Genomic DNA, 56507 nt, shown 5'->3' with positions numbered 1-56507 from the left:
CTGGTTTCCGCCATGCTCAGGCCTCCTGAAGTTGCAGGCCGAAGCTGCGTCGAAAAAATGCCATGGTGGCGCGCTCGTCGGTATCTTTTTGCTCGCGCCGCATCTGGGCCAGTGCCACATCACGGCGGCGGGCCTGCACCACCTTCTGCAGGCTGGTCACGCGCAACTCTGCCGCCAGCAGGGCCTGACGTGCGGTCTCCAGCCGAATGTCCTGGTCCGCCACCACACGGGTCTGCAAGCCGATGGCGTGCTGCAGACGCTCCATGAACTGATACTGGTGATGCATGACCTCGGGCTGCACGGCCAGCCCTTCCTGGGCCCCCCAGCGCGCCTGCATCTCCAGGACGTAGCCCTGCAGTTGATCCATCTGGGCCTGCGCTGCCTGCTGGGCACGCTGGCGCTCCTGCATGGCGGTGCGGGCCGCGTCACGCTTGCGCTCTGCGGCTTCAATGGCGACGTTCAAGGCATTCAAGGACGACATCTGCGACTCTCCCTCTGGCTAACCCGTTGATGCTCAGCCCCGCTGCATGGCTTGCGCCATGCCGGCCAGGCTTTGCTCCATGCTGGAGCTTTCAAACATGCTTTGCTGCAGAAACCCGGTCATGGCGGGCTGCAGCGCAATCGCCTCGTCCAGCTGCGGATCGGAGCCTGGGACATAGGCGCCGACCTGCACCAGATCGCGTCCCTTCTGGTAGCGCGAATAGACGGCGCGAAAGCGACGCGCCAGCTCGAAATGCTCGCGCGAGACCACGTTGTGCATGACGCGAGACGCCGACTGCTCGATATCGATGGCCGGGTAATGCCCGGTCTCGGCCAAAGCCCGCGAGAGCACGACGTGACCGTCGAGAATGGCGCGGGCCGCATCGGCAATCGGATCCTGCTGATCGTCGCCCTCGGACAGCACGGTGTAGAAGGCCGTGATCGAGCCCACGCCGTGCAGGCCGTTGCCACTGCGCTCCACCAGCGCTGGCAGCTTGGCAAAGCACGATGGCGGATAGCCCTTGGTGGCCGGCGGCTCGCCGATGGCCAGGGCGATTTCGCGCTGGGCCATGGCATAGCGGGTCAAGGAATCCATGAGCAGCAGCACATGCTTGCCCTTGTCGCGGAAATGCTCGGCGATTGCCGTGGCGTAGCTGGCGCCCTGCATGCGCAGCAGCGGCGGCGCATCGGCGGGAGCGGCCACGACCACGGCACGGCTGCGGTCCTGGGCGCCCAGAATGTCCTCGACGAACTCCTTGACCTCACGGCCACGCTCGCCGATCAGACCCACCACGATCACATCGGCCTGGGTGTAGCGCGCCATCATGCCCAGCAGAACGGACTTGCCCACACCCGAGCCGGCAAACAGGCCCAGACGCTGGCCGCGACCCACGGTCAGCAGCGCGTTCAGCGCCTTGACACCGGTATCCAGCGACTCGCGCACGGGGTCCCGGTCCATGGCGTTGATGGGGTTGCGATCCAGCACCTCGGGCACCACGCTGCCCAGCTCGCCCGCATGGTCCAGTGGAATGCCTTGCGAATCCACCACCCGCCCCAGCAAGCCATCCCCCATGGGCAGGCGCAGCACGCCCACGGTCTGGCTGACCTTCTCGGTCTCCATCACGCCCAGCTGGGGCACGGGAACAAAGGGGGCTGCCGGCGTCACCATGGCACCGCTGGACAAACCCTGAATATCGCCCGCAGGCATCAGAAAAGCGCGCTCGCCGGCAAAGCCGACCACCTCGGCCAGCACAGGCTCCTGCCCATGCTGATGAATATGGCATTGCGCCCCCACGGGCACGCGCAGCCCCGAAGCCTCCAACACCATACCGGTCAACCGGGTCAGACGGCCCTGGCATTCCAGCGGCACAGGCTCGGCATAGCGTGCGCGCGCCTGGCTCATGAACTGCTGCCAGGGGTTCATGCCTTGTCTCCGTCATACCAGGTGGAGACCAGGCCCAGAGCAGCCACCGCACGGCGCCAGCGCTTGTCCAGACCTCCGTCGATCTCGGCACCGCCCGACTCCACCTTGACATCGCCGGGGGCAATCGAGGCATCGCCCAGCCACTGAATACGGCTGTGCGCGCCATGCTCGGTACGCAGGGCTTCATCGAGCAGTTCAAAGTCTGCAGGGTTCAGACGAACGGTCACCGGGCGGCTCTCGTCAACCAGCATGTCCAGCGCCTCGCGAATCACGGGCAGCAAGGCCTGAGGCTGGCTGCGCAACTCCTGGCGCACCACCTGGCGTGCGATGTCACAAGCCAGGTTCAGCAGCTCCTGGGCCATGCCCGACTGCAGCTGCTTGAAGTTGTCTTCCAGGCCCTGCAACACGCCATCGACACGCTGCGCACTCTCGCGGCCCGCACCGTTGATATGGTCGTCCAGATGCTGCTGCCATTGCTGCTGGGTCTGGGTGCGGCCTTCGGCCAGGCCCTGTGCATGACCCTCGGCTCGTGCCTGCTCCAGCATCTGCTGCAGTTGCTCCTCGTCGAAAGCCGGGGCAGCTGGCTCCACGGGCTCCACAGCCTGCACCTCGGGCTGCGCCTGCGGTTGATGGGCAATCGAGGGGGAAAAACCGTTGAAATGCTCTACTCCCGCCGGTATGAAGGCCGCTTGCTGTGCGGGCGCGAAAACGCCGCGATCCTGTGCATCCACCGCGCCGAAGCGCCATTGCACCACGGTGCTGTCGTCGATCTCTTCCTGCGGGATAAAGCGCGAGTGCGAGCGCGGAGGCTGGCCCTTAGACATAGCTGTCCTCCGGACCGCTGCCGATGGTTACCTGGCCTTCCTCGACCAGACGACGCACGACCTTGAGGATTTCCTTCTGCTGGGCTTCCACTTCGGACAGACGCATGGGGCCACGGCCTTCCAGGTCCTCGCGCAGCGACTCGGCCGCACGCATGGACATATTGGCCAGGATCTTGTCGCGCACTTCCATGGAGCCGCCCTTGAGCGCCACGATCAGCGTCTCGGACACCACCTCGCGCAGCACCAGTTGTACCGAGCGGTCGTCGAGCTTGACCAGGTCGTCGAAGACGAACATCTTGTCCATGATCTTCTGCGCCAGCTCGGGGTCGTAGTTGCGGATGGTATCGAGCACCGCCACATCGGCATTGCCGCCCATCTGGTTAAGCATTTCGGCTGCAGTCTTGACGCCGCCCAGCGAGGTCTTGCGCACCTTGTCGCCACCCGCCAGCACCTTGAACAGCACCTCGTTCAGGTCCTTGAGCGCCGTGGGCTGAATGCCTTCCAGCGTGGCCACGCGCAGCATGACCTCGCTGCGTGCCCGGTCGGGGAACTGCATCAGCACGGCCGCAGCCTGCTCATACTCCAGGTGCACCAGAATCGCTGCCACGATCTGCGGATGCTCGCCGCGCAGCAGCTCGGCCACCGACAGCGGATCCATCCACTTCAGGCTTTCGATGCCCGAGATGTCGCCGCCCTGCATGATGCGGTCGATCAGCAACGCCGCCTTGTCATCGCCCAGGGCACGCTTGAGCACCGAGCGCACATAGTCGCTGGCATCGTCCACCAGCAGACTCTGCGACGCGGCATCGCTGGTGAAGCGGTCGATCACGAAATCCACTTTTTCCCGCGTCACGCCACGCATGCGGGCAATCGTCTCGCCCAGCTTCTGCACTTCCTTGGGCGTGAGGTGCTTGAACACCTCGGCCGCCTCTTCCTCACCGAGGGAGACCAGCAAGATGGCAGCGTCGTTCAGACCTCTATCGTCCATATTCAAAACTCTCTACTAGTTATTCAACCGTCCCATGCCGGGGATGCCGAGCAAGGGCCTAGGCGGCCCCGCCGCCCCGCAGCGAGGGCATCGCCCCCCTCCCAAAGAGAGAGGGGGAAGGCGCAACGCGCCTCAGGGGGTGACTTCGTCACCCCTCGCCGTTAATCCATGTCTTCACGATGTTCGCCACCGCGATCGGGTTCTGCTTGGCCAGATGACGAGCCTGATCCAGTCGTTCCTGCTCCTTGGTCGGCGACAGCTCCTTCGCAGGTGCGGGCAGAGCAGGTCTATCCAGCGCTTCGGCTTCAATGGCATTGAGCTGTCCGCCGGGGCCGGTATTACGTCCCTTGAGCAAGGGGCGCACCAGGCCCAGCAGGACCAGGGCACCAAACAGAGCCAGCGCAATCGGCACGCCCAGGCTTTTGGCCATGGCCTGAATTTCGGGGTCCTTCCACATCGGCAACTCGGCCGGTGCGGCACCGCTGTCCATGAAGGGAGCGCTGACCAGGTTCACCGAGTCGCCGCGGTCGGCGCTATAGCCCACGGTTTCGCGCACCAGCGTGAGCAGTTGCTCCTGCTGCTGGGCTGTCAGTGGGCGCAGGCCAGAGCTGACTGCGGCTGCCGTTGCCGCTGTCGCCGCATCGGTGCCGGCCGCAGCAGCCAGCGGTGCATTGACCACCACCGCAGCCGTCAGGCGCTTGACGGTACCGGTGCTGCCGCGTGTGACCCTGACGGTCTTGTCCACTTCGTAATTGGTGATGGACTCGCGCTTGTTGCCCTGGCCATTGCCCTGGCCTGCACCAGCAGCCTGCGGCGCAGGATTGGCACCGTTGATGGGCGCGGTGGAGTTCTGGGGTGGCTGGTTGCTGGTCGCGCCAGGCACGCCGGTAGGTGGAGTGGCCGTCTTCTCGCCATTGGTCTCCATCACCTGCTGGCTGCGCACGGCCCCGCCGTCTGCAGACTGGTTGGGACGATGCTGCTCGGAAGTCGATTCGGTCTGGCTGAAGTCCAGCTCGGCCGAAACCTGGGCCTTCACATTGTTCTTGCCGACCACGGGCTCCAGAATGTCCAGAATGCGGCGCACATATTGCTGCTCCACCTGCTGGGTGTAGAGGAACTGCTGCATGTCCACGCCGCCGGCATTGCCGTCAGGCGACTGCGACAGCAGCTTGCCGGTGTCGTCCACCACGCTGACGGCAGCAGGCTCCATCTCGGGCACGCTGGAGGCCACCAGATGCACGATGCCCGCGATCTGCGCACGGTCCAGCATGCGGCCCGGATGCAGGCTCAGCAGCACGGAGGCCGAAGGCTTTTGCTGCTCGCGAAAAAATCCGTTCTGATTGGGCAGGGCCAGATGCACGCGGGCACTCTGCACGGCATTGAGCGCCAGGATGGAGCGGGTCAGCTCGCCTTCCAGACCGCGCTGGAAATTGAGACGTTCCTGAAACTGGGTGATGCCGAACTTGCTGTTCTCCATCAGCTCGAAGCCCGTCACCGAGCCCTTGGGCAGGCCTTGCGTGGCCAGCTTCAGGCGCACATCGTGCACACGGTCTGCGGGGATGAGAATGGCGCCGCCGCCCTCGCTGTACTTGTAGGGCACGTTCATCTGCGTCAGCTGCGCCACGATGGCACCGCCATCCTTGTCGCTGACATTGGAGAACAGCAGTTTGTAATCGGGCTGACGATAGAACACCGCCGCCGCCACCAAGCCTACAGCGACCAAGGCCGCCAGCGCGCCCCAGCGAAGACGTTGGCCACGGTCGAGCGCATTCCAGCGCTGCGCAAGCGCAGGGCGGGGCGCATACGTGGCACCGGGCACGGCATTGGGGACAGGTACTTCAGCTACAGCAGACATCTTGATTCCATGGTGTCAGACCCCACACGAGGTCTAGCGTCCTGTGGATTATTCGGACTCGGGCCGGCGGCGTTCCCCCGATAAGCAAGCCGATTCACCCACTTATTGCCCGTCTGCGATCAAGCGAAAAACCTACGATCACCTCCAACTCACCAAGCCAGTTGGATAAAGATATGGACCTGAAGATCCCAGCAATCAACCCCGCCCAACTGGGCAACCAGCTCACCAAGGTCGGCAGCGCCGGCACTGCGCCCGTAGCCGGCGGCTTTGGTCAGGCCCTGCAAAATGCACTGCAATCGGTGAGCGCCGCTCAAAACCATTCCGGCCAGCTGCAGCGCGAAGTGCAGCTGGAAAACCCTGCCGTCAGCCTGGAGCAGACCATGGTGGCCATGCAAAAATCGCAGATCGGCTTTCAGGCTACGCTGCATGTGCGCAACCGCCTGGTGCAGGCCTACTCCGATGTAATGAATATGCAGGTGTGACCGGCGCTACGCCGCACATCGCTCAAAAGGCAGATTGCCCTCCAAGGCTTGCCCGCATGTTGTGATGACATGCGGGCTTTTTGCGCCCTGCCCACCCTGCCCGCCTGGCAGCGCCAACAAAAAAGCCCGATCCTTTCAAAAGATCAGGCTTGTCGGGCCCAAACGCTTATCTGCAAAGCGCAAGCAGCTATTGTTTTTAAAAACCAAGACTGGCCAGCAGATCATCCACCTGGGACTGCGAGGTCACCACATCTGCCGTGTTTTCGGGATCCACCACCGGGCCGGCCAGCTTGGGCTGCGCGGCTTCCACAGGCGCCAGGGCCGGTGCCTGCGCAGCATCCGGCGAGGTCTGGATCAGCAGCTCCAGCAACTGCGACTCCAGATCGGCCGCCAGGGCCACCACACGAGCAATTACCTGGCCCGTGAGATCGTGGAAGTCCTGCGCCATCATGATCTCGGTCAGATGGCTATTGGTCTGCTCCGTGCCCTCTTCCACCTCCTGCAGATAGTTCATCACGCGCCCCTTGGCCACTGCAGCTACAGGATCCTTGATGAGTTCTGCACGCATGCCGCGAGTGCGCTCGGCCAGCGCATCCTGGCGGTTTTGCGTCACCTCGACCTGACCCAGCACCTTGTTGGCAGCTTCCCCCGTCAGACGGGCGATATAGGACAGACGGCTTTGCGCATCGGGAAGCTCCCCCGCACTGCCGCGCAAACGATCCGCATAACCCAGCTCATTGAGCGAGTTATGCAACTGGCGTGTGAGCACGCCAATCTTGTAGTGGACGTTGGCGGAAGCCTGGTCGCTGCTCATGGCTCAGAGATCGAGTTTCTTGATGATGAGATTGACCTTCTCTTCCAGCGTGGCCTTGGTGAAGGGCTTGACGATATAGCCGGCCGCGCCGCCCTGGGCGGCAGCCACGATATCTTCCTTGCGGGCTTCGGCGGTCACCATCAGCACCGGCAGATGCTTGAGCTTTTCATCCTGCTTGATTTCGCTCAGCAGCTGAAAGCCGTTCATGTTCGGCATGTTGATGTCGGTCACCACAAAGTCAAACTTGCTAGCACGCAGCTTGGTGATGGCAACCACACCATCTTCGGCTTCATCGGCATCGGCAAAGCCACTCTCCTTGAGCAGATTGCGCACGATGCGGCGCATGGTGGAGAAGTCGTCAACAATCAAAAATCGCAGGGCATTAGCCACGAGAGGCCCTTTCGGTCGGAATAGGTGCGTGGGAACAAGTTTTCAGCCGTGATGGTAACAATTTGTCAACCTCCCGGCATTGGACGTGCATTGTCAGGCTTTTCGACAGTCTCCGTGGCAACTTCAGGGTTTGTTACAACAAACTCTTCCTTGGCATCCAGAGACTGCCTGTCGACAGCGCTGGGTACTGCGCGCCGGGCCTTGGGTTGGTTGATCGTGCTGGCAGCTTCCTCGGCACTGGTCACCTGCTCCGTACTGCGCTCCTTGTCGTTGCCCAGCACACGGCGCTCGGCCTCCTTGGTCAGCACGGTAATGGTGATGCGGCGGTTCTGCGCGGCACGCGGCTCCTCGGGCAGCAGCAGGTCGCTGCTGGCCATGCCAACTACACGCGCCAGCTTGTCCAGCGGCATGCCGGCAGCCACCAGCTCGCGGCGCGAGGCGTTGGCGCGGTCGGCCGACAGCTCCCAGTTGCTATAGCCGCGATCGGCATTGCCGTAGGGCGCAGCATCGGTGTGGCCTGAGAGACTGATGCGATTTTCCGCATTGCCCATGGCCGCACCGATCTCGCGCAGGATGTCCCGCATATAGGGCTTGACCACGGCACTGCCGCTATCGAACATGGGGCGGTTCTGGTCATCGACGATCTGAATCATCAGGCCGTCATGCGTGATCTCCGTGCGAATCTGCGAGCGGAACTCGTTCAGGCGCGCATTGTTGGCAATCATGCTGTCCACCTTGGCCTTGAGCGCATGCAGGCGCTGTGCGTCGCGTGCGGACTCATCGGCCCGGCCCATGGCCTGGCTGGAGCGGCGGTTGGCATTGTCTTCGGACTCGGAGCGGCGCACCTGGCCGTGCACCTTGGAGAGGTCGTTGCCGCCACCCGGCACGATGCTGGAGCTGTTGCCCGCGCCACTGCCGCCCGACATGGCCACCTTCAGCGGCGAATTGAAATACGCGGCAATCCCCTGCAGCTCGCCCTGAGCGGTCGAGCCCAGCAGCCACATCAGCAGGAAGAAGGCCATCATCGCCGTCACAAAGTCGGCATAGGCAATCTTCCAGGCACCACCATGGTGTGCATGGGCAGTCTTCTTGACGCGCTTGATGATGATGGGCTGCAGCTTCTTGTCAGCCATGGCAGCGCTCCATCACTAGATCCTGGCGAGAGCGGGCACTCATCACTTCTTACCCTTGACGTGCGACTCCAGCTCCAGAAAGCCTGGACGCTCGGTGGAGAACAGCACCTTGCGGCCGAACTCGATGGCCGTGCCCGGGTTGTAGCCCTGCATGCTGGCCAAAAGCGTCGCCTTGATGCACTCGAACTCCTTGGCCGCATCCTGGGCACGCTGCTCCAGCAGCGCAGCCATGGGTTCCACCAGCGCATAGGCAAGCAAGATCCCGAGGAAGGTACCCACCAGCGCCGAGGCAATCATGCCGCCCAGCACCGCAGGGGGCTGTCCCACGAAAGCCATGGTGTTCACCACACCCAGCACGGCCGCAATAATGCCGAAGGCAGGCAAAGCGCCCGCCAGACGATTCAGTGCCATCACCGGCGCGTGGGCCTCGGCATGATGGGCTTCGATTTCGCTATCCATCAGCGCCTCGATCTCGTGCGAGTTGAGATTGCCCGAGACCATCATGCGCAGATAGTCGGTCAGGAACTCGACGACATGGTGGTCGGCCATCAGCTGCGGATAGTTCTGAAACACCGTCGAGGACTGCGGATCTTCCACATCGGACTCGATCGACATCAGGCCTTCCTTGCGCGCCTTCTGCAGCAGCTCGTACAGAAGCGCCATCACTTCCATATAGCGCGCCTTGTTATAGCGCGAGGGCTTGAGCGCCGAGGGAATCGCCTTGGCGGTGGCCTTGAGCACCTTGGGCTGGTTGCTGACGATGAAAGCGCCCAGGGCGCCACCGCCAATGGTCACCATCTCGAACGGCAGCGCCTTGACAAGAACGCCCACGCTGCCGCCGTGCAGCACATACATGCCGAAGATGCAGCCGAAGGCGACGATATAACCGATGAGAACAAGCATGGTGCCGATTGTGAAGTTGCAGAAGCCCCGCCATAGGTGCAAAAAGCTGGGCGTTTGGAAGCTAGATCGGCAGCTAGCCGCCGTTATGTAGGGTAATTCCGGGTCAAGCAGCGACGTGAAGGCTCCCGCGGCATGCGAGCAAGGCAAAGCCCCAGGATTTGTTACATCCCGAAAAATATTTGCAGAACTCTCTAAAGTTTTTGTGGGATGGCTCCGATAACAGCTTCAACAGGGAAACAAAGCCCTGTCACCAGCGAGCCACAGCAGCAAAACATAAGGAACTGCAGGCTGGGGTGCTGGATTGGGCTGCCGCCGCCGCCCACCCTGAGGGGTCTCAGGTCACTGTGGCGGCGACGTTTTGATCGCATCAAGGAGTTCGCATCATGGCAATGACCATCAACACCAATATCCAGTCGCTCAACGCACAGCGCAATCTGGGCGCTTCGCAATCTTCGCTGTCCACTTCCATGCAGCGCCTCTCTTCCGGCATGCGCATCAACAGCGCCAAGGACGATGCGGCCGGTCTGTCGATTGCTGAGCGCATGACCTCTCAGATTCGCGGCCTAAACCAAGCCCAGCGCAATGCCAATGACGGCGTGTCGCTGGCCCAGACGGCCGAAGGCGCGTTGGGCACTATCGGCAATAACCTGCAACGTATCCGCGAACTGTCCGTGCAGTCGGCAAACGCCACAAACAGTGCAAGCGACCGCACCGCCCTGCAAAAGGAAGTGACCCAACTGACGGAAGAAATTGATCGTGTGGCCAAAACTACAGAATTCAACGGGACCAAGCTGCTGAATGGTGATTTCTCCGCCAAAGCATTTCAGGTGGGTGCGAATGCCGGTCAAACAATTACTGTGGACAAGATTGCTACTGCCACTGCATCTGCATTGGGAAAATTTGAAGGCATCAACCTGACGAAGCAAAGCATCGGTACTGCCAGCGATACAGCTAATGCTGCGAAGGTGACGATCGGCTCTCTTCCTGCTGTAGATCTGGGTAGCATCGCCAACGATGCAAAAGCGATTGCTAGCGCAATCAATGCAGCAGGTATCGCAGGAATGTCTGCAACAGCGGACGAAACAAAAGTCGCAGCAGCTGCCACTGCAGCCGTAGCAGGAACAGCAGGCCAGTCGATTAATTACAAAATCAATGGGACTACTATCACCTTGAACGAAACAGGCAACGCAACTGCTAATCGTTCGAACGCAGCGGAGGCTATTAATGCCAAATCGTCAGTGACTGGCGTCCGCGCTGTAGATAATGGAAGCGGTTTGGAACTGATTGCTGCCGATGGTCGCAATATCACGACGGCCACCGATACCACTGGCGGCGGAGCTTTGGCTAGTTTCGGATTGGGCGCTGATGGTACTACTGGAGCCACTATTAATGTCACTTACGCAGCTCCTGAAGGCGTGACTGGTAACGTGGTTTTTGCAGGCGTTATGGGTAACTCATCGACCGCAATTGCAGGTAGTGGTCAATCGCTGAACGCCATTGATATCTCCACCGTAGATGGAGCCAACCAAGCGTTGGCATCCGTTGATGCAGCATTGACCACAATTAACTCGGCTCGAGCAGCATTGGGTGCCTTCCAGAACCGCTTTGAATCGGTGGTCTCCAATCTGAGCGTAAACAGCGAAAACCTGTCGGCTTCCAAGAGCCGCATCATGGATGCTGACTTTGCTTCGGAAACCGCCAACCTGAGCCGCTCGCAAATTCTGCAGCAGGCCGGCACCGCCATGGTGGCTCAGGCCAACCAGTTGCCCCAGGGCGTGCTGTCTCTGCTGCGTTAAGCACTTCAAGCTACTCACCGGTCATGCACCGGTGCAGTCCCACTCAAAAGGCCTCCTTCGGGAGGCTTTTTGTATTTTCACGGTGCATTAAAGCCGCTCGAAAATTAAGCCTCAATTGCAAAAATAGCGGTGATTTAGGGCTCTTATCGGTCTTATGTTTGCCGCCGCTTGCTCCAACAATCCTCGTACCCGGAATACCAGACTTCGTCCGTTTTCCGGTCACGTGGGCCAGCAAGTTCGCTGGTCGTGAAAGCGGCCCGAACAGCGCCGGTTTACTGGCTTGAAACAGAGGAGCACATGCCATGGCAGCCATCATCAATACGAATATTCAGTCCCTCAACGCGCAAAGAAATCTTGCGGCTTCGCAAAATTCGTTGGCAACGTCGATGCAGCGCTTATCCTCGGGTCTGCGCATCAACAGCTCCAAGGATGATGCTGCCGGTTTGGCAATTTCCGAGCGCATGAGCACGCAAGTCCGCGGACTGACAGTGGCAGCGCGTAATGCCAATGACGGCATTTCTCTGGCGCAAACGGCAGAAGGTGCCATGGCCAGCCTTGCCAACAACCTGCAGCGCATGCGCGAGCTGGCTGTGCAGTCGGCCAACGCCACCAATAGCGCCGGTGACCGGGCTGCGCTACAAGAGGAAGTGGCGCAACTCCGTTCGGAAATTGACCGCGTTGCTACGCAAACTGAGTTCAACGGAACCAAGCTACTAGATGGCTCATTCAATAATCTGGCCTTCCAGGTTGGTGCAAATGCAGGTCAAACCATTGTGGTGGACACAATGGTCAATGCGCGTGCTTCCGCCATGGGGCAGTTTTCAGGCTTTGATGAAAAGAACGTAAGCATTGGAACGGCTAGCAACACTCCTAGCGCCAAGAGCATTACAGTCGGCACTGCAGCGCCCATAGCACTCGGCACAATCGCCAACGACGCCAAGGCCATCGCAGCTGCACTGAACAACAGCGGTGTACCCGGGCTGTCGGCTACCGCAGGCGTCACCAAGGTTCCTTCCGTCGCCGTCACAGACCCAAGTACAGTTGCCCCAGGGTCGGTCAGCGTGAAAATCAATGGAGTCACTGTCAACATCGCTGCCACGCAAAATGGCACTACCAATGTCGCCAATGCGATGGTGGCAATCAATGCCATGTCGGCTGCGACCGGCGTGGTTGCCTCCCAGGATGGACAAGGTTTGACATTCACCGCAGCTGATGGGCGCAATATCGACATCAGTGGCTTCAATGACACAGATACCACAGGTGCAACGCTAGCCAGCTTTGGCATAGCGCCAGAAGCTGTCACGGGAGCTAGTCTGGACTACCGCTATGACCGGCCTGTCGGAGTGACGGCTGCTACCATCGCCATATCCGGCAGTGGTCCAGCTTTGAGTTCTCGAGCAGTGGCTGCCACGGGCACGGCAATCAGCGCAGTGGATGTGTCTACCGTGGACGGAGCCAACACCGCGATACGTGCCATCGATGTCGCGTTGAGTACTATAAACTCCAGCCGCGCAGCTTTGGGCGCCGTGCAAAACCGCTTTGCATCCACCATTGAGAACCTGCAAACTACCAGCGAGAATCTGTCAGCCTCACGCAGCCGCATCATGGATGCCGACTTCGCTGTGGAAACCGCCAATCTCAGCCGCTCGCAAATCCTGCAACAGGCGGGCACTGCCATGGTGGCCCAGGCCAACCAGCTCCCTCAGTCCGTGTTGAAGCTGCTGCAAGGCTAAAAACGGCCTATAGCCCAAAAAGCGCTCAAGTACTGCACCCAGCTGCCGAAATGCAAGCAGCAGTACTGTCTACAAAGCGGCACTCTGAGTGCCGCTCATTCAATGGGACAAGTCGTGCGTACTGCGCGCACCCGCGCTCGTCCACAGGGAGTTTTGTATGGGTATCAGCTCAGTCGGCATCGGCAGCGGCCTGGATGTAGAAACAATCGTAAAGCAGTTGGTGGCTCTGGAATCCAAGCCGATTGCGGCACTGCAGACCAAGGCCAGCGGCATCAGTACCCAGATCTCGGCCTTTAGCCAGCTTAAGTCGCAAATCTCCAATCTGCAGGATCAAGTTGACAAGCTGGCTAAGCCGGCCACTTGGCTAGGCAATACGCTGACTTCATCCAACTCTGCGCAGGTGGCAGGTACAGCAACATCCAACGCCGTACAGGCCACCTATGACGTAAAGGTGTCTCAGATGGCTTCCGGGCAGACCATTGGCTCGAGCCTGGTAACCAGTAACACTACTTTAGGCGCGGGCACCCTGACCATCAGCATGGGGCAATGGGATAGCAAAGCAATCGGGGGCTTTAAAGCCAATGCCAACAAAGATGGCAGTGATGTGAAATTCACGGTCACGATCACCGATACTGATAACTCACTGGCCAAGATTGCAGCCAAGATCAACGCCGAAAAGGGCGATGTCAGCGCAACCGTGCTCACGGATCACACGGGTGAACGCCTAGTGCTGCAGTCCAAGACTACAGGTACCAACTCGGCTTTCAAGGTGGAAACCACAGGCGCTGGCCTGCAGCAGTTTGCCTACAACGGCACAGACGCAGCCGCTAACGAAACAGGCATGAAGCGCTCAGCGATTGCCCAAGATACGTTGGCAACCATCAACGGCATTCAGATGGCCTCGCACACCAATGTGTTTGAAGAAGTGGCCGCCGGTGTGACATTGACGGTTTCGCAAAAGATGGCTGATGGCGACGCCCCTGTGCGCATCACCATTGCCAATGACACGGCAACCGCCAAGACAGCGCTGAAAAATCTGGTGGAGTCCTATAACGCACTCAGCAACGCCCTGAAAACCATGACTGCCTATGATAAGGACAGCAAGACGGCTGGAACCTTGCAAGGTGACTCCACAGCGGTAAACTTGCAGTCAGCTATGCGCCGCTTGCTCTCAGGTCCAGGCGGAGAGGGCGGCGCGTTCGGCAGTCTTTCTCAGATGGGCATTGCCTTCCAGAAGGAAGGTACCTTGAATATTGACGATACAAAGCTGGACAAGGCGCTCAAGGACCCGGAGAGCATGTCCAAGTTCTTTACCGTGGATGTGGAAGATGCCAATCAGGATGGCTTTGCCGTGCGTCTCAAGGACTTCACACGCGGGCTACTGGCCACAGGTGGCACGTTCGCCATCAAAGACAACACCCTCAAAGATGCGCTCAAGCGAAACACAGCAGACCAGGAGCGTCAGTCCACGCGTGTGACTGCCTATGAAACACGTTTGCGTGCTCAGTACTCACGTCTTGACGCGCAAATGGCCAGTTTGACGGCACTGGACAAGTACGTCTCCCAGCAAGTAGCAGCCTGGAACAAGTCCACCAGCTAAGCTTTTGAAGCCAGCAGAAAGGACTTAATTGCCCCCTGAGTCGGCCGATAACCAGAACAGTAATTTGAGAAACTGCAGCAAAGGAGTTTTGTGATGTTTGCCCCAGCCAATGCGCGCGCAATGTCGGCTTACCGTCAGGTGGGTGTGCAATCCATGGTGGACAGCGCATCGCCTCAGCAGTTGATCAAGATGCTGTTTGATGGCCTGCTTGCCTCCATCAATGCGGCACGCGGCGCGATCGAGCGCGGTGATATCAATGAGAAAGTGCGCCATATCGGCAAGGCGGTGCGCATTCTGCAGGAAGGCCTGCTGGGCGCACTGGATCGCGAAAAAGGGGGCGAGCTGGCCGGCAACCTGGCCTCGCTCTATGAGTACTGCACTACCCGGTTGACCTTGGCCAATGCCCGCAACGATGCAAGCATGGTCGATGAAGTCGCAGGCCTTGTGAGCACAGTGGCACAGGGCTGGAATGAAATAACCAATGCACCAGCACCCGCTGCTGCCTAAAAAATGGAGCACACATTGATCGACTTCTACCGCGCCATAGAGGAAAGCAGTGCCAAGATGCTGCAGGCCGCCCAGGCCAAGGACTGGGATGGTGTTGCGCGCTATGAGGGCACTTGCGCCGTGCTGATCGAGCAGCTGCGCTTTCGTTCGCGTGACGAAAAGCTGGCGCCCGAGCTGCGCAAGGAAAAGGCGCGCATCATGCAGCGCATCTTGCGCAACGATGCCCAGATTCGCGTCCTGGCCGAGCCCTGGCTTGCAAGTTTCGAGCATATGTTCGACGGTCAGCCGCATGTGATGCACTGATTGCAAAGCCACCCAACCCAAAGCCCTGCTGCAGCGATGCGACAGGGCTTTTTGCTTGCAGCGACGACGGATGATCGATCAAGACATCCGTGAACCCAATGCCGTAGAACGCCACAAGCTATCGATAGCGAAGCACCAGAACGCAGCCAGGCTGCGTCACAAAAGCAAAGCCGCCGCGTGGGCAGATGGAATCTGCCAGCGCGGCGGCTTCTGTTGTGGTGAACGGCCCGCGCCTGGCGAACCGTTTCAGTGATCAATGCGAGCGCATCTTGGTGCGCAGGCGGGCGATGGCCTGGCTGTGCAGCTGGCAGACCCGCGATTCGGTCACGCCGAGCACGGCAGCGATTTCCTTGAGGTTCATGTCGTGCTCGTAGTACATGCCCATCACATATTGTTCACGCTCCGGCAGGGCCTTGATAGCCTCTACCAGTGCCGAGCGCATGCGCTGGTCGCGCAGCAAGGCAAAGGGGTCGGCGCCCGAGTCGGCCACATGCCGCTCCAGATAGTCGTCGCCATCGTCGCCGTCACCACCGCCTATGTCCTCGAGATAGACCAGCTGCGTGCCGCGCACCTTGCCCAGCAGGGACTGATAGTCGTCCAGGGCCATGCCCAGCTCGGCCGCGATTTCCGACTCCAGCGGGGGCCGGCCCAGACGCTGCTCCAGGCGGTTGAGCGCCTGCTCGATTTCCTTCTGGCTTTTGCGCGAGCTACGGCTCATCCAGTCGCCTTCGCGCAGTTCGTCCAGCATGGCACCACGGATGCGCTGGCTGGCGAAAGTGTCGAATTGCACGCCTTGCTCGCTCTCGAAGCGCGACAGCGCTTCGGCCAGACCGATCATGCCGACCTGGATCAAATCATCCAGCTCGACGTTCGGTGGCAGTTTGGCGATCATGTGCAAGGCAATCCGACGCACAAGCGGCACATGCTGACGAATCAGCGCGTCGCGGTCGAGTTGGCCTTTGGCGGTGTACATGGCAGTCAATGGCTCCAGACAAGGGATTCAGGCGCAGCAGCCGCCGTGGGCTGGGCATGCATGGGCAGGATGCAGGCCGTCTTGAGCATGTGCAGCGTGAGCTGATGCAGATCGCTGGCCTGGCGCCAGCGCAGGCGCATGAGCACCGGGGCATCGCCCAGGTGGCGCTGCGAACACTGTAGCAGCGCATTCAGACGCTGCAATCGTGTCTGAGCGTTTTGCTTGGCTGTCTGCGAGCTGCTCTGCTTGCGGCTCCAGTCGTATTTCTGCGGGCCGTCCGCGCTCAGCGGCGCTTCCAACGCGGCAATCGTGCATTCCACGCCGGCAAACACGGCCAGATGCTTGAGCTGGCGATAGCTTTCGATCAGGTGCTCGGAGTCGGGCGGCACTACCAGCAGCGGCTGCAGGCCCTGGCCTTGCAGCAGCGGCGTCAAGGTTTCGCTGCTCGCATAGATGATCACGGTGGTGTAGCCGCGCACATAGGCTTGCAGGGCCGTCAGCATGTCCAGCCCCATCTCGTCGGCCGAGGCCTTGAGCTGCTTGAGACCCTGCCGCGCCGGCAGACTGGCCACCGACTGGGCGTCGCCGACGCTGGTGCGCAGTCCCGCCTGAGCCTGCCAGGCATGCTGCGCCAGCAGCTGGGCAAGACCTGGCGTGTGAAAGGATTCGGCCTGGCTGCCGTCGAGCACCAGCACCTTCTGGCCCAGACGCTGCAGTTGGGCGCACAGCGGCCAGAGCACAGCCTGCTCGGCAGCGGCACCTGACGCACTGTGCAGCACGGCCAGCACGCGCAAGCCGGCGGTGCTGGCATCGCTCATATGCAGAGCCATGCCCTGATGCAGGGGCGAGCGGCGCTCAAGCATGAGCAGCCTCTGCGCCGCTGGCGGACGAAGGGGTAAAGAAGAAGTCCAGATCCAGCGACTGCGGATCAAACGCCGACTTGGCCGCCGAGCGCATGGAGGCCGAGACCAGCAACTGCGCATTGGCGCGCTCGAAGTCTTCGGGCACGCGCTGACCATTGGTCACGCCGCATAGCTGGATCTGATGACGAATCAGCGTATCCACCGAGGGACCGACCTTCACGGCTTCATCGACCTTGGTGAGGATGGCATGCTGCGAGCCGCGCGCCTTGAAGGCCTGCATGACATCGTCCTGCGCATCGCCCTGTGCGGCCGCATTGACGGCCAGCAACTGCTGCACGCCCTCAATGGCCAACACATCCATGATCTCGTCCTTGCGCGGATCACGCGGGGCCACGCCGGTCGTGTCGATCAGCACCATCTTCTTGCTTTGCAGCAGACCCAGCAGGTCCTGCAACGCGGCCTTGTCATGGGCCTGATGGGCCACCATGCCCAACATGCGGGCATAGGTGCGCAGCTGGTCATGACCACCGATGCGGTAGGTATCCAGCGTGATCAGGCCCACGGATGCGGGACCGTGCTTGGCCGCACACAGCGCCGCCAGCTTGGCCGTGGTCGTGGTCTTGCCCACGCCGGTCGCGCCGACCAGGGCAAACACTCCGCCTTGCTCGTAGATGGCTGGCTGGGCGGCATCGGTGCGCAGATTGCGCTCCAGCACCTGCATCAGCCAGCGCACGGCGTCACCCGCAGACAGCGTCTCCGGCAGCTTCTCGATCAGCGCACGTGCAAGTGCGGGCGAGTATCCGGCGCGGATGAGCTTGTGCATCAGACTGGACTGGATCGGGTTCTGACGCGTCTGGCCCAGCCAGGTCAGCGTGTTGAAGCGCTCCTCGATCAGATCCTTCATGGACTGCATCTCCTGCATGAAGTTCTGTGGGGCAGCGACGGCTGCGGGCCTGGCGCTTTCCTTGAGCTGAATCTTCTCAGGACGCAGAGGATTGTGGCGAGACACCGAGGCGCTGGCCGCCTGAGACTTGGCTGCCATGGCGGGGCGCTCGTTATTGCGCTCCTGCACGCGCTGGGCAAAAGTGGGCAGGGCTTCGCTGCTGTCCAGCGAAGACTCATGGCGACGGCGCAGCATGCGTTCGCGCACATAGTCCTGGAAGGTCAGCGTGCTCATGGACAGCTGTTCCACATCGTCCTGCACGGAATGCCGGGCCAATTCATTGATGGCCTTGACCGGCTTGGCCTGAACCTGCTGCTCGCGGGCCTGCTCTTCCTTGGCCGTCTGGCGCGCCTGCACATGCTCCAGCGTACTCATGGCTTCACCGCTCTGGCCGCGCCTGGCAGCGGGAGCCAGGGGCGAATGCTCCTTGCGCAGGCTGCTCATGCCTTCGTCGCTGGCGCGGCGCTCCAGCGCCTTTTGCAGGGGCGAACCGGTCTGCATGCCGGCATCCATGTCCTGCAGTGTCTCTTCGGCCGTAGCCATGACTTCCACTCCGTCCGGCGTCTGGCGGTTGGAGAGAATCAGGGTGCCGTCGCCAAAAACCATGCGCGCCTTGGCCAGGGCCTCGCGGGCGGTCGGGGCGTAAAAGCGTTTGATATTCATGCGGATGCACCTTTAAGAATCGGGCCGATGCGGATGGTGTGCGTCTCGGGAATCTCGCTGTGCGCGAGCACCTGCAGACGCGGCGCCACACGGCGCAGCAGCTTGGCAAGAGAGTTGCGGATCGCGTCCGGCACCAGCAGGCAGGCGGGCAGACCCAGCTCTTCCTGTTGGTTGGCCACATCGACCGCTTTTTGTGTGAGGATTTCAGCCACGCCGGGGTCCAGCGATGGCGCATTGGGATTCGACAGTGCCTGCACCAGCAGACGCTCCAGGCCGGGCTCGATGGCAATCACATTGAGCTCGCGGGTCGGACCGTAGATCTGCTGCACGATGGCAGGCGACAGTGCAATGCGCACGCGACGCGCCAGCTCCACCGGATCGGCCGTCTGCGTGGCGTTTTCGGCCAGCGTCTCGATGATGGTGCGGATATCACGAATGTGCACAGAGTCCTCCAGCAGCAGCTGGAGCACTTTCTGGAACGTTGTGATGGGCACCATTTTCGGGATGACTTCTTCGATGAGTTTGGGGGCCAGCTTGGCCACATGGTCAACGAGCTGCTGCGTCTCGGTACGAGACAACAGCTTGGCCGCGTGCACTTGCATCAAGTGTGACAAATGCGTCGCCATCACGGTTTCCGAATCAACGACGGTAAAACCGGCCATTTGTGCCGCTTCCTTTTGCCGTTCGTCGATCCAGTGCGCGGGCAGACCAAAGGCCGGATCGGTCGTGGCCGTGCCGATCAGCGGCGTGGTGATGCCGCCGGGGTTGATGGCCAGGAACATGCCGGGGAAGGCTTCACCCTCACCCACCATGACGCCGCGCAGCGTCATGCGATAGGCGCTGGGCTTGAGTTCCAGGTTGTCGCGCACATGCACGGCCGGCGGCAGAAAGCCGACCTCCTGCGCGAACTTGCGGCGCACGCCCTTGATACGCGTCAGCAGGTCGCCCTGGCGGCTCTTGTCCACCAGCGCGATCAGGCGATAGCCCAGCTCCAAACCCAGCAAGTCCACAGGCTGCAGATCGTCCCAGGTCGCTTCGCCATCATTTTGCGCAGCCTGCTGCTGGGGCGCCGGGGCACTGCTTTGGGCGGCCAGACGGGCTTTTTCCCTCTTGTCCAGCACCCAGGCACCCCAGCCCAGCAAGGCGCCCATGCTGATGAACACCAGATGCGGCATGCCGGGAATCAGACCCAGCAGGATCATCACGCCGGCAGTGATGCCCAGCACCTTGGGCGACATGAACAGCTGCTGCACGATCTGGCGGCCCATATCGGATTCCTTGCCCACGCGCGATATCACCATGGCCGATGCCACGGAGATCAGCAGGCCTGGAATCTGCGCCACCAGCGCGTCACCCACGGCCAGCAGGATGTAGCTGTCGGCCGCCTGCCCAGCGGACAGGCCGTGCTGGGCCATGCCGATGATCAGGCCGCCGATGACGTTGATCACCAGGATCAAAATGCCGGCAATCGCGTCGCCACGCACAAACTTGCTGGCACCGTCCATGGAGCCGAAGAAATTGGCTTCCTCGCCCACTTCGGCACGGCGGCGCTTGGCTTCCTTCTCGTCGATCAGGCCGGCATTGAGATCGGCGTCCACGGCCATCTGCTTGCCGGGCATTGCGTCCAGCGTGAAGCGGGCCGAGACTTCGGCAATGCGCTCGGCACCCTTGGTAATCACCACGAAGTTGATGACCACCAGAATGCTGAACACGATCAGACCCACGGCAAAGTTGCCACCGATCAGGAAGTGACCGAAGGCCTCGATCACCGCGCCCGCGGCGCCGGGGCCGGTGTGGCCCTCCATCAGCACCACGCGCGTCGACGCCACGTTGAGCGACAGACGCATCAACGTGGTCAGCAGCAGCACCGAAGGGAAGGCCGCGAAGTCCAGCGGCTTGATCATGTAGGCCGCCACCATCATCACCATCAGCGCCACGGCAATATTGAGGGTGAAGAAGGTGTCCAACAGCCAGGGCGGCACGGGCAGCACCATCAGACCCAGAATGGCCACCACCAGAATGGGAGCAGTCATCCCTTGCAGGGCGCCGGCGTTGGAGCCAGACCACTTCTGGAACAGTTGCAGAGGATTCGACGACATCACAGATTACCTTCTTGCTGCGCAGCAGCATCGACCGCCGCGGGCTGGGTGCGGCCACGGTGCGGATCCAGCTCCACGGGCACGGGGGGCTCGCCCAATGCATCAGGCATGGGCCCCTGGCCGCTCAGTGCAGCCTTGAGACGATAGACATAGGCCAGTACCTGGGCCACGGCCGTGTAGAGCGCGGCAGGGATGGCCTGATCCAGATCGGCATGCGCATAGAGTGCACGCGCCAGCATGGGCGACTCCAGCACCGGTATCTGGTGCGCACCCGCGATTTCGCGAATCTTGAGCGCCACCAGATCCGTGCCCTTGGCAATGACCTGGGGAGCGGCCATGGAGGCGTCGTCATAGCGCAGCGCCACGGCATAGTGGGTGGGATTGGTGACTACAAAGTCGGCTTTCGGCACGGCCGAGACGCTGGCCCGGTCGGCAATCTCGCGCTGCTTCTGGCGGATCTTGCCCTTGAGCTGCGGATTGCCTTCGGACTCCTTGTGCTCCTGCTTGACCTCCTCATGACTCATCTTGAGGCGCGACTTGAAGAGAAAGTCCTGCAGCGGCACGTCGATCAGGGCCACCAGCAGCACCACGATCAGCAGCAAGGTGATGCCCGTGGTCAGCCAGGAGCCGACCATGGCAAGCGCCATGGGCGATGGCTGGGCCGAAACCGACGCAATCTCGGCAATATTGGCACTCATGTACTTCCAGGCTACAAAGCCCAGCACGATGGTCATGAACACCATCTTGACCACCGTGGTCAGTTGCTGCTTGGAAAACAGATTCTTGAGACCCGACAAGGGGTTGAGCTTGCCAAAGCGCGGCTGAATGGGCTTGAAGCTGAAGATCCAGCCACCGGCAGCCACACCGGACAGCACCGATGCCGTGGTGGTCACCAGGGCAAAGATCACGGCAATGCCCAGACCCAGTACCAGCATGGACTGAAAACGCTCCAGCATCAGCGCCGGAGTCTTGGCCGCCGCAGCGTTGAACACCAGTTGCCTGGCCATGGCCTCGCGCAGATGATTGATCATGGGCTGCGTGCCCATCAGCATCAGCAGAGCGCCCGTGCCCAGAATGGCCAGATGCGACAGATCGCGCGAGCGCGCACCTTGCCCGTCTTCACGCGTTTTCTGTAGCTTGCGTTCGGTGGCGGGCAGGTTTTTGTCTTGGGATTCGGACATGGCGCACGGACGGATTGGATATCCCAATTGTCCGAATCCGACGCCCCTGCAATGCGCGGATAAGCGGCAGCCAAGCCCTGCTTATGCACGACTCTGCCGCACAGCGCATCCATCAATTTGATAGCTGTCTGCGCGCCCCCATCAGGAGATAGAGCCTGTTTTTAGCGAATTTTCACCCAGACACTCAGGTCTGGGCTTGCGGCATGCCCAGCTTGAGTTCGCTGAGCATGCGCAGCAGCATCCGATTGAGGTCTTCAGCCTCCCACTCCTCCTGCTCGCGCAGCTGCCGGATGGGCGCCGGGTCACGGCTCTCCAGAGCCTGGCTCATCTGCAGCACGGCCGCGTAAGGACCGGTGCGCGTGACGATGGCATCGAAAATGCGTTCGTTCAGCGGCGTGCGGCGCAAGATGTTGGCCACCGGCTCATGCAGCAGCAAATCCAGTTGCGAGAACAGGCTGCACAAATACATCTCGCGCTGCAGGTCCAGACTCACCCCGGCCTCGATCAGTTGCTCGGCCAGCCTGGCGCGCAGCACGACCTGCGTGCGCAGAGGCACCAGGTCCTGTTCGGTACAGGCATGGGGCAGCTGGTCGGCCAGCCAGCGCTCCAGCGTGCCCAGCCCCAGCATCACCAGCCCGCGGCGCAGCGAGTCCACGCCGCGGCGCAGTCCCAGTGCGGCCGAGTTGGTATAGAGCAAAAAGCGGTAGGCCAGCACCGGGTCCGAACCCAGGATCTCTTCCATCACATCCAGGGACTGTTCCTTGTCGATGGCTTTCATGAGCCTGAAGAGCGAATCACGCGAGGGCTGGGGCTGTTGCAGCCGAAAGGCCTGCATGGTGTCTGCCACGGGCCAGCCGGCCACGGCGGCCGCTTCATGCTCGTCGAGACAGGAGCGCGCCAGCTCCAGGCTCTGCAGGCTCTGGTACATCTGGCCGTCCAGCAGATTCAGGGGCTGAGTGGCAAAAAAGCCCGAGGCTGCCTCCTTGTCCGCATCCTTCGCCGGCTGGCTGGAACGCACGGCATTGGGCAATCCAGCGGCACCTTCCGGCGGCAGGCTCAGCAGGCTGCTGGCAAAGCAGCGAGCAGCATCTGCATCTGGCACATCGGCCAGCGATCCGCCCCAGACCAGCATCAGCCCGCGTGCCTTGGCCTTCTGCACCAGCTCGTAGATACCTTCATCCTGCTGCAGCCAGTCGCCGCGCACCTCGATCCAGGGACTGCCCTGAGGTGCATGTTCAAGAAGATTGCACAGAACCTGGCGGGACTGCGGCGATATCAAGAGCGGCGGGGCCTGACGGCTCCAGATCTCATCCACCGTGCGCAGGAAATGCGCCATGTCAGCACAGGAGCCCGAGTCCTCGTGCACATAAAGCTGAATCCCTGCCAGGCGTCGCGTACGTCCCCAGAGCGGCCGATAACCAAGAGTCAAAGAGCTAAGGGCAGACTGGGTCATGGAGGATTTGGACAGGTAGACGACGGGACATCAAGGCGGAAAGAGCCCGCCGGAATCAGCCGATGTAGTTGAACAGCGAAAGCTTCTGCATCTGTGCATAGGACTGCAGGGCGGCCTGCAAGCCCACCTTCTGCGTCTCCACTTGCGACAGCGCAGTGATCATATCGATATCTTCGGCACGCGAACGGGCTCCTTCCTGTGTCAGTGCCTGATCCTTCATGTCGGACTCCAGGCCGTCTGCACGTTTGAGCTGGTCGCCGGCATAGCTGCGCATGGCCTGTACCCGGTTCATGCCCGAATCCAGTTCGCTCAAGGCGCGCCCCAGACCCTGCTGCAATGCGGTCGCCCCCCCCGTGCCGCCCTTGACCGTGGCAATGGCCTGATCCAGCACACTGAAAATATCGGTGCGTGTGCTTGGAGACATGGTGAAGCTGTCGCCGTCGGCCGGAGTCCCCTTGATGCTGATCTGCTGACCGCCGACGGTAATCGCCTGCCCTTCCTTGTAGGGTGTGGACGGAACCACGGGATTGGTCGCCGTGGCCGAGCTGGAGTTGATCTCGTAGCTGACCTCACCGGTAGTCGGATCCTTGGTGAATACCAGGGTGTAGCTATCGCCTGTGACCTTGCTCGGGTCGGTGACCGATCCCACATCCGCCCAGGCCTTGCCGGAATTGGAGGCCGCGCCGTTCACCACAAACACCCCGTTGCCGGTAGGCACGTTCAGCCAGGCCGCATGGCCATCCAGAGAGATGGGCAGGCCGTTGTCGCTGCCAGTGCTCTGGCCGGGGTTGAGCTGGCTGCTCGAGCCCGGAGGCGTGCTTTGCAGCGGCGTATCGGGACTGCCCAGTCCACGAAAAATCGGCAGCCCGTTGGAATCCTTGGCATTCGCGTAGCCGAGAATCTGATCACGCAAGCTCTCCATCTGCTTGACCAGCGCATCGCGCGCCACCTGGTCATACGATCCGTTGCCCGCCTGCATCAACAGATCACGAAAATCCTGCAATGCGCCGTGAGCCTTGCCCAGCTCGGACTCGCCCTGGGCAATCACATCGCGCTGGGCACCGAGCACACGCTGGTCATTTTCAGAGCGGGTGATGCGCGTGCGTGCACGCTCGGCCTGGGCCGCCGCCACGGGATCGTCGCTGGCGCGCAGCACGCGCTTGCCCGCCGTGGTTTTCTCCATCAGGTCCACCAGGCTGCTCTGACGCGAGCCCAGGTTGTTGATGGTGCTGTCATACATATTGGCCGTGCCAATGCGGTTGATGCTCATGCTTGTTCTCCGGCTGTAGGGGGTTAACGGCCAACGGCCTGGATCACGCTGTCAAAAATGCCCTGAGCCACCTGCAGCATCTTGGCCGAGGCCTGGTAGGACTGCTGATACTGCAGCAGCTTGGCGGCTTCCTCGTCCAGATTGACGCTGGACACTGCGGTGCGATCGCCCTCCAGATTCTTGGCAATCGAGTCGGACAACTTGGCTGCGTAGGCCGCGCTTTGCGTGCGTGTGCCGATCTGCGCCATGGCGGTCGAAAAACCGTCGCTGAGCGTGGTCGCGCCATCGAAGATCACGGCGTCGCGAAGCGACAGAAAGGAGCTGGCATTGCCCGTATCCGAGCTGTAGAAGCTGTTGGGGCCGAAGCTCACGGTATCGCTCTTGGCACCATCCACCGCAGGCGTGCCGGTGAGCGTCACCTTGAGCCCCGGAGCCAGCTCGATGGCTTGCCCGGAGATATAGGCGCCTGTCGCAGCCACGCCGCTGGGGGCCGGCGTGATCGTATAGGTCATGCCGCCCGCCCCATCAGGAGCAAAAGACAGGGTAGTGCCCGCAGGAAAGGTAGAGGCATCGAAGCCTTTTCCCACCTTCAGGCTGGACATGCGGACGGCCGCATCGCCCAGCGAGTTGATCTTGGCCGACACCGGATTGGCCACCGCCAGATCGTTGCCGGAGTGCACCATGGTCTGAATATCGTGCGCCGCCGATGCCACAGGGCTGAACAGCACGGACTGGCCTGCCTGGCCATCGTTCTTGAGATCGAACTGCAGACCGTCAATCGTCATGCCGCGCAGGTCCGTCAGATCGTTGAAGGCCGTGGTCTGGCCATCCGACAGGCGCACCACCTTGCCCTTGGGCGCATCGTTGCCGAAAACGATCTTGTAATCCGAAGCCTTGAGCGCGCTTGAGTCCTTGACCGTGACCGTGGGCGTATCGGGCTGTACCCATTGAGCCCCCGTGGTGGAGCCCGTGGTCGTCATCGGAATATTGAACAGCGCCCCGCCTTTCTGACCCGACAAGGTCAGGCCCAGCTGGTTCTGTGTATTGAGCGTATCGCCGATCGAGATCACCATGCGCCCCAGCAGGTTGCGCCCCTCGCTCAGGTCGTTGTTCTGGAACTGCAGCAGACCGGCAATCTCGCCGCCACCAGCCATGGCTGGAGTCAGCTCCACGGGCTGCCCGCCCTGCTGCTGGAAATACAGGCTCATCTTGCCGCTGCCGGGGTACTGCGTGGACTCCTGCAGGCTTAGCTTGGCCGCGCTCTGCCCCAGCACCAGCGGCTGGCTGCCGCCCACGAACAAGCTGATGGAGCCATCGCCGGCGTCGACCTGCGAGGTCTGCACGTATTTGTTGATGTCACGCACCAGTTGGTCGCGCTGATCGAGCAGGTCATTGGGCGTGTGGCCCGTGGCAATGGCGCTGCTGATCTGGCCGTTGAGCGCCGCCACCTGTTGGGACAGACTGTTGACCACATTCACGTCATTGCTCATCTGCTGGCGCGTGCTGTAGTCCATCTCGTCGAGCTGGGCCGAAGCCGAGCGAAAGCGCGCAGCCAGTTCGCTCATGCGCGTCAGCACCACCTGGCGTGCCGAAGAGTCGGTAGGCGCGCTGCTCACATCGGCAAACGCATTCATCATGTCGTTGATGGCCGCGCCCAGGCCGTTGGTTCCGCCGGAGAACACTTCCTGCAACTGGTTGAGCGAGTTCGAGCGCGCGGAGTCTGCGGCACTGGCGGCGGTGGCCGCCGTGGCCTGACGGTTGAGCAGCTCGCTGAAGTTGCGCAAGATGGTCGCCACATCGGCGCCATTGCCGATATTGCCATTGCCGATGTTCTGGCCCGCCGAGGTCTGGAAGGCCACGCTCTGGCGCGAATAGCCGGCGGTGTTGACGTTGGCGATGTTGTGCCCCGTGGTTTGCAGGGCGATCTGGTTGGCCATCAGGGCGCGCGCGCCCACGTTCAGAAGACTCATGACTGGTTCTCGGTGATCTTGTTGATCTGGGCGGCACGGGCGCTGACGCCCAGACGGCTTGCGACATTGGCGCTGTTGTTGCCGGCGTTGGCGACGCTGACCTGGGCCACGCTCTGGATGGCGCGGCTGAGCTTTTGCGCATAGGCCGGATCGGTGGCGTAGCCGGCCTTTTGCAGCTCGCTGGCATAGGCCTGGGCAGAGCCGGTCTGGGCCATGGCTTTTTCGTAGCGCGGGTTGCTGCCGATCAGGCGTGCGTAGTCGCGGAAGGACTCCTCGTAGGAGTCATAGGCGCGGAACTTGGCCGTCACCTTCTTGGGCGCGCCATTGAAGTATTCGGTGGTCGTGACTTCGGCGACCTTGCCCGTCCAGCTGCCACCGGCCTTAATGCCGAACAGGTTGAACGAGTTGCTGCCGTCCTTGTTGCGGATCTCGCTCCTGCCCCAGCCCGTCTCGTGTCCGGCCTGGCCGATCATGTAGTGGGCCGGGATGCCGCTCTCGCTGGCCACGCGCTGGGCCGCGCCGGTGTGCGCCGTCACGAAGTTGTCGCGCCCCTTGGGAGCCGGTGCATAGGCATTGATCGATTGCGCAGCCTGGCTGCGGCTGCCGCTCCAGGCGCCGTTGCTGCCCACATTGCGCCAGGCGTTGCGGCTCAAGCTCAGTGTGGAAGGCACGGCAATTTCGGCGTCCTCGGCGGCGTCGACCCCCATGCTGCGCGCCAGCTGCTTGCTGATGGCATCGGTGAGGCCGCCAGGCTGGCCCGCCATGGCCACCGAGAGCTGCTGATCCAGCAGATCGGTGCTGAGATTGCCCTGCGCGCTGTCGAGCAGGCCGGACTTCATGGTCGCCTCGCGCATGCTCTTGATCATCTCGCGCATGAACAGCGACTCGAGCTGCTTGGCCGTCTCGCGTGCAGCCTGCGGGCTGTTCTCGCCGGCAGCCGTCTTGAGCGCATTGAGCGAACGTGCATCGACAGCCAGAGCATTGCTGGCCGCCAGGGATGAAGAATGGGGCAATGACGTGCTCATATCACCTCCAGCTCGGCGTCCATGGCGCCCGCGGCCTTGATGGCCTGCAGGATGGCCAGCAGATCCTGGGGCGTGGCGCCCAGTGAGTTCAGCGCCCGCACCACATCGGTGAGTTGGGGCGAATTGGGCATGTTGATGACCTTGCCGGGCTCCTGCTTGACCTGGATATCGGACTTCTGCGCCACCACGGTCTGCCCCTGCGAGAACGGTGCAGGCTGGCTGATGACCGGCGTGGTGCTGATGGTGATGGACAGATTGCCGTGCGCAATCGCGCAGGGGCCCAGGGTCACCGCCTGATTGAGCACGATGGAGCCGGTGCGTGCATTGATGACCACCTTGGCCGCCGGCTTGGAGGTCTCGATGGGCATCTCCTGGATCTCGGCGATCATGCGCACGCGTGAGCCCGGATCGATGGGGGCATTGACCTGCACCGTGCGGCCGTCCAATGCCATGGCCGTGCCCGCGCCCATGCGCTGGTTGATGGCGCGAACCATCTTGTCGGCGGCCTGGAAGTCGGTCTGATTCAGGCCCAGCGTGATCGTGTTGCCCTGGTTGACGGGAGTGGGCACTGCACGCTCGACCTGTGCGCCCTGTGGCACGCGGCCCGCGTTCAGGTGATTGACCTGCACCTTGGAGCCGCCGGCCGCAGCCCCGGCACCGCCGACCACCACATTGCCCTGGGCCAGGGCATAGATCTCGCCGTCCGCGCCGCGCAGCGGTGTCGCCACCAGCGTGCCGCCCTTGAGCGACTTGGCATTGCCCATGGAGGAGACATTGATGTCTATGGCCTGGCCGGGCTGTGCAAAGGCCGGAAGCTCGGCCGTGATGATCACTGCCGCCACATTCTTGAGCTGCAGCTGGGCCGCATTGCCCGTGGCCGGCAGGGCGATGCCCATCTGCTCCAGGTAATTGGCCAGTGCCTGCTTGGTGTAGGGCATCTGCGTGGTCTGGTCGCCCGTGCCGTCGAGGCCGACCACCAGACCATAGCCTGTCAACTGGTTGCTGCGCACGCCCTGGATGGCGGCAACCTCCTTGATGCGTGTGGCATGCGCAGGCAGGGTGAGCCCGCTGGCGCCAAGGGCTGCGACCACCAGCAAGGCGGTGTGCGCAGGGCGCAGTGACAGGAGCGTGGACAGTACTTTCATACTGCCCATTCTCGGAAGAATCAGAACGGCATAACGTTCAAAAAGAACCGGGACAACCAGCCAATTGACTGGGCTTCACCTGCCTGGCCACGGCTGCGCGACTCGACGCGCAGATTGGCCACCTGGGTCGATGCCACGGTGCTGCCCGGACGCAGCGAGCGCGGGTCCACCGTGCCCGTGAAACGCAGCACATCGACGTTGTGATTGACGCCGATCTGCTTCTCGCCGGCAATCACCAGATGACCGTTGGGCAGCACATCGACCACGGTGGTGGCAATCGAGCCCGTGAAGGTGTTGTTGCTGCTGGTGGCCCCAGAGCCCTTGAAGTCGTTCTTGCTCTCGGCCCCCAGGGTGAGCGCATCGGCCACCGTCTTCTCGGCGCCGCCCCTGAGCAGCGGCAGCGAGGTGATGCCCGTGCTCAGCTCGTTGGCTCGCCCGACCTTGGAGTCCGTGCTCTGGCTGGCCGAAACGCGCTCGACGATCTGCACCGTCACCGAATCGCCCACCATGCGGGCGCGCTGATCCTCGAACATGGGACGGTAGCGACTGGCATTGAACAGGCTGCCTGTGGGCGCCTGGGCCGTCTGCTCGCGCGGCTGCAGCACGGGAGGTGCGGTGGATGGCATGTCCACGGGCGGCGGCGGATTGAGCGTGACGCAGCCCGACACCAGCAGGGCCCCGGCGAGGGCGCAGAGCGGCGGGCAATGGGAAACAATGGCTTTGAACATGGCGGCAAGTCCTTGGCAGTCAGGCGCTTCGCCCCTTATGCCCTTGCGTGCGCGAGGCACGCTATTGAAATCAGAGCTTTCAGCGCTTTCCCCTAATGGAATTCAGCAATGAATTGATCTGAAAACCATAGGTATCAAGCGCAGGCTGCTCCTCAATACATGGTGATCAATCAGAGCTGCGCCAGCTTGGCCAGCATCTGGTCGGAGGTCTGAATTGCCTTGGAATTCATTTCGTAGGCGCGCTGCGTCTGAATCATGGTCACCAGCTCCTGGACCACGTTCACGTTCGAGGCTTCCAGATAGCCCTGCTGAATCGTGCCCAGGCCGTTGGTGCCGGGCGTGCCCTGCTGGGGCTGGCCCGAGGAGGCGGTCTCGACGTAGAGGTTCTGGCCGCGGGGCTCCAGGCCTGCGGCATTGATGAACTGGCTCATCGCGATATTGCCCACCTGCTGCGGCGCAGCCTGGCCGGGCATGGTGACGCTGACCACGCCGTCATGGCTGATCGACACCTTGGTCGCACCCTGCGGGATGGTGATGCCGTTGGCCACGGGCAGGCCGCTGGAGGTCACCAGCTGGCCCTGGGCATCGACCTCGAACGAACCGTCGCGGGTATAGGCAATCGTGCCGTCGGGCATATTGACTTCGAAGAAGCCGTTGCCGTTGATGGCCACATCCAGCGCATTGCTCGATTGCTGCAGGCTGCCCTGGAGAAAGTTGCGGCTGGTGGCCACGGTGCGCACGCCCAGGCCCAGGTGCAGGCCTGTCGGCAGCTGATTTTGCTCGGTCGTCTGGGAGCCGGACTGGCGCAGGTTCTGATAGATCAGATCCTCGAAAACCGCATTCGCGCGCTTGTAGCCGGTGGTGGAGACGTTGGCCAGATTGTGCGAAATCACGTCCAGCTGCGTCTGCTGGGCTTCCATGCCGGTCTTGGCAATGAACAGCGAATTGATCATGACGTATTCCTTTGGCTATCAGCCGTTCAAGCTCAGCAGCTGGCTGGCGGATTTATCGTTGGTTTCAGCGGTCTGCAGCAGCTTCATCTGCTGCTCGAACTGGCGCGAGGCCGCGATCATGCCGACCATGGTTTCGACGGAGTTCACATTCGATCCCTCGATCGAGCCCGACAGCAGGCGCGCTGTTTCATCGTTGGGCAGCGCATCGCCCTGCGCCGCGCGGAAAAAGCCGTCATCGCCACGCACCAGCGGCTCATCGACGGGCGGCGTGACCAGCTTGACGCGCCCCACGGCCACGGGTAGCTGGTTGCCCATCTTGGCGGTCAGCGTGCCGTCCGAACCCAGGGAGATCGTGGACTCGGGCGGGATGTCGATGGGCGCGCCGCCGTCGGAGAGCACGGCCTGGCCGTTGCTGTTGACCAGCTGCCCTTCGGGCGAGATCTCGAACACGCCGTTGCGCGTATAGGCTTCCTGGCCGTCAAGTCCCTGCACGGCAAACCAGGCGCGACCCATGGCCATGGCGTCCAGCGCACGGCCGGTGCGCTGGGCAGGGCCGGGAGTGTCCTGATAGCCAGAGGTGGCCTCCAGCGCAAACACGCGAGTGCCGGCTCCCGTGCCCTGCAGCGGCACCGAGCGGAAGGTGGACATCTCGGCCCTGAAGCCGTTGGTGCCCGCATTAGCCAGGTTGTGAGCCAGCACGGCCTGACGCTGGGCTGCCGCATTGGCCCCAGTCATCGACGTATAAATAATTTTGTCCATGCGGCTTTCCTCCCCCTGAGTCGCTGCGGGGCGGCCCTGGCTCGATGTCTCTCGCTTGGTGCCGCGCCCTATTTCAGAGCAATTGCGTTACTAAAACGGTTGTGTTGATCAGCGCAAGTTCACGAGTGTGGAGAACACCTGATCCTGCGTCTTGATGGTCTGGGCGTTGGCCTGATAGGAGCGCTGCGCCGTCATCATGTTGACCAGCTCGGCTGTCAGGTCCACGTTGGATTCTTCCAGCGCGCCCGACTGCAGCGAGCCGAAGGTGCCGGTCTGGGCCGAACCATTGAGCGCAGGGCCGGAATCGGAGGTGGCAACCCATTTGTTGTTGCCGATGGAGCCCAGCCCCTGAGTATTGGTAAAGGCCGCCAGAGCGATCTGGCCTTCGGTGCGTGTGACGCCGTTGGAGTAGGAGGCCACAATGGAGCCGTCGCGGCCCACATTGATGCCGGTCAGTGCACCCGAGGTATAGCCGTCCTGCTTTAGGCTGCTGACGGCGAACTTGGTACCGAACTGGGTCAGACCGCCGAAATCGAACGCGACATCGAAGGGCTGCAGGCCGTTGGGATTGGCCGTGCCGCCGCTGACGCTCAGGTTCAGCGTGGTGCCCGAACCTGTGGTCGGTGCATTGGGGGTGACGCTGGTGAGCTTGCCGCTCGCGTCGAACACGGCCTTGCCGATGGGCGTGGCCGTGGCATCGAGCGAGTTGAAGACATTCCAGGTGTTGCCTGTGGCGTCTTTCTCGAAATACAGATTGACCGGGATCGCCGTGCCCTGGGTGTCATACACATTCAGCGAGGTGCCATAGGTGGCACGAGGCGTGGCAGCGACAGGAGGCGTGGCTGTAGCGTCGCCGGCAGCCGCCGTGGCGCGTGCATCCAGATTCAGCTCCACATTCACCTTGGATGTCTGCTTGGCGGGAATCGGCTGCCCTGTGGGAAAGCTCATCGGCACAGGCGTGGCACCCGACTGGATCTTGCCGGTCGAAGGGTCCACCACATAGCCCATGACATTGTCGTTGTCCACGGTCTTGAGGTTGCCCTCCTTGTCCAGACCGAAGTTGCCGGCGCGCGTGTAGGCGATGCTGCCATCGCTTTGCTTGACGACGAAAAAGCCGTTGCCGTTGATGGCGATGTCCAGGTTGTTGCCCGTCGAAGTGATGGAGCCTTGCCTGAACTGCTGGGACACGGAGGCCACGTTGACGCCGATGCCGCTGCTCTGGCCGCTGGCCGAGCCGATGGCGCTGGCGACCATCTCGGCAAAGTCAGCGCGCGAGGCCTTGAAGCCCGTGGTGTTGGAGTTGGCGATGTTGTGGCCGATGACGTCCAGATTCTTGCTGGCGGCGTTCAAGCCGGAGAGACCTTGTTGAAAACCCATGATGTGTTCCTCAATCAGTAAACGGCCTTGACGCCGGAATAAGCCACACTGTCGCCGTTATCGAGCTCCAGCGACAAAGAGCCATTGGCCGAGCTGGTGGCAATCACGGCATGCGGCGCCAGCGGTGTGGATGCCACGGCGGTCGTGCCATTGGTGGCGACCACGCTGTAGCGCAATTGCGAGGCATCGCCGCTGTATTTGTCCTTGCCATCCCAGGTGAAGTAGTTCCGTCCAGCTGCACCGGCACCCAGGTCGATGGTGTCCACCAGCTCGCCGCTGGCCGTGGTGATCTGGATCTTGACGCTGGCCGCCTGGTTTTCCAGGTCGAAGGCAGCGGTATGCGTGCCATCGGCCGCCACGCCCAGGGTATTGCCCTCGGTCAGCACCGTACGACCGATCATGGAAGTGCCCTGCAGCACCTGCATGGCCGTGAACTGGCTGGACATGGAGGCCATGGTCTGGTTCAGCTGCTGAATACCGGTCACGGTGTTGATCTGCGCCATCTGCGAGGTCATTTCCGCGTTGTCCATGGGATTCATGGGGTCCTGGTTGTTGAGCTGGGCCACCAGCAACTTGAGGAAACGGTCCTGCGCCTCGTTGGGGTTGGTCACCGCATTCTTGGTATTGCTGGTGGTGTTGGTCGTGGTGCCGTCCACGCTGCTTGCGCCGTAGATCATGTGTGTGTTCCTGGGCTTACTGGCCCATTTGCAGAGTCTTGAGCAGCAGCGTCTTGGCCGTGTTCATGACTTCCACGTTGTTCTGATAGGAGCGCGAGGCCGAGATCATGTTCACCATCTCGTCCACAGCGCTCACGTTGGAATGGGTGACATAGCCCTCGCCATCGGCCAGCGGATTGCTGGGGTCGTGGATGCGGCGGCCGGGCGTGTTGTCCTCGCTGATGGCATTGACCTTGACGCCCGCGCTGCCGTCGTTGCCCATGGGCACGGTCTGAAAAACGACCTGGCGCGCCTTGTAGACGCTGCCATCGGGGCCGGCCACGGCATCGACGTTGGCCAGATTGGAGGCCACCACGTTCAGGCGCTGGGACTGGGCGCTGACTGCGCTGCCCGAGATATTGAAGATGGAAAACATGGACATGGTTTAGCTCCTGGGCTTACTGGCCTTGAATGGCGCTGAGCATGGTCTTGGCCTGGCCGTTGATGAAGCGCAGCGTGGCTTCGTAGCGCACGGAGTTGTCGACGAAATTGGCGCGCTCGCGATCCAGATCCACGGTGTTGTTATCCAGGCTGGGCTGGGAATTGACCGAATAGCCAAGCTTGGCCTTGAGCGCCTCGTCCGACATCTGCGCCTGCAGCGGGATATGGCCTGCCGTCGTGACGCTGGCCTGGGTCAGGGGCTTGGGCCCGCTGGTCGCGGCCATCAAGGCTTCACGGAAGTTGAAGTCGCGCGCCACATAGCCGGGGGTGTCGGCATTGGCAATATTGCTGGCAATGGCACGCTGGCGCTCGGCGCGCAAGAGCAGCGCCTCGCTTTGGAAGTCCAGTCGTTCAGTCATTTTGTTCAGCATTGCGGCCTCGCTTTCAGAATTCGGGGATGCCGGAGCCCACGGACTGCGGCATGCGAGGATTATGAAAATCGGCAGCGCAAACTAAAGCGCGAAGAAAGCGGTATTGCGCTGGCTCTTCAAGCCATTGCGCAAGCCATGTCACGCCTATATTTGCCAGCATCGTCTGCAGCCTCGTGACTGCGGATACTTCAAAGGATTGATGCATGTCTGGCCGCTTTTCCCTGTTTCTGTGCCTTCGCCCCTCTCGAGGCCTGGCTGCAGCATGGGGTCTCGCTGCGCTGCTGCTGACAGCTGGCGCACAGGCCCAGGACGGCGCGGCGCAGCTCAGCCAGATCGGACAGCGCTTTGTCGATGCGGCTCTGCATCAGCCATCGGCAGAGACCGTGCAGGCCGGCAATGGCATGGCTTTGCGCATGGAGGTGCAGATGGGCCAGCTGGACTCGCGCCTGCGCCTGGCAGCCTGCGCCAAGGTCGAGCCCTATCTGCCTGCGGGCAGTCGCCTCTGGGGTCGCACCCGGCTGGGCCTGCGCTGCGTGCAGGGCAGCGTGCCCTGGAACGTGTTCCTGCCCATCACCGTGCGGGCCTATGGCCCAGCCTGGGTGGCCCAGGGCAATATTCCGGCCGGCAAGACGCTGAGCGCCGAGGACGCAGCCCCCGCTGAAGTGGACTGGGCCGAGGACAGCGCCCCCGTCTTCGCCAATGCACAGGATTTCATCGGCATGGTCGCGGCGCGACCGCTGACGTCGGGGCAGGCTCTGCGCCAGAACATGGTACGTCCGCCTGCCTTGTTCACGGCGGGATCGCCCGTCCAGGTGATGGTCAACGGCGGCGGCTTCAGCGTTGCCGGCTCAGGCAAGGCAATGACTGCAGCCGGAGAAGGACAGCAGGTACGGGTTCGCATGGATAATGGCCGCCTTGTCACAGGAACGGTCAATGCCAGTGGCGTGGTTCTGGTTCAATGACGAGAGAGTGCACACTCACTTTATCAACCATGCCAAATATTCCTCAAGTTTTACGCGCCCTTGTCGAAAGCAAGGCTACAGCGCCCTACGCCGATACAGGGCGATTGGAGAACCAGCATGAAGATAGGCAATAAGCCGGACCTGCAGCAGACCGCTGCAGCCGCCAAGCAGGCCCCGAAATCCGCCACCACGGTTGCCACCGAAGAATCGACCAAAGGCTTGTCCGAGCGCGCCGCCGGCGTGCCCGTGTCCTTTTCGTCCTCGGCCCGCGCCCTGGACAGCCAAAGCCGCACCAATACCGACTTTGATGCCGATCGCGTCAAGGCCATGCGCGAAGCCATTGCCAATGGCAGCTTCCGCGTCAACGCCGAGGCCGTGGCAGACAAGCTGCTGGCCAATACCGAAGAATTCCTGGTTCACGCTCGCGGCTGAAACGCCCGCGCCTGAACTCCCGAACAGAGGCTGACCCGATGACCTTGCAGGAAATGCTCGATTCGCTGGATGCGGTGATTCAGACCGTTTCGGCATCGCTGCAGTCACCGGACGCATCCGCGCTGGAACAGTCCAGCACCCGCCTGCGTGACGCCATGGTGGCGTTCTCACAGCTCGTCAAACGCTTCGCGGCAGACGACTGGACGCCTGCACTGCGCGAGCGCGCACAGAACCTGGACCGCGAAATTTCCCTGGTCCGTGACCAGCTGGCACGGCTTTCCGTGCTCAACCAGCGCCGCACCAAGGCCCTGGTGCCTGCTGCCGAAGACAGCACCTATGAAAGCAGTCTGCGCGGCGCATCGCAGACTGGCCGCGCACGCATCTATCACGCAGCCAGCTGAGTCAGGCCACGTCGGCCATTCCCATCAAAAAGGCGGGCTCGATGCCCGCCTTTGCCTTTGTGGGGTGCGGCCCTCAATGCTCGCCCTTGGCGATCTTCACGGGCCGCCAGGCCCAGACACCATAGGCACGCGTCAGACCCGGGGGCAAGGGGTCCGGTGCCACCATCACCTCGATGATGCGGGCATTCGGCAACTCCTCCTCGCGAATCCAGGGGCTGTATTGCAGATTGCGCTCCACATAGACGCGTGGACGCTCGGGCAACTCCATGGCAATGCGCCCGGCCAGCGCCTGCGGGCCGATGATGATGTCCACAGGGCCGCCCAGTGCCTGATGCGCCGCCGGCGCCAGACCTTCCACGATCCGGTCCACGGGGATATGGTTCTGATGGGTGCTCTTGTAGCCCGAAAGCCCCATGGGCGAAGCAAGCCAGAACTGCAGCAACAGCAGCGTCTGCAGAACCCCAAAGGTCAGCCAGGCGGCACGCATGTCCCCGGCTGCACCCCAGCTCCGTGGCGAGCGCGCCCACTCCATGACGGCCGGCACGCACAGGAACATGAAGGCCGTACCCCATTGCAGGTGCAGATAGGAGCCCGTGAACAGGCATAGCGCCAGCATGGCCAGCAGCGGCACCAGGCCCCAGAGCAGCCAGAACTCCCGCAGCATCCTGTCTGCGGCGACCGGCGCAACCTTTGCCGGCGCGGTCTGCTCTCCAGTTTTGCCCGCCCTGCGGCGCCCCCACCAGAGCGCCACCCCGAGCACGATCCAGGCCGGCATGCAGCGGTTGAAGATCCAGTCCACCGCGAACTTCCAGGACATATTGATACGGGCGGCCGTATCCAGGTGCAGCCCCAGCGAAGTGCGCTCGGCGTAATGCATGGGCATCCAGTCATGGGTGCTCAGCCAGTACAGATGAGGGGACAGCACCAGCAGGCCGATCACGGTCGCCAGCGCAGCCCCTTTGACATGCACGGGGTTCTTCCAGGCGCCAATGCGCAGCCACCACAGGCCGATCACGCCCAGCGCCAGCACATACTGGTATTTGCTGAGCATGCCCAGGCCCGAGACCAGGCCCAGCAAGGCCCAGCCAGCCAGGGACGGCTTTTGCGTGACATGCCAGCTCAGCGCCACGGCCAGCGAGATCCACAGCATCATCACGACGTTGTGGTTGTAGTAGTAGAGCCGCCCGCAATAGAAGGTGATGCTCAGCGCCGCCAGCAGGCCCACAGTCGCATAGGCCCGGCCGCGCATATCGCACAGCTGCTTCCAGAAAATCGCCAATGAGCCCAGTGTGAGCACGCCGCCCAGCACATAGGTCAGCCCTATGGACGGACCAAAGACAGCCGCGGAAGCGGCCATAATCCAGGTCGGCATCGGCGGATGCTTGAAATAGCCCAGCTCCAGGGAGTGAATCCAGATCAGCTGCTCCACGTTGTCCCCGGGCGCAGCCAGGGCCGTCACCCAGTGAATGGCCAGCCAGATCACGCCGTATACGGCGAGCAAGGCGGCAACGGCACGGCCGCCAAGAACAAGAGATTCGCGTGGGACAGCGGTCATCAGACGATCAGGAAAAGAAAGGAGTAGGGGCAGCATTGCCCAGGGGCGTGAGTATAGCGACGGCCCTTTTGAGGCGACACAAACCGTGACCGGCTCCAGCAAGCAGTTACAGACTTGCGCGAAAATCCTGCCCTATGACCGATCTTCACGCCGAATATGCACCCGCAGCCCCGCCAGCACAATTGCCGCGCCAGCCGCTGAGGCTGAGCTGCGTGGTGCCGGCCTATAACGAACAGGCCAATATCGAAGGCTTTCTGCGTGCACTGGCCCAGACGGTTCGGGCCTTGACGCCCGATTTCGAGATCGTGGTGGTCAACGACGGCAGCCGTGACGGCACGCATGAGCTGAGCCTGCGCCTCGCCCAGGAGCTGCCGCTGCGCTATCTGGCCCTGTCACGCAACTTCGGCAAGGAAGCGGCACTGTCTGCCGGCATAGACCACGCCCGCGGCAATGCCGTGCTGCTCATCGACGCCGATTTCCAGCATCCGCTCGAGATGCTGGCCGAAATGCATGGGCTGTGGCAATCGGGCTACGAGATGATCTATGGCGTGATCGCCGACCGCGGCGCAGAAAGCGGTGCCAAGCGCGTGGGTACCGATCTGTTCTACCGCGTGATGAACTCGGGCAGCGCGGTCAAGATGCCGCCCAACGCGGGCGACTTCCGCTGGATGGACCGCAAGGTCGTCGATGCCCTCAAGGCCTTGCCCGAAAACAACCGCTTCATGAAGGGCTTGTATGCCTGGGTCGGCTTCAAGACCGCCGCCCTGCCCTTTGTTCCCAAGGACCGGGTCGCCGGCAGCTCCAGCTTCAATCTGCGCCGCCTGGGGTCCCTGGCCCTCCTGGGCCTGACCTCGTTCACCACCCTGCCGCTGCGCGTCTGGAGCATGGTGGGGGCGGGCATTTCGCTGCTGGCTCTGGCCTACGGCCTGTGGATTGCGGCAGAAGCCCTGTTCTTTGGAAACCCTTTGCGCGGCTGGCCCACGCTGGCCGCCAGCATCATGCTGTTCTCGGGCGTACAGCTGCTGTCCATAGGCATTCTGGGCGAGTACATCGGCCGCATCTACGAAGAGGTCAAGCGCCGCCCCATCTACCTGGTGGCGCATGACGAGGACCGCAGCCCGCTGCGCGAGCCATCGTGATCGCGGACGCGCTGCAAAGGCTGCGCCGCCTGCCGCAGTTGCTGCAATTCGTACTGGTGGGCGGCTCGGCAGCAGCCACACATCTGGCGATGGTCGGCCTGCTGGTCTCTCTCTCCGGCATGCCGCCGCTCTGGGCCAACGTGCTGGCGTTTCTCGTGGCCTTTGTAGTCAGCTACAACGGTCATGCGCTGCTCACCTTTTCAGCAGCGCAGGCCAGGGGCTGGCCGGTGGTGGCGAAATTCTTTGCCGTGGCCTGTCTTTCGTTTGTCGCCAATGAGGCGCTGTACTACATCGCCCTGAACTGGCTGCACTGGCATTACTTTTGGAGTCTGGCCGCGGTGCTGGTGCTGGTGGCCATAGGCACTTTTGTCATGAGCAAGTTCTGGGCCTTCAAGGCACGCAGCGCCGCATGAATCACATGAATACCTCACGCGCCATCCTGCTGTGCGCCGATGACTACGCCCTGCATCCGCTGGTGGACGACGCCGTGCAGCAGCTGACTGCAGTCGGCCGTCTCTCGGCCACCAGTTGCCTGACTACTTCCCCCCTCTGGCCGCAGGCCGCAGCGGCCTTGCGGGACTTGCGCCCCCGGCTCTCGGTGGGTCTGCATTTCAACCTGACCGAAGACCATGGCGGACAGCATGACGCCCAGGCGCTGGGCACGGTGCTACGCCAGGCCTATGCACGGCAGATGCCGCAGGGTCTGATGCGCCAGGCCTGGCGCGAACAGCTCGATGCTTTCGAGCAGGTCATGGGCACGGCCCCGGACTTCATAGACGGCCACCAGCATGTGCATCAGTTACCGGGTCTGCGGGCCGCCATGCAGCAGGAGCTCCAGAGCCGCTACGCCGCGCACGAGATGCCCTGGGTGCGCTCCACGGCACCGGCCTCGGGTCTGTGGCGCAGCCCCAAGGCCGCCATCATCGCCTTGCTCGGCGGCTGGACCACCACCCGGCAACTACGCCATGCAGACATTCCCATGAACCATGGTTTTGGCGGCGTCTATGGCTTTGATGCGCCCGACACGGCCAGCTACGGCCGGCAGATGGCCGGCTGGCTGCCGCATATGGCGGCTGGCGGCCTGCTGATGTGCCACCCGGCCAGCGGCGTGGTGGAGGGCGATGCCATAGGCAGGCAGCGCCCCGTGGAGTTCGAGTATCTGATGTCCGATGCCTTTGGCGAGCTGCTGCAGCGCACAAGCTGCCATATCCATCAGGGTCCCGTCCAACTGGGTTAAGAACGTGTTGACGATCTCTACGCAGTCGCGTTGGAGCGCAATCGGGATGAGTTCAAAGCGTTGGCTCGCCGCTTGCACCGGGGTGCAAGCAAGAGTCAGCGCGCAGAAATCGCCCGATTTCGCCCCAACCCTGCGGGACAGAGGGTTTGCGGGCGGTCTGCGGCGTTGCCTCGCCGGCCGCGCGAATCCGCGCAATAGCAGAGCTATTGCTGCGGTATCGCGCGCGGGGGGCCGCCCCCTTGCATCCCATCCCGCAAACCCTCTGTCGCGGCGCGAGGAGATCGTCAACACGTTCTACAACTTCTGTGCCTGGGCCCGCATCTGGGCCACCACGCGCTCGAAGACACGCCAGAAGGCGGCATCCTGTGTGGTCGCGAAGTTGATGCGCATGCAGGTGCTGGAGCCCCGGCTGGCATGGAACATGGCACCTGGGGCAATCATGTAGCCCTGATCCAGCAGCAGTTGGGTCAGCACCTCGGTATCCACGCCGGTATCCACCCAGCCGAACATGCCAGCAGGCTCGGCCACAAACCGGCAGCCGGCGGCCTGGGCCAGCGCCACGCTGCGCGTGCGCGCCTGGGCCAGATGCTGGCGCAGCCGCTCGGCATGGCGGCGCAACTGGCCTTGCTCCATGCACAGGGCCAGGGCCTGCTCCATGGGGGTCGGCGTGGACAGGGTGGACAGCAGCTTGGTGTCCAGCAGTCTCTCGACCAGATCGGGCGGCGCGGCCAGATAGCCCAGGCGCCAGTTGGGCACCAGCACCTTGGCAAAGCCGCTGATGTAGATGCTGCGCTGCAAGCGGTCCAGCACCGTCACGCGCGGAGCGTGATCGGCAGCGATATGGCAGTAGCTATCGTCCTCCACCACATAGAAGCCGTATCGCTGCGCCATCTGCAGCACCTCATGGGCGCTGGCCGCGCTCAGGCTGTAGCCCGTGGGGTTGTGCAGCACACTGACACTCACATAGAGCTTGGGGGCCATGGTCTCGCAATAGCGCTGCATCACCGCCATGTCCGGCCCCTCGGGCCCGCGCGGCACGGGCAGCACGCGCATGCCCATGGCGGCCAGGCGCGCATATTCCACGGCCCAGCCCGGCTCTTCCACCATCACCGGATCGCCGGGCTGCAGCAAGGCTCGGCTCACGATGTCCAGCGCCTGGGTCGCCCCCAGGGTGGTGATGATCTGGCCAGTCCCCACCGCAATGCCTATGCGCTGCAGGCGCCGCGCCAGCGCCTCGCGCAGCCGGCTGTCGCCCATGGGCTCGCCATAGCGCACCAGCGATTCGCGCAGCGCCTGCCCGCTGGTGACCTTGCGCATGGCGGCCACCAGAAAGCCGGCATCCAGCCATTCGGCAGGTAGCACGCCGGCACCGGGCTGGGGCTTGCCGGCCACACTCTCCACAAACATGCCGCGAATCAGCATGGTGGCGTTGATGCGCGTGCCAGGCGGGATGCCTACCGGGGTATTGACCGCTCCCGCATTGATAGCTATCTGCGCTTTACCCTCCGGCATTTGAAGCGGATTTTGCACAATATCGCGCACATAAAAGCCGCGCTGCGGCCTGGCCTCGACCAGCCCCTGGGCCTGCAGCAGGTCGTAGGCAGCCACCACCGTGTAGGGGCTCACGCCTTGCTGGCGCGCGCATTCACGCACCGAAGGCAGGCGCGCGCCTGCGGGCAGCAGCCTTGTGCGTATGCGCTCGGCCAGACGCTCGGCCAGCTGCTGGGTCAGGGTCAGGGCCGCCTGGCGGGACAGGGAGATGGACATGGTGATGTGCAGCGAACTGTATTGAAGCGAATACCGATACAGAAGCCATAATTGTGAGACTGTCTGTATAGGTACTGTAATGGTCTCAAGCGTATATTGAGTCCATCAACCTCTCTTGGCCGCCCTCCACACAGGGCTATGGTCACGGTCTGCAGTCTCACCGACTGCAGACCAAACAGTCGCAATTGCCCGCCAGCCCACACAGGCAAACCGGCCGCGACACAATAAGCCCACCTGCTGGTGCATGGTTGCAGCGCTTTGTGCGCCGCAGCGATTGCATCCCGAGCCCAAAGCTCAGGCCGGCACATGCCCGACAACGGCGTGAGAATGCACACCGGCCAGCCCTGCCCGGGCTGGAAACGTAGAGATCGAGTACTGTTTTATGACAACATGGACGCTGGCAGAACGTGCTGCCAAGATGAATTCCTCCGCCATCCGCGAGATCCTCAAGCTGACCGACCGCCCCGGCATCATCAGCATGGCTGGCGGCCTGCCTTCCCCCAAGGCCTTCCCCCTGGATGCGTTCACCGAAGCCTGCCAGACCGTGATGCAGCGCGACGGCGCCGCAGCCCTGCAGTACTCGACCACCGAGGGCTTTGCCCCGCTGCGTCAGGCGATTGCCGACTTCCTGCCCTGGAACGTCGATCCCGAGCAGATCCTGATCACCACCGGCAGCCAGCAGGCGCTGGACCTGATCGGCAAGGTATTCCTGGACAAGGGCAGCCGTCTGCTGGTTGAAAAACCCACCTACCTCGGCGCCCTGCAGGCCTTCACTCCCATGGAGCCCGTGGCCGTGGGCGTGGACAGCGATGACGAAGGCATGCTGATCGAAGACTTTGCCAAGCAGATCGGCAGCGGCGCCGACAAGGCCCGCCTGGCCTATGTGCTGCCCAACTTCCAGAACCCCACCGGCCGCACCATGAGCGATGCGCGCCGCCAGGCTTTGGTCGATAAGGCCAAGGAACTGGATATTCCCCTGATCGAGGACAACCCCTACGGCGACCTGTGGTACGAACAGGAGCCTCCCCTGCCCCTGGCTGCACGCAACCCCGAGGGCGTGATCTACATGGGCTCGTTCTCCAAGGTGCTTGCCCCGGGCCTGCGCATCGGCTTCATCGTCGCGCCCAAGTCCGTCTACGGCAAGCTGACCCAGGCCAAGCAGGCCGCCGACCTGCACACCCCCAGCTTCAATCAGCGCGTAGTGGCCGAAGTCATCAAGGACGGCTTCCTGGACCGCCATGTGCCCACCATCCGAGCCATGTACAAGGCTCAGCGCGATGTGATGCTGATGGCTCTGGAGCGCGAGATGGCCGGCCTCGACGTGAAGTGGACACGTCCCGTGGGCGGCATGTTCCTCTGGGTCAGGCTGCCTGCAGGCATGGACGCCCAGGCCCTGCTGGCCAAGGCCGTGGAGCGCAATATGGCTTTTGTGCCCGGCGCGCCCTTCTATGCCGGCGATGCGCAGAACAACACGCTGCGCCTGTCGTATGTGACGGTGTCTGCCGAGCAGATAAATATTGGCATTGCTGCTCTGGCTGACGCCATCCGCAGCAACACCCCCTGAGGCGCTGACGCGCCTTCCCCCTCTCTCTTCGGGAGGGGAACGACGCCATCGCCGCAAGGCGGCGGGGCCGCCTAGGCTCTTGCTCGGCGTCTCTAATACCCCATGGCATGTGCGATGCCTCATCAACCGGCCTGACACGAACCACCGTGCAGCGCCGGTTTTTCTTTTTGCCGACAATCGCTGCCCATGTCTGCCTGCGCACATACCAGCCCCCTCTCTCGTCCCTATATGACCGTGGACGTGTTCACGCATACTGCGTTGCTCGGCAACCCCTTGGCCGTGGTACTGGGTGCCGATGGCTTGAGCGATGCGCAGATGCAGGCCTTCGCGCGCTGGACCAATCTGTCGGAAACCACTTTTGTGCTGCAGCCCACGCCCGAGGGGCTGGCTGCGGGCGCCGACTACCGGCTGCGCATCTTCACGCCCGCGGGCGAGCTGGCTTTTGCCGGCCACCCCACGCTGGGCAGCTGCCATGCCTGGCTGGCCCAGGGCGGCCAGCCGCGCAACCCCGAGCAGGTACTGCAGGAATGCCAAAAAGGCCTGGTAGCCATTGGCTGCGATGCGCAAGGTGCGCTGTTTTTCGAAGCCCCTTCGCTCGACTCCCAGGAGATTTCCGAAGAGGAGCTGGCACCCGTGCTGCAGGCCCTGGGCCTGCAGCGGGAACAATTGCTGATGGCGCGTAGCCTCTACAACGGCTCGCCCTGGCTGGGAATGCTGCTCGACCACCCCGATACGGTTCTGAGTGTGGAGCCAGACTTTGGAGCACTCAAAAAGCTGGGGGCCAAAGCAGGTCTGGCGGCCATTTATGAGGTGGAAGAGGATGCCCCGCTGATTGGCCGCTCCAGCCGCGAGGCCCGCGCTTTTGCCAAGCAGGCGGAAGAAGCAGCTCAAGAAAAAGTGACCCCAGCCCAGCCACGCCTTGAAGTGCGCGCCCTGATAGGCGAGACCGCCAGCGAAGACCCTGTCACCGGCAGCCTGAATGCTGCACTGGCCCAATGGCTGACGGGCGAGGGTCTGCTGCAGACGCCCTATATCGCCGCACAAGGCGTATGCGTGGGCCGTGACGGACAGGTTCATGTCCAGACCGCCGCCAACGGCAAGCTCTGGGTGGGCGGCCATACCGTGACCGTCACATCAGGCCGCGTCCTGCTTTAGACCTCAGAGCCGGCTCAGAGCTGGGCCGGCGTCATCCTGCAGATCTGGTCGGCCATGGTTTCGGCCTCCTGCGCGTTGTGCGTGACCAGAATCGCCGTCTGCCCGGTGGCCCGCAGAATATCGCGGACCTCCAGCGTCAGGCGCTCGCGCGTGGCGGCATCGAGATTGGAAAATGGCTCATCGAGCAGCAGCAAGGCCGGGGACGGCGCCAGGGCGCGGGCCAGCGCCACACGCTGCTGCTGACCGCCGGACAGCTCGTGCGGGAACTTGCTACCTGAATTCGCCAGCCCCACCACGGCAAGCAGCTCCTGCACACGTTTGTCGCGCTCTGGCTTGCCCATGCGACGCAGGCCGAAGCCCACGTTCTGCACTGCCGTCAAATGCGGGAACAGGCCGTATTCCTGAAACATCATGCCCACATGGCGCTGCTCGGGAGGCAGATGTGTGCCGGGGCCGGAGAGCAATACCTCGCCCAAATGAATGCTTCCCGCGCGCACCGGCTCAAAACCCGCAATCGCTCGCAGCACAGAGGTCTTGCCGCAGCCCGAAGGGCCGAGCAAGCTGGCGATATGACCTGCAGGCACCTGCAGATCAAAGCCCTGCAGCACGGTGTGCAAGCCCTTGGGCGTGTCATAGCCCAGTTGCAGCTGCGCAATTTGTAGAGAGGCGGTCATGCAATCACTTCATCACGACTTACGCAAAACGGGTTCATGCAAGACAACTGCCTCAAAAGGCAGGCCATTGTTGCATTCTTGTATGCGTAAGTCTTATTCATATTCAATAGCTGCTTGCGTAATACCCATAGGCGCCGCAGCCCATCTTCATGCTTATTCATCGCTGCCCACCCGACAGCTGCGTGCGCGCCAGCAGCATGACGGGAACCAGCCCCGCGACCACAATGCACAGCGCGGCGATCGCGCCCTCCTCATAGGTGCCGCGCGCGGCTTCCGCATAGAGCCAGGTGGCCAGGGTGTCGAAATCGGCCGGGCGCAGCAGCAAGGTGGCAGGCAGCTCCTTCATGGCATCGACAAACACCAGCATGGCACTGGTGGCCATGGCGGGCCGCAGCAGCGGCAGATGCACGCGGCGCAGCGTGCCCAGGCGGCTTTCGCCCAGCAGACGCGAGGCCTGCTCCAGCGTCGGCGGGATACGTGCCAGTCCGGCCTCGATGCCGCCCACGGGCATGACCAGAAAGCGAATCACGCAGGCAGCCACCAACACAATGCCCTGCCCCATCAGAGGCAGGCCATTCATACCGAACAGCTGGGCCAGCCCGGCGTCGAACGCCAGCGCCGGCGTCAGCAGGCCGATGGCCAGCACCGTGCCCGGCACGGCGTAGCCCAGCGCCGCCAACTGCGCTGGCCAGCGCGAAGGCGCTCGCGTGCTGATGCCGGTGCGCGTGGCCCAGGCCACGACAAGACCCGCAGCCACCGCGATCACGGTCACGCCCAGCGCCAAACCCAACGTGTTGAGCAGACTGGATACCAGGCCCTCGGACACGCCAGAGCCCTGCACCAGACGCTTGCCGCTTTCCCAGGCCAGATAGGCCGCTGGCGCAGCAAAGCCGATCAGCACCGGCAAACTGCAGGCCAGTGTTGCCAGCCAGGCCCTGCCTGCGGGCAGGCGGTGCGGCGCTATGGCCCGCATGCGCTGGGCCGAGCCAAAGCGCTGACGACTGCGCCCCTGACGCTCCAGCCAGACCAGGGCCACCACGGCCAGCAGCATGGAGCAGGCAATCTGCGCGGCACCAGCCAGATCGGAGCGCGTGACCCAGGTGGTGTAGATCGACACCGTGAGCGTGTGCACGCCCAGAAACTCGGACGCACCGATATCGTTGAGTGTCTCCAGCAGCGCCAGGCTCAGACCCACAACCAGCGCCGGTCGCGCCATGGGCAGGGCCACGCGCCAAAAAGCACCCCAGCGGGTCTCACCCAGCGAGCGTGCAGCCTCCATAAGATGCGCCGGCTGGGTCATGAACATGGAGCGCGCCGTCATGTACACATAGGGGTAGAGCGTGAAGCCCAGCACGAAGATCGCACCGCCCATGGAGCGAAGATCGGGCAGGCGCCACTGACGCGGGCTGTCGTACCCCAGCAACCAGCGCAGCGCGCCCTGCACCGGGCCTATGGGGTGAAGCAGGTCCAGATAGGCAAAGGCCACGATATAGGCCGGCATGGCCAGCGGCAGCAGCAGTGCCCAATGCAACCAGCGCCGCCCCGGAAAATCACAGGCCGTCACCAGCCAGGCGCAGCCCGTGCCCACCACCAGCACCACCAGGCCCACCCCGCCCAGCAGCCAGGCCGTATTGGCTGCGGCATCGGGCAGCACATAGCGCAGCAGATCCTGCCAGTGCGCCCAGTCCGCCCCCAGCGCCAGCCAGGCCAGCGAGGCAATGGGCGCAAACACCCCCAGCGCAATCAACCAGCTTGCGCCCTGCCACACCGGCCCAACGGGCCTGAGCCCTGAACGAAGATAAGAAAACATCAAGACAAAACGATCACGGCAAGACCAAGGGCCCAGAAACAGACATGCCCCAGCAAAGGGGCTCAAACAGGAGCGCAATGCTAAAACAAGCATGCTCCCAAGCAAGGGACAGCGAGCAAGGGCCGTCCCGCTGCGATGCTGTCGTCCCCTCCCCTAGTGCGCAGCGCATAGAGAGAGGGGAAGCGGCGGGGCCGCTCAGGGGTGTTTACTTGTCGAATCCCACCTTGTCGACCAGCACGCTGGCAGCCTTGCGGTGCTTGGCAATCTCGGTCAGCGGCAGCGGATCGATCTTGATCTCGCCGATGCTCTGGGCCACCACGGGGTCCAGCGCCACGCCCTTGCGCACAGGGTGCTCGTAGTTGGCCTGAGCGTACATATTCTGGGCCGGTTCGGAGACCAGGAACTCCAGCAGCTTCACGGCTTGATCGCGGTTGGGCGCGTGCTTGGCCACCGAGGCGCCGCTGATATTGATATGCGTGCCGCTCTTGGGATCGTTGAAAGTAGGCTTGACGACCTTGATGGCATCACCCCACTTGCGTGCGTCCGTACCTTCCTTGGCCGCCTTCATATGGCCCACGTAATAAGTGTTGGCCAGGCCCACATCGCAGATGCCGCCCAGAATGTCACGCGCCACGTCGCGGTCACCACCTGTGGCCTTGCGTGCCAGATTGGCCTTGACGCCCTTGAGCCACTGCTCGGTCTTGGCCTCGCCGTCATGGGCAATCATGGCGGCAATCAGCGCCGTGTTGTAGGGGTGCTGGCCGGCACGGCTGCAGACCTTGCCCTTGAACTCCGGCTTGGCCAGGTCTTCATAGCGGAAGGCGCCGATCTTCATGTCCTTTTCGGCATACAGCACGCGGGCCCTCATGGACAGCGCAAACCACTGATTGTCTGCGGCACGCAGCTGGGCAGGAATGGCGGCGTCCAGAATGCTGGACTTGACTGGCTGGGTCACGCTACCGTCCACCAGATCCAGCAGATTGCCGATATCCACCGTCATCAACACATCGGCAGGCGAGCGCTGGCCTTCGGCCTTGACGCGCTCCAGCAGGCCGTCCTTGACGAAGACCGTCTTCACGCCGATCTTGGTCTGGGCCGTGAAGGCCGCCAGCAAGGGCTGGATCAGTGCCGGTTCACGGGTGGTATAGAGCGTGATGTCCTCGGCGTGGGCGGACAGCGCAGGGGCGCACAGGCTGGCAACGGCGGCCAGTGCAAACAGGGGTCGTCGAAACATGGAGGGCTCCAGAAGGTGAACAGGCATAAAAAAACACGCTCCGCCTCGAAATCGACAAGCCTCCTGCCAGCCAAGTGCAAGAGATCCGTGAACCAGTACCGAAAGCGGAGCGTGTTGTTATGTTTTTGAGAATAGCTCTCAACTATCTTAACCGAGCGCCAGGCCATGCCTGTACCTCAATCCCGATGCGAGATGCAGAAATGCGAACCAGTCCGCTGTCACCCAAGCGCCACCTGGTCGCAGGCATGACAGCGCAGCAAGCGGCCAAGGCCCAACATCCGCGCCATGGGAAACCTCTACCTTGTGCGCCATGGCCAGGCCTCGTTTGGCGCGGATGATTACGACCAGCTCAGCCCACGCGGCCAGGAACAGGCCGTGCGTCTGGGTGAATACTGGCGTGAGCGAGGTCTGAAGTTCGACGCCGTCTATGCAGGCACGCTCAAGCGCCATCAGCAGACGCTGGCCGGCATAGTCCAGGGTCTGGGCAGCGCTTCCAGCCCCGAGGCACAAAACCGGCCCGGACTCAACGAGTACGACAGCGAAGCCCTGCTGCGCGCCATCCATCCTGCCCCTCTGCCCAGGCCCGATACGCCCGAGCTGTACCGCCATCATTTCCGCCTGCTGTGCGACGCGCTGGCGCAATGGATGGGAGGTACCATCAGCCCGGTCGGCATGCCTGACTGGAATGGTTTTGCGGATGGAGTGCACCAGGTGCTCGAGGAGATACGCCACCAGCACAGCGGCCAGAACGTGCTGCTGGTCAGCAGCGGCGGCCCCATCTCCGCGGCCGTGGGCCAGGTGCTTGGAACCGCGCCCGAGGTGACCATCGCCCTCAATATGCGGCTGCGCAATATTGCAGTGACCGAATTCAGCATCAGCCCCAAGCGGCTGATGCTGCAAAGCTTCAATACGCTCAATCATTTGGATGGGCTCGAGTACAGAGACTGGGTCACCGCAGCCTGATCACCCACGACCCCGGCGCAGGCAAACACAAGCTGCTACAAGTCCTGCATGGACTCCATCTTTCTCAGCCTTGGCGATACGGCGCTGACGCTTGACATAGGCGCGCAGCAGCACCGGCTGCCCATCGGCATTGCCACCCTGGTCAAGGCATTTGACCAGCGCATGCCCAATGCGCTGATGCTGGAAAACGCGATTGCCGATGTCGAGGATGCCGTCATGCCGGCCGGGCGCTGGCTGCCTGCAGGCGCCAGCCTGCTGCAAACGACAGCCCCGCTGCTGCGGCAATTGATCCACAGTGCCACAGCCGACCCGCAAGCCACCCAGGCGTCACGCGAGGCCATCGAGAACCTGTTCGAGCTGCTGGCGCGCCAGGCCCAGCAGCCCGGCCATGCCGACCCGCAGCTGCCGCAGACCCCCGAACATGCAGCCGCCCTGCTGATAGTGCGCGAGGTCATGCATCACTGGGGACTGGATACCCTGCAAGCAAGTGGTAACTAGCCATACCTGTGCGGCATAGCAGACAGAACGCTTTGCGGCTGCCTCCGGGCATCTTTCGGCGGCACACTCTTGGGATAAAAGTTTCAGACAGAAGGACAAGCATGAAACGCCGCAGTTTTACCCAATCCCTGATCAGTGCCGCAGCGGGGGCTGCCCTGCTGAGCGGATTTGCCGCCACCGCCCAGGCCGAAGGCCTGTCCAACCGACCCATCCGCATCGTCGTTCCCTTCGGGGCCGGCGGCGTTGCCGATGTGACGGCCCGTGTCGTGGCCCAGCAGCTGTCCACCCAGCTCGGCCAGCCCGTGGTCATAGACAACAAGCCCAGCGCGGGCGGTATCGTGGCGGCCGACACCGTGGCCAAGGCGGCGCCCGACGGACATACGCTGTTTCTCATGTCCAACGGCAGCGCCGTCACGGTGAATCTGTTCAACAATCTGCCCTTCGACATGGTCAAGGACCTGACGCCCATCTCCACGCTGGGCTACTTCGACATCGGCGTCATCACCGATGCCAAATCGCCCTTCAAGAATTTGGGCGAACTCGTGAGCTATGCCAAGGCCAATCCCGGCAAGCTGAACCTGGGCAGCATCAACGTGGGCAGCACCCAGCACCTGGCGGCAGAGCTGTTCAAGACCACGGCCGGCATTGATGCTCAGATCGTGCCCTTCAACGGCACACCCGCCGTGGTGACCGCGCTGCGCGGCAAGCAGATCGATGCGGCCGTGGAAATTCTCACGCCCATCATGGGCCAGATCAATTCCAAGGCCGTGAACCTGCTCGCGGTGACGGGCGAGAAGCGCTCGCCGCTGCTGCCCAATGTGCCCACGGCCCAGGAATCCGGCGTCAAGGGCTTTGTGGCCTCGTCCTGGAATGCGCTGGCTGCACCCTCCAAGACACCAGCCCCCGTGATCGCGCGTCTGAACAAGGAAATCAACGCCGCCGTCAACAACCCCGAGGTCGCCAAGAAGCTGCGCGAACTGAATGTGCAGGCCCAGGCCAGCACGCCAGAGCAGACCGCCAAGCTGCTGCAATCGGAAATCAAGCGCTGGGGCGATGTGATTGCTCAGGCAAAAATACCGAAGCAATGACAGCGAGGACTATGTTTTCAGTAGCTTCTAACGCTTGATAGCATTGATTTTCAAAACAAAACAGCCTGCAAATGCAGACTGTTATTGCGTGAGAAGCTCCTGAATTCAAAGCGGCTGCGGCTGGTTTCCCACCGTGCTCAGGGGCAGATCATGAATTTCGCTCAGCAGCCTGACCAGGCCCTCGGCCGATGAATGCACCATGGCCGCGCCGCGCTCGGCCGTCGCGGCGGCGGAGTTGCCCACGGCTCCGGCCGGGTTGTAGTCCTCAATGGCCCAACCCAGCTTGGCACTGCGGCCATTGCCGATGAAGTGGTATTTGCCGGCCCGCAGCTCCGAGCTGGAGGCGAAGTTCTGCGCACGCTCCATATGCACGGTCTCGGGTGCCAGGTGCAGCATCATCGATGTCTCCACTTCGCCGCCGTGAATACCGAAGCGATGCTCATGCGCGCAGAACTGCTGGTTGGCCGCGTCGTCCACCAGCCCGAACCAGCTGGCACTGTAGACCAGCAGGCCATGCTTGATGCGCAGCTCGCGCGCAACGATGTCCATCACGCTGACCTGGCCGCCATGGCCGTTGAGCAGCAGCAGCTTCCTGATGCCGGCACGCGCCACGCAGGCGCCCAGCTCCGTCCACAGCGCGATCAGCGTGGCCGGCTGCAGGCTCAAGGTACCCGCATAGTGCGTATGCTCGACCGAAAAGCCGATGTTCTGCGGCGGCAGAAACAGCACCGGCAGCTCGGCGGGCAGTTGCGCCACAGCGGCATCGATGACGCCCTCTATCAGGCTGGCATCGACCGACAGCGGCAGATGCGGCCCATGCTGCTCCACCGCCGCCACGGGCAGCACGGCCACGGTGTCTGCGGCCAGGCCATTGTTCTGGGCCAGGGCAAAGTCATGGGCCGATGCCTGGGCCCAGAAGCGTGACGGCCAGCGGGGAAGCACGCTTGCGGGAGTGGTCGGTGTATTGCTCATGGCCATCATCGTAGCTGCGCCAGCGCCCCAAAACCACCTCATGCCCCGGATTCCGGGCTCACCGCCCGTCAACCGCAACCGGCCGACATGCCCCACAATGGGCCGATGCCTGAAGCCTCCGCCAGCGCCCCGCGCCAGAGTGCGCGCACCGCCAACTCCAAGCCCCAGACCCGCGACCTGACCCAGGGCCCGATTGCCAGCACCTTGCTGGTCTTTGCCCTGCCGATCCTGGCCGGCAATGTGCTGCAGTCGCTCAACGGCTCGGTCAATGCCATCTGGGTCGGCGGCCACCTGGGTGAGGCCGCGCTGACGGCCACCGCCAATGCCAACAACGTGATGTTTGCGCTGATCGGCGCGGTGTTCGGCATCAGCATGGCGACCAATATCCTGATCGCCCAGAGCATGGGATCGAAAAACATCGCCCAGGCCAAACGCGTGCTTGGCACCAGCGCGACGTTTTTTGGTGTTGTCTCGCTGCTGATTGCCCTGCTGGGCTGGCCGCTGTCGCGCCATCTCATGCTGTGGATGAGCACACCCGAAGCAGCGCTGCCACTGGCCGAGGCTTATCTCAAGGTCATCTTTCTGGCCATTCCGCTGCTGTTCATGTTCAGCTTTGTGACGGCGGCCCTGCGCGGCGCGGGAGACACCCGAACGCCGTTCTGGTTTCTGCTCGTCGTCGTGGCACTGGACATGGCCCTCAACCCTCTGCTGATCTTTGGCTGGGGGCCGGTACCGCGCATGGGCATCCAGGGCTCGGCAGTGGCCACGCTGATTGCCAATGCCGTGAGCTTTTTTGCCCTGCTGGGGTGGCTGCGCCTGCGCCGCCACCCCTTGTGGATAGGTCGCCGGCAACTGGGGCTGTTCAAGCCCGATCTGGCGATTGTGCGCACTCTGGTGGTCAAGGGCCTGCCCATGGGCGTGCAGATCGTGATGATCTCGCTGGCCATGATCGCCATGATCTCCATGGTCAACGAGCATGGCGTGCAGACCGCATCCGCCTATAGCGCAGCGCTGCAACTGTGGACCTATGTGCAGATGCCGGCCATGGCCATAGGCGCGGCCTGCTCGTCCATGGCTGCGCAGAACGTGGGAGCAGGGCTCTGGAGGCGTGTCAGCGCCACGGCCAATGCAGGCATGCTGGGCAATCTCTTGATGACGGGCAGCCTGATCGTCCTCATCGTGCTGCTGGACCGCCATGTGCTGGGCTGGTTTCTGCCCGGCGGCAGCCCCTCACTGGAGGTGGCCCGCCATCTCAACCACATTGCCATAGGCTCCTTCCTCTTCTTCGGCGTGACCTTTGTGCTGGCCGGCGTGGTGCGCTCCACGGGGGCCGTGATGGCGCCGGTGCTCATCCTGGCAATTGCCATGTGGGGCATACGCGTGCCCGTGGCGCGCTGGCTGCAACCCGTGATGGGCGTGGATGCCATCTGGTGGAGCTTTCCCATCAGCTCCGTCTGCTCCATGCTGATGATGCTGGCCTACTACCGCTGGGGCAACTGGCGCCAGGCGCACATGCTGCCGGCTGCAGCCCCGGCCCCGGCACAGCCCGCAGGGACGGAGGAGCAGGCCCAGACGGCAGAGGAACTCCAAGCACAGGCCCCCGTGGACAGCGATGCGCTGATGGCCAGTGCCGAGCCCTGCAAGCGCATCGCCATCCCGGCCGAGGTGGGCGGGCAGCCGCCCAGCTCCGTCGCCAACCTGGCCGCGGAGGCCGGATCTGCTTCGCGCGAAGCTAGCCCAGGGTAATGCCTGTTTCCTTGACGATGCGCTTCCAACGCTCATGGTCGGCGGCAATGAGCCGACCGAACTCCTGGGGCGTGCTGCGCCGCGGCATGTAGTTGTAGCCAGCAAGCCTGGCCAGCACATCAGGCATCTGCATGATCTTATCCATCTGCTGGGCCAGATAGCCCACGATGTCCAGAGGCGTACCTTTGGGAGCCAGCAGCCCCGACCAGGAATTGAAATCCATGCCCGCTATGCCTAGCTCGCGCAGCGTAGGCAGCTGCGCAAAGGCCGGTACACGCTGGGGCAGCAGCACGGCCAGGGCCTTGACCTTGCCAGCGCGAATCATCTCCACCGAGGTGAAGGAGTCGAACGAGAAGTCCACCTCGCCCGCCACCACGGCCTGCATCTGCGGGCCCGTGCCCTTGTACTGGGCATTCACGATGCCCGGTGCCTCGATCACTTTCTTGAACTGCTCGGTGATCAGCGAAATCATGCTGCTGCCCGAGGAGGCGCTCAGCGGCTTGCCCTGCTTGGCCATGGCCGTCAGCTCCTGCATGCTGTTGACGGGCAGGTCCTTGCGCGCAATCACCACAAAGCCCACATCGCACAGATGGCTGATGGGCTCGAAGCTGGCCAGCGCCTCGTAGCCGGTCTTGTAGAGCACTGGGCTCAGGGTCTGCGCTCCCGCCGTGTTCATCAGCAAGGTATAGCCGTCGGGTGCTGCGCGGGCCGCCAGCTCGGAGCCTATGACGCCGTTGGCGCCACTCTTGTTGTCGACCACGAAGGACTGGCCCGCAAGTTCACCCAACTTCTGCATGGTCAGCCGGGCCACGACGTCGGTGGTGCCACCGGCCGGAAACGGCACGATGACTCGTACCGGCTTGTCCGGATAGCCGGGCGCAGCGGCCGCATGCCAGGGCAGCGCGGTGGCAGCACAGGCAGCCGAGGTGGCAAGAAAGAGGCGGCGTGAAGTATTCACCATAATGCTTGTCTCCTGTAATTGCCCGGCAACGGACTCCTGCGACCGGCTCCGGCTTCGGGCTGTTTGAGCCTTGTAGGCCGAACCATGATGGAGTCCGCCCGCGCCTTCTGTCCAATACCATGCGCCTATGCAAGCATTGGTTTTGCCAATCGGCCGCCCCCGTGCTGGGAACCAAAAACACCGCTACAGACTCCCACCGTCCGCCATGTCTTCTCAAGCCCTTTCCCTGACCACCGGACCCCGCCGCCTCTCGCAGCGCCTTTCACTCTGGCTGATGCTGGCGCTGGCCGTCTGGGCCTGTGCTTTTGCCACCGGCGCTGGCGCGCAGATCCTGCTCAAAAATGCGGCTTCGGGTGCCGCCACTGTGCAGACGCCGCGCGTGCAGGCCGAGCTGGTGGCCCAGGCCCCCGAGGGCATCGTCGCCGGCCAGGTCTTCTGGCTGGGGTTGAAGATCAGCCATCAACCCGAATGGCATACCTATTGGAAAAATGCCGGCGATTCGGGCCTACCCACCGTGCTGCAGTGGCAACTGCCTCCGGGCCTGGAGGCCGGCCCCATCGCCTGGCCGCTGCCTCATGCGCTGCGCGTGGGGCCCCTGGTCAACTATGGCTATGAGGACACGGTGCTGCTGCCCGTGCCCATCAAGGTCGCTGCCGACTTCAAGGCACCGGTCTCTGGCGTAGTGGACCTGGGCCTGGCCGCCGAATGGCTGGTCTGCCGCGTGGAATGCATTCCCGAGTCCGGTAACTTCCAACTGCAGATCCCCGTTCAGGGCAGCAGCGCCCCTCACAGCCAGGCCTTTGTGCAGGCACAGGCCGGCCAGCCCCAGGCGCTGGGCCAGGGCGGCCAGGCCCTTGTCGAGTCCGGCAAGGCCGAAGGCACGAACCTGCCCGACGACCGAGTGACGCTGCGCATACCCGGACTGCCGGCCAGCCTCAAGGGCAAGACACTGGAGTTCTATCCCGAAAACGCCGACACCTTCAAACATGCCGCAGAGTCGGGCAAGGACTGGAAGCAGCACTGGGACGGAGAGGTCTGGGTGGGCGAGAACATGCCGCTGTCCGATATGCGCGGCGAAACCGCGGCGCAACTGGCCGTGGTGCTGGCCCTGCCGCCTGCTGAGCGCGCTGCCGCGCTGGAGCGCGGCGAAAGCGCTGGCTGGCGCAGCGAACTGACCGTGCAGGGCCGATGGAGCGCCCCCGCACTGGCTGGCGTATCGCCGGCCCTGGCTGCGGCGCTGGAGGCCAACAAGACCGCTTCACAGCCCGTACTGGCAGGCAATACGGCCAGTGCAGGCAGCCTCTGGGCGGCCCTGCTGGGCGGCCTGATCGGCGGCCTGATCCTCAATCTCATGCCCTGTGTGTTTCCCGTACTGGCCATCAAGGTGCTGGGCTTTGCGGGCCATGGCCAGAACCGCCAGGCCCAGAAACTGGGCGGCCTGGCCTATACCGCCGGCGTGGTGCTGTCCTTTGTGGCACTCGGCGCACTGCTGCTGGGCCTGCGCGCGGCGGGCCAGCAGCTGGGCTGGGGCTTCCAGCTGCAGTCACCCGTGGTCGTGTCGCTGCTGGCAGCGCTGTTCACCGTGCTGGGGCTGAATCTGGCCGGACTGTTCGAGTTCGGCAGCCTGCTGCCCAGCCGCATTGCCAGCGCCCAGGCACGCAACCCGGTGCTGGACTCCTTTCTCTCCGGCGTGCTGGCCGTGGCGATTGCCTCGCCTTGCACGGCGCCCTTCATGGGGGCCTCGCTGGGCTTTGCCATCGATATGCCTGCGGCGCAGGCACTGACGGTGTTTGCCGCACTCGGCGTCGGCATGGCCCTGCCCTATCTGCTGGCCAGCTTCGTGCCTGCCGTCGTGGGCTGGCTGCCGCGGCCCGGCCCCTGGATGCAGATCTTCCGCCACGCCATGGCTTTCCCCATGTTTGCCACTGTGGTCTGGCTGGTCTGGGTGCTGGGCCATCAGGGCGGCATGGATGCCGCTGCGGCCCTGCTGGCCCTGCTGCTGGTGCTGGCCGCGCTGATCTGGGCCCTGGGCCTGCGCGGCAAGAGCCGCATCAGCCTCGGCGCTCTCGCCCTGCTGCTGGCCGCTGGCGTGGCCTATTACGCCCTGCCGCTGATCAAGGCCGAGCCTGCGGGCCAGGCTCAAACACAGGCCGGCGAACTCTGGCAACCCTGGTCGGCAGACAAGGTT

Annotated in this window: 54 protein-coding genes (2 of these 54 cut by a window edge); 19 read left to right on the top strand and 35 right to left on the bottom strand. The window is 62.9% G+C overall.

Going from position 1 to position 56507, the window contains the following annotated elements; translation table 11 throughout:
• The 6 genes from FSY45_RS16260 to fliF all read right to left on the bottom strand — a co-directional run.
• Positions 1-14 carry the beginning of a flagellar hook-length control protein FliK gene (locus FSY45_RS16260; protein ID WP_046461415.1) on the bottom strand. It extends 1321 nt beyond the left edge of the window, so only the first 14 of its 1335 coding nucleotides appear in the window; its start codon is at positions 12-14; its stop codon lies beyond the left edge, outside the window.
• A 2-nt stretch (positions 15-16) separates the two neighbouring features.
• Positions 17-481, bottom strand: coding sequence for a flagellar export protein FliJ (gene fliJ, locus FSY45_RS16255; protein WP_046461416.1), 465 nt, complete (start codon positions 479-481; stop codon positions 17-19).
• A gap of 33 nt (positions 482-514) precedes the next feature.
• Entirely contained in the window at positions 515-1903 is a 1389-nt protein-coding gene (fliI, locus tag FSY45_RS16250; RefSeq protein ID WP_003065468.1) for a flagellar protein export ATPase FliI, read from the bottom strand.
• The gene (locus FSY45_RS16245; RefSeq protein ID WP_034353132.1) at positions 1900-2727 is read right to left on the bottom strand and encodes a FliH/SctL family protein; all 828 of its coding nucleotides are present in this window, start codon (positions 2725-2727) and stop codon (positions 1900-1902) included. The genes fliI and FSY45_RS16245 overlap by 4 nt, the downstream gene beginning before the upstream one ends.
• A complete protein-coding gene (gene fliG / locus FSY45_RS16240; RefSeq protein WP_003059149.1) occupies positions 2720-3715 on the bottom strand; it encodes a flagellar motor switch protein FliG in 996 nt (331 codons plus the stop codon). Before fliG ends, FSY45_RS16245 begins: the two co-directional genes overlap by 8 nt.
• Positions 3716-3863: 148 nt before the next feature.
• Positions 3864-5570, bottom strand: a complete 1707-nt coding sequence (gene fliF / locus FSY45_RS16235; protein ID WP_003065474.1) for a flagellar basal-body MS-ring/collar protein FliF — start codon at positions 5568-5570, stop codon at positions 3864-3866.
• Between the two features lie 173 nt (positions 5571-5743).
• Between fliF and fliE the strand changes: the two genes are divergently transcribed.
• Entirely contained in the window at positions 5744-6052 is a 309-nt protein-coding gene (fliE, locus tag FSY45_RS16230; protein WP_003065477.1) for a flagellar hook-basal body complex protein FliE, read from the top strand.
• A 196-nt stretch (positions 6053-6248) separates the two neighbouring features.
• On the opposite strand, the gene FSY45_RS16225 is transcribed toward fliE, so the two are convergent.
• From FSY45_RS16225 to motA, 4 genes are all read right to left on the bottom strand, one after another.
• Positions 6249-6866, bottom strand: a complete 618-nt coding sequence (locus FSY45_RS16225) for a protein phosphatase CheZ (RefSeq protein WP_046461417.1) — start codon at positions 6864-6866, stop codon at positions 6249-6251.
• 3 nt (positions 6867-6869) lie between these two features.
• The gene (gene cheY / locus FSY45_RS16220; RefSeq protein ID WP_003065483.1) at positions 6870-7256 is read right to left on the bottom strand and encodes a chemotaxis response regulator CheY; all 387 of its coding nucleotides are present in this window, start codon (positions 7254-7256) and stop codon (positions 6870-6872) included.
• Positions 7257-7321: 65 nt separating this feature from the next.
• The gene (motB, locus tag FSY45_RS16215) at positions 7322-8389 is read right to left on the bottom strand and encodes a flagellar motor protein MotB (RefSeq protein WP_012836864.1); all 1068 of its coding nucleotides are present in this window, start codon (positions 8387-8389) and stop codon (positions 7322-7324) included.
• Between the two features lie 42 nt (positions 8390-8431).
• A complete protein-coding gene (gene motA, locus FSY45_RS16210) occupies positions 8432-9292 on the bottom strand; it encodes a flagellar motor stator protein MotA (protein ID WP_003059167.1) in 861 nt (286 codons plus the stop codon).
• A 383-nt stretch (positions 9293-9675) separates the two neighbouring features.
• On the opposite strand from motA, the gene FSY45_RS16205 reads away from it, so the two are divergent.
• From FSY45_RS16205 to FSY45_RS16185, 5 genes are all read left to right on the top strand, one after another.
• Entirely contained in the window at positions 9676-11088 is a 1413-nt protein-coding gene (locus FSY45_RS16205; RefSeq protein ID WP_046461418.1) for a flagellin, read from the top strand.
• 302 nt (positions 11089-11390) lie between these two features.
• Positions 11391-12821 carry a flagellin gene (locus tag FSY45_RS16200; RefSeq protein ID WP_046461419.1) on the top strand — a complete coding sequence of 477 codons (1431 nt, stop codon included), beginning with the start codon at positions 11391-11393 and terminating at the stop codon, positions 12819-12821.
• A 157-nt stretch (positions 12822-12978) separates the two neighbouring features.
• The gene (fliD, locus tag FSY45_RS16195; RefSeq protein ID WP_046461420.1) at positions 12979-14421 is read left to right on the top strand and encodes a flagellar filament capping protein FliD; all 1443 of its coding nucleotides are present in this window, start codon (positions 12979-12981) and stop codon (positions 14419-14421) included.
• Between the two features lie 93 nt (positions 14422-14514).
• Entirely contained in the window at positions 14515-14928 is a 414-nt protein-coding gene (fliS, locus tag FSY45_RS16190) for a flagellar export chaperone FliS (RefSeq protein WP_046461421.1), read from the top strand.
• A 3-nt stretch (positions 14929-14931) separates the two neighbouring features.
• A complete protein-coding gene (locus FSY45_RS16185) occupies positions 14932-15231 on the top strand; it encodes a flagellar protein FliT (RefSeq protein WP_003059178.1) in 300 nt (99 codons plus the stop codon).
• Between the two features lie 253 nt (positions 15232-15484).
• Here FSY45_RS16185 and FSY45_RS16180 read toward each other — a convergent pair whose 3' ends face one another.
• From FSY45_RS16180 to FSY45_RS16095, 18 genes are all read right to left on the bottom strand, one after another.
• Positions 15485-16204, bottom strand: a complete 720-nt coding sequence (locus FSY45_RS16180; RefSeq protein WP_003059180.1) for an RNA polymerase sigma factor FliA — start codon at positions 16202-16204, stop codon at positions 15485-15487.
• Positions 16205-16209: 5 nt separating this feature from the next.
• Positions 16210-17067: a hypothetical protein gene (locus FSY45_RS16175; protein WP_148748117.1), complete on the bottom strand. Its 858-nt coding sequence runs from the start codon at positions 17065-17067 to the stop codon at positions 16210-16212.
• Positions 17060-18673: a flagellar biosynthesis protein FlhF gene (flhF, locus tag FSY45_RS16170; RefSeq protein ID WP_046461423.1), complete on the bottom strand. Its 1614-nt coding sequence runs from the start codon at positions 18671-18673 to the stop codon at positions 17060-17062. Before flhF ends, FSY45_RS16175 begins: the two co-directional genes overlap by 8 nt.
• Entirely contained in the window at positions 18670-20772 is a 2103-nt protein-coding gene (flhA, locus tag FSY45_RS16165) for a flagellar biosynthesis protein FlhA (protein WP_046461424.1), read from the bottom strand. Before flhA ends, flhF begins: the two co-directional genes overlap by 4 nt.
• Positions 20772-21953, bottom strand: a complete 1182-nt coding sequence (gene flhB / locus FSY45_RS16160) for a flagellar biosynthesis protein FlhB (RefSeq protein WP_003065511.1) — start codon at positions 21951-21953, stop codon at positions 20772-20774. Before flhB ends, flhA begins: the two co-directional genes overlap by 1 nt.
• A gap of 184 nt (positions 21954-22137) precedes the next feature.
• A complete protein-coding gene (locus FSY45_RS16155; protein WP_046461425.1) occupies positions 22138-23406 on the bottom strand; it encodes an HDOD domain-containing protein in 1269 nt (422 codons plus the stop codon).
• A 55-nt stretch (positions 23407-23461) separates the two neighbouring features.
• On the bottom strand, positions 23462-24676 hold the full coding sequence (gene flgL / locus FSY45_RS16150; RefSeq protein WP_046461426.1) for a flagellar hook-associated protein FlgL: 1215 nt from the start codon (positions 24674-24676) through the stop codon (positions 23462-23464).
• 23 nt (positions 24677-24699) lie between these two features.
• A complete protein-coding gene (flgK, locus tag FSY45_RS16145; RefSeq protein WP_046461427.1) occupies positions 24700-26646 on the bottom strand; it encodes a flagellar hook-associated protein FlgK in 1947 nt (648 codons plus the stop codon).
• Positions 26643-27671, bottom strand: a complete 1029-nt coding sequence (gene flgJ / locus FSY45_RS16140; RefSeq protein WP_046461428.1) for a flagellar assembly peptidoglycan hydrolase FlgJ — start codon at positions 27669-27671, stop codon at positions 26643-26645. Before flgJ ends, flgK begins: the two co-directional genes overlap by 4 nt.
• Positions 27668-28816, bottom strand: coding sequence for a flagellar basal body P-ring protein FlgI (locus tag FSY45_RS16135; protein WP_046461464.1), 1149 nt, complete (start codon positions 28814-28816; stop codon positions 27668-27670). The genes flgJ and FSY45_RS16135 overlap by 4 nt, the downstream gene beginning before the upstream one ends.
• Before the next feature lie 20 nt (positions 28817-28836).
• Complete coding sequence (locus tag FSY45_RS16130; RefSeq protein ID WP_003065522.1) at positions 28837-29544, bottom strand: flagellar basal body L-ring protein FlgH; 708 nt, start codon at positions 29542-29544, stop codon at positions 28837-28839.
• Between the two features lie 170 nt (positions 29545-29714).
• A complete protein-coding gene (gene flgG / locus FSY45_RS16125; protein ID WP_003065524.1) occupies positions 29715-30497 on the bottom strand; it encodes a flagellar basal-body rod protein FlgG in 783 nt (260 codons plus the stop codon).
• 18 nt (positions 30498-30515) lie between these two features.
• Positions 30516-31256, bottom strand: a complete 741-nt coding sequence (locus FSY45_RS16120) for a flagellar basal body rod protein FlgF (RefSeq protein WP_003065527.1) — start codon at positions 31254-31256, stop codon at positions 30516-30518.
• A 108-nt stretch (positions 31257-31364) separates the two neighbouring features.
• Positions 31365-32633: a flagellar hook protein FlgE gene (flgE, locus tag FSY45_RS16115; RefSeq protein ID WP_003065528.1), complete on the bottom strand. Its 1269-nt coding sequence runs from the start codon at positions 32631-32633 to the stop codon at positions 31365-31367.
• Between the two features lie 14 nt (positions 32634-32647).
• Positions 32648-33310: a flagellar hook assembly protein FlgD gene (locus tag FSY45_RS16110; RefSeq protein ID WP_003065530.1), complete on the bottom strand. Its 663-nt coding sequence runs from the start codon at positions 33308-33310 to the stop codon at positions 32648-32650.
• 16 nt (positions 33311-33326) lie between these two features.
• Positions 33327-33731 carry a flagellar basal body rod protein FlgC gene (gene flgC, locus FSY45_RS16105; RefSeq protein ID WP_003059205.1) on the bottom strand — a complete coding sequence of 135 codons (405 nt, stop codon included), beginning with the start codon at positions 33729-33731 and terminating at the stop codon, positions 33327-33329.
• Positions 33732-33747: 16 nt separating this feature from the next.
• Positions 33748-34161 (bottom strand): flagellar basal body rod protein FlgB, encoded by a 414-nt coding sequence (gene flgB / locus FSY45_RS16100; protein WP_003065531.1) that lies wholly within the window; start codon positions 34159-34161, stop codon positions 33748-33750.
• 13 nt (positions 34162-34174) lie between these two features.
• Positions 34175-34366: a hypothetical protein gene (locus FSY45_RS16095; RefSeq protein ID WP_148748116.1), complete on the bottom strand. Its 192-nt coding sequence runs from the start codon at positions 34364-34366 to the stop codon at positions 34175-34177.
• Here FSY45_RS16095 and flgA point away from each other — a divergent pair.
• From flgA to FSY45_RS16080, 3 genes are all read left to right on the top strand, one after another.
• Positions 34365-35123, top strand: a complete 759-nt coding sequence (gene flgA, locus FSY45_RS16090) for a flagellar basal body P-ring formation chaperone FlgA (RefSeq protein ID WP_003065533.1) — start codon at positions 34365-34367, stop codon at positions 35121-35123. The two genes, FSY45_RS16095 and flgA, sit on opposite strands and share 2 nt — an antisense overlap.
• Before the next feature lie 117 nt (positions 35124-35240).
• Positions 35241-35555 (top strand): flagellar biosynthesis anti-sigma factor FlgM, encoded by a 315-nt coding sequence (flgM, locus tag FSY45_RS16085; protein WP_003065535.1) that lies wholly within the window; start codon positions 35241-35243, stop codon positions 35553-35555.
• A gap of 38 nt (positions 35556-35593) precedes the next feature.
• The gene (locus tag FSY45_RS16080) at positions 35594-35956 is read left to right on the top strand and encodes a hypothetical protein (RefSeq protein ID WP_046461429.1); all 363 of its coding nucleotides are present in this window, start codon (positions 35594-35596) and stop codon (positions 35954-35956) included.
• A gap of 73 nt (positions 35957-36029) precedes the next feature.
• Here FSY45_RS16080 and FSY45_RS16075 read toward each other — a convergent pair whose 3' ends face one another.
• The gene (locus FSY45_RS16075; RefSeq protein WP_046461430.1) at positions 36030-37511 is read right to left on the bottom strand and encodes a glycosyltransferase family 39 protein; all 1482 of its coding nucleotides are present in this window, start codon (positions 37509-37511) and stop codon (positions 36030-36032) included.
• 134 nt (positions 37512-37645) lie between these two features.
• Here FSY45_RS16075 and FSY45_RS16070 point away from each other — a divergent pair, with 134 nt between their 5' ends.
• Genes FSY45_RS16070 through FSY45_RS16060 form a run of 3 tightly spaced genes read left to right on the top strand, consistent with a single transcriptional unit; the run spans position 37646 to position 39887 of the window.
• The gene (locus FSY45_RS16070) at positions 37646-38650 is read left to right on the top strand and encodes a glycosyltransferase family 2 protein (protein ID WP_039050713.1); all 1005 of its coding nucleotides are present in this window, start codon (positions 37646-37648) and stop codon (positions 38648-38650) included.
• A complete protein-coding gene (locus tag FSY45_RS16065; protein ID WP_370512838.1) occupies positions 38647-39063 on the top strand; it encodes a GtrA family protein in 417 nt (138 codons plus the stop codon). The genes FSY45_RS16070 and FSY45_RS16065 overlap by 4 nt, the downstream gene beginning before the upstream one ends.
• Positions 39060-39887, top strand: a complete 828-nt coding sequence (locus FSY45_RS16060; protein WP_046461431.1) for a ChbG/HpnK family deacetylase — start codon at positions 39060-39062, stop codon at positions 39885-39887. Before FSY45_RS16065 ends, FSY45_RS16060 begins: the two co-directional genes overlap by 4 nt.
• Before the next feature lie 294 nt (positions 39888-40181).
• Here the strand turns inward: FSY45_RS16060 and FSY45_RS16055 are convergent, their stop codons facing one another.
• On the bottom strand, positions 40182-41654 hold the full coding sequence (locus FSY45_RS16055; protein WP_039050715.1) for a PLP-dependent aminotransferase family protein: 1473 nt from the start codon (positions 41652-41654) through the stop codon (positions 40182-40184).
• Between the two features lie 382 nt (positions 41655-42036).
• On the opposite strand from FSY45_RS16055, the gene FSY45_RS16050 reads away from it, so the two are divergent.
• Positions 42037-43218, top strand: coding sequence for a PLP-dependent aminotransferase family protein (locus FSY45_RS16050; RefSeq protein WP_046461432.1), 1182 nt, complete (start codon positions 42037-42039; stop codon positions 43216-43218).
• A gap of 228 nt (positions 43219-43446) precedes the next feature.
• Positions 43447-44373, top strand: a complete 927-nt coding sequence (locus FSY45_RS16045) for a PhzF family phenazine biosynthesis protein (RefSeq protein ID WP_080944452.1) — start codon at positions 43447-43449, stop codon at positions 44371-44373.
• A 14-nt stretch (positions 44374-44387) separates the two neighbouring features.
• Here FSY45_RS16045 and FSY45_RS16040 read toward each other — a convergent pair whose 3' ends face one another.
• From FSY45_RS16040 to FSY45_RS16030, 3 genes are all read right to left on the bottom strand, one after another.
• Positions 44388-45047 (bottom strand): ABC transporter ATP-binding protein, encoded by a 660-nt coding sequence (locus FSY45_RS16040; protein ID WP_003065547.1) that lies wholly within the window; start codon positions 45045-45047, stop codon positions 44388-44390.
• A gap of 157 nt (positions 45048-45204) precedes the next feature.
• Positions 45205-46857, bottom strand: a complete 1653-nt coding sequence (locus FSY45_RS16035) for an iron ABC transporter permease (RefSeq protein ID WP_041743883.1) — start codon at positions 46855-46857, stop codon at positions 45205-45207.
• Positions 46858-47062: 205 nt separating this feature from the next.
• Entirely contained in the window at positions 47063-48091 is a 1029-nt protein-coding gene (locus FSY45_RS16030) for an extracellular solute-binding protein (protein ID WP_046461434.1), read from the bottom strand.
• A 285-nt stretch (positions 48092-48376) separates the two neighbouring features.
• Here FSY45_RS16030 and FSY45_RS16025 point away from each other — a divergent pair, with 285 nt between their 5' ends.
• The 3 genes from FSY45_RS16025 to FSY45_RS16015 all read left to right on the top strand — a co-directional run bounded on the left by FSY45_RS16025 (position 48377) and on the right by FSY45_RS16015 (position 50640).
• Positions 48377-49054, top strand: a complete 678-nt coding sequence (locus FSY45_RS16025) for a histidine phosphatase family protein (protein ID WP_003065553.1) — start codon at positions 48377-48379, stop codon at positions 49052-49054.
• Positions 49055-49102: 48 nt separating this feature from the next.
• On the top strand, positions 49103-49552 hold the full coding sequence (locus tag FSY45_RS16020; protein ID WP_046461435.1) for a hypothetical protein: 450 nt from the start codon (positions 49103-49105) through the stop codon (positions 49550-49552).
• Positions 49553-49653: 101 nt separating this feature from the next.
• On the top strand, positions 49654-50640 hold the full coding sequence (locus FSY45_RS16015) for a tripartite tricarboxylate transporter substrate binding protein (protein WP_012836837.1): 987 nt from the start codon (positions 49654-49656) through the stop codon (positions 50638-50640).
• 105 nt (positions 50641-50745) lie between these two features.
• Here FSY45_RS16015 and FSY45_RS16010 read toward each other — a convergent pair whose 3' ends face one another.
• Complete coding sequence (locus tag FSY45_RS16010; protein WP_046461436.1) at positions 50746-51621, bottom strand: creatininase family protein; 876 nt, start codon at positions 51619-51621, stop codon at positions 50746-50748.
• Between the two features lie 96 nt (positions 51622-51717).
• Here FSY45_RS16010 and FSY45_RS16005 point away from each other — a divergent pair, with 96 nt between their 5' ends.
• A complete protein-coding gene (locus tag FSY45_RS16005; RefSeq protein WP_046461466.1) occupies positions 51718-53358 on the top strand; it encodes an MATE family efflux transporter in 1641 nt (546 codons plus the stop codon).
• On the opposite strand, the gene FSY45_RS16000 is transcribed toward FSY45_RS16005, so the two are convergent.
• Positions 53345-54319: a tripartite tricarboxylate transporter substrate binding protein gene (locus FSY45_RS16000; protein ID WP_046461437.1), complete on the bottom strand. Its 975-nt coding sequence runs from the start codon at positions 54317-54319 to the stop codon at positions 53345-53347. The genes FSY45_RS16005 and FSY45_RS16000 overlap by 14 nt on opposite strands.
• A 205-nt stretch (positions 54320-54524) precedes the next feature.
• Between FSY45_RS16000 and FSY45_RS15995 the strand changes: the two genes are divergently transcribed.
• A protein-coding gene (locus FSY45_RS15995; RefSeq protein WP_046461438.1) for a protein-disulfide reductase DsbD crosses the window boundary here: on the top strand, positions 54525-56507 show its 5' portion. 306 nt of this gene lie beyond the right edge of the window; the window shows 1983 of its 2289 coding nt (coding positions 1-1983); its start codon is at positions 54525-54527; its stop codon lies off the right edge, out of view.

The organism is Comamonas sp. Z1 (assembly GCF_008121555.1).
GTDB classification, from domain to species: Bacteria; Pseudomonadota; Gammaproteobacteria; order Burkholderiales; family Burkholderiaceae_C; genus Comamonas; species Comamonas thiooxydans.
Note: the sequence above shows the minus strand (reverse complement) of the source record. Positions and strands in the feature narration are given on the sequence as shown.

Coding starts and splice junctions, on each gene's coding strand:
- FSY45_RS16030 (WP_046461434.1), bottom strand. CDS start 48,091: ATGTTTCGACGACCCCTGTTTGCACTGGCCGCCGTTGCCAGCCTGTGC.
- flgL (WP_046461426.1), bottom strand. CDS start 24,676: ATGAGCATCAACCGCATTGGCACGGCCAATATGTATGACAGCACCATC.
- FSY45_RS16120 (WP_003065527.1), bottom strand. CDS start 31,256: ATGGACAAAATTATTTATACGTCGATGACTGGGGCCAATGCGGCAGCC.
- FSY45_RS16185 (WP_003059178.1), top strand. CDS start 14,932: ATGGAGCACACATTGATCGACTTCTACCGCGCCATAGAGGAAAGCAGT.
- FSY45_RS16130 (WP_003065522.1), bottom strand. CDS start 29,544: ATGTTCAAAGCCATTGTTTCCCATTGCCCGCCGCTCTGCGCCCTCGCC.
- FSY45_RS16015 (WP_012836837.1), top strand. CDS start 49,654: ATGAAACGCCGCAGTTTTACCCAATCCCTGATCAGTGCCGCAGCGGGG.
- flhF (WP_046461423.1), bottom strand. CDS start 18,673: ATGAATATCAAACGCTTTTACGCCCCGACCGCCCGCGAGGCCCTGGCC.
- FSY45_RS16035 (WP_041743883.1), bottom strand. CDS start 46,857: ATGTTTTCTTATCTTCGTTCAGGGCTCAGGCCCGTTGGGCCGGTGTGG.
- flgJ (WP_046461428.1), bottom strand. CDS start 27,671: ATGAGCACGTCATTGCCCCATTCTTCATCCCTGGCGGCCAGCAATGCT.
- flgC (WP_003059205.1), bottom strand. CDS start 33,731: ATGTCCATGTTTTCCATCTTCAATATCTCGGGCAGCGCAGTCAGCGCC.
- flgB (WP_003065531.1), bottom strand. CDS start 34,161: ATGCTGAACAAAATGACTGAACGACTGGACTTCCAAAGCGAGGCGCTG.
- fliI (WP_003065468.1), bottom strand. CDS start 1,903: ATGAACCCCTGGCAGCAGTTCATGAGCCAGGCGCGCGCACGCTATGCC.
- fliF (WP_003065474.1), bottom strand. CDS start 5,570: ATGTCTGCTGTAGCTGAAGTACCTGTCCCCAATGCCGTGCCCGGTGCC.
- FSY45_RS16200 (WP_046461419.1), top strand. CDS start 11,391: ATGGCAGCCATCATCAATACGAATATTCAGTCCCTCAACGCGCAAAGA.
- flgE (WP_003065528.1), bottom strand. CDS start 32,633: ATGGGTTTTCAACAAGGTCTCTCCGGCTTGAACGCCGCCAGCAAGAAT.
- FSY45_RS16070 (WP_039050713.1), top strand. CDS start 37,646: ATGACCGATCTTCACGCCGAATATGCACCCGCAGCCCCGCCAGCACAA.
- FSY45_RS16040 (WP_003065547.1), bottom strand. CDS start 45,047: ATGACCGCCTCTCTACAAATTGCGCAGCTGCAACTGGGCTATGACACG.
- FSY45_RS16010 (WP_046461436.1), bottom strand. CDS start 51,621: ATGATGGCCATGAGCAATACACCGACCACTCCCGCAAGCGTGCTTCCC.
- FSY45_RS16180 (WP_003059180.1), bottom strand. CDS start 16,204: ATGTACACCGCCAAAGGCCAACTCGACCGCGACGCGCTGATTCGTCAG.
- motB (WP_012836864.1), bottom strand. CDS start 8,389: ATGGCTGACAAGAAGCTGCAGCCCATCATCATCAAGCGCGTCAAGAAG.
- FSY45_RS16175 (WP_148748117.1), bottom strand. CDS start 17,067: ATGCTTGAGCGCCGCTCGCCCCTGCATCAGGGCATGGCTCTGCATATG.
- flgM (WP_003065535.1), top strand. CDS start 35,241: ATGAAGATAGGCAATAAGCCGGACCTGCAGCAGACCGCTGCAGCCGCC.
- FSY45_RS16245 (WP_034353132.1), bottom strand. CDS start 2,727: ATGTCTAAGGGCCAGCCTCCGCGCTCGCACTCGCGCTTTATCCCGCAG.
- FSY45_RS16075 (WP_046461430.1), bottom strand. CDS start 37,511: ATGACCGCTGTCCCACGCGAATCTCTTGTTCTTGGCGGCCGTGCCGTT.
- fliG (WP_003059149.1), bottom strand. CDS start 3,715: ATGGACGATAGAGGTCTGAACGACGCTGCCATCTTGCTGGTCTCCCTC.
- FSY45_RS16110 (WP_003065530.1), bottom strand. CDS start 33,310: ATGATCTACGGCGCAAGCAGCGTGGACGGCACCACGACCAACACCACC.
- fliS (WP_046461421.1), top strand. CDS start 14,515: ATGTTTGCCCCAGCCAATGCGCGCGCAATGTCGGCTTACCGTCAGGTG.
- FSY45_RS16205 (WP_046461418.1), top strand. CDS start 9,676: ATGGCAATGACCATCAACACCAATATCCAGTCGCTCAACGCACAGCGC.
- FSY45_RS16025 (WP_003065553.1), top strand. CDS start 48,377: ATGGGAAACCTCTACCTTGTGCGCCATGGCCAGGCCTCGTTTGGCGCG.
- motA (WP_003059167.1), bottom strand. CDS start 9,292: ATGCTTGTTCTCATCGGTTATATCGTCGCCTTCGGCTGCATCTTCGGC.
- FSY45_RS16055 (WP_039050715.1), bottom strand. CDS start 41,654: ATGTCCATCTCCCTGTCCCGCCAGGCGGCCCTGACCCTGACCCAGCAG.
- fliE (WP_003065477.1), top strand. CDS start 5,744: ATGGACCTGAAGATCCCAGCAATCAACCCCGCCCAACTGGGCAACCAG.
- fliD (WP_046461420.1), top strand. CDS start 12,979: ATGGGTATCAGCTCAGTCGGCATCGGCAGCGGCCTGGATGTAGAAACA.
- flgK (WP_046461427.1), bottom strand. CDS start 26,646: ATGAGTCTTCTGAACGTGGGCGCGCGCGCCCTGATGGCCAACCAGATC.
- flhB (WP_003065511.1), bottom strand. CDS start 21,953: ATGTCCGAATCCCAAGACAAAAACCTGCCCGCCACCGAACGCAAGCTA.
- FSY45_RS16135 (WP_046461464.1), bottom strand. CDS start 28,816: ATGAAAGTACTGTCCACGCTCCTGTCACTGCGCCCTGCGCACACCGCC.
- flgA (WP_003065533.1), top strand. CDS start 34,365: ATGTCTGGCCGCTTTTCCCTGTTTCTGTGCCTTCGCCCCTCTCGAGGC.
- FSY45_RS16155 (WP_046461425.1), bottom strand. CDS start 23,406: ATGACCCAGTCTGCCCTTAGCTCTTTGACTCTTGGTTATCGGCCGCTC.
- FSY45_RS16095 (WP_148748116.1), bottom strand. CDS start 34,366: ATGCATCAATCCTTTGAAGTATCCGCAGTCACGAGGCTGCAGACGATG.
- FSY45_RS16225 (WP_046461417.1), bottom strand. CDS start 6,866: ATGAGCAGCGACCAGGCTTCCGCCAACGTCCACTACAAGATTGGCGTG.
- FSY45_RS16060 (WP_046461431.1), top strand. CDS start 39,060: ATGAATCACATGAATACCTCACGCGCCATCCTGCTGTGCGCCGATGAC.
- flhA (WP_046461424.1), bottom strand. CDS start 20,772: ATGTCGTCGAATCCTCTGCAACTGTTCCAGAAGTGGTCTGGCTCCAAC.
- fliJ (WP_046461416.1), bottom strand. CDS start 481: ATGTCGTCCTTGAATGCCTTGAACGTCGCCATTGAAGCCGCAGAGCGC.
- FSY45_RS16005 (WP_046461466.1), top strand. CDS start 51,718: ATGCCTGAAGCCTCCGCCAGCGCCCCGCGCCAGAGTGCGCGCACCGCC.
- FSY45_RS16000 (WP_046461437.1), bottom strand. CDS start 54,319: ATGGTGAATACTTCACGCCGCCTCTTTCTTGCCACCTCGGCTGCCTGT.
- flgG (WP_003065524.1), bottom strand. CDS start 30,497: ATGATCAATTCGCTGTTCATTGCCAAGACCGGCATGGAAGCCCAGCAG.
- FSY45_RS16080 (WP_046461429.1), top strand. CDS start 35,594: ATGACCTTGCAGGAAATGCTCGATTCGCTGGATGCGGTGATTCAGACC.
- FSY45_RS16020 (WP_046461435.1), top strand. CDS start 49,103: ATGGACTCCATCTTTCTCAGCCTTGGCGATACGGCGCTGACGCTTGAC.
- FSY45_RS16050 (WP_046461432.1), top strand. CDS start 42,037: ATGACAACATGGACGCTGGCAGAACGTGCTGCCAAGATGAATTCCTCC.
- FSY45_RS16045 (WP_080944452.1), top strand. CDS start 43,447: ATGACCGTGGACGTGTTCACGCATACTGCGTTGCTCGGCAACCCCTTG.